45 protein-coding genes (2 of these 45 running past the window's edge) are annotated in these 57,671 nt (G+C 65.0%); 15 read left to right on the top strand and 30 right to left on the bottom strand.

The genetic code is table 11. The features are described 5' to 3' along the window. Together ACEN9T_RS01660 and ACEN9T_RS01655 are read left to right on the top strand one after the other, a co-directional pair. Window positions 1-1,132, top strand: the 3' portion of a protein-coding gene (locus ACEN9T_RS01660) for a putative bifunctional diguanylate cyclase/phosphodiesterase (RefSeq protein ID WP_413706227.1). 956 nt of this gene lie to the left of the window's left edge; the window shows 1,132 of its 2,088 coding nt (coding positions 957-2,088); the start codon falls outside the window, past its left edge; the stop codon is at window positions 1,130-1,132. A gap of 411 nt (window positions 1,133-1,543) precedes the next feature. After that, entirely contained in the window at window positions 1,544-1,852 is a 309-nt protein-coding gene (locus tag ACEN9T_RS01655) for an H-NS family nucleoid-associated regulatory protein (protein ID WP_004627393.1), read from the top strand. 120 nt (window positions 1,853-1,972) lie between these two features. Here ACEN9T_RS01655 and ACEN9T_RS01650 read toward each other — a convergent pair whose 3' ends face one another. The 4 genes from ACEN9T_RS01650 to ACEN9T_RS01635 form a co-directional block, all read right to left on the bottom strand. Next, the gene (locus ACEN9T_RS01650) at window positions 1,973-3,514 is read right to left on the bottom strand and encodes a methyl-accepting chemotaxis protein (RefSeq protein ID WP_092971937.1); all 1,542 of its coding nucleotides are present in this window, start codon (window positions 3,512-3,514) and stop codon (window positions 1,973-1,975) included. Window positions 3,515-3,694: 180 nt separating this feature from the next. After that, window positions 3,695-5,122: a PAS domain-containing protein gene (locus ACEN9T_RS01645; protein WP_092971938.1), complete on the bottom strand. Its 1,428-nt coding sequence runs from the start codon at window positions 5,120-5,122 to the stop codon at window positions 3,695-3,697. A gap of 38 nt (window positions 5,123-5,160) precedes the next feature. Beyond that, window positions 5,161-6,186: a UDP-glucose 4-epimerase GalE gene (gene galE, locus ACEN9T_RS01640; protein ID WP_413706226.1), complete on the bottom strand. Its 1,026-nt coding sequence runs from the start codon at window positions 6,184-6,186 to the stop codon at window positions 5,161-5,163. A gap of 164 nt (window positions 6,187-6,350) precedes the next feature. Next, window positions 6,351-7,331 carry a tyrosine-type recombinase/integrase gene (locus ACEN9T_RS01635; RefSeq protein ID WP_413706225.1) on the bottom strand — a complete coding sequence of 327 codons (981 nt, stop codon included), beginning with the start codon at window positions 7,329-7,331 and terminating at the stop codon, window positions 6,351-6,353. Between the two features lie 86 nt (window positions 7,332-7,417). Here ACEN9T_RS01635 and ACEN9T_RS01630 point away from each other — a divergent pair, with 86 nt between their 5' ends. From ACEN9T_RS01630 to otsA, 7 genes are all read left to right on the top strand, one after another. Further along, complete coding sequence (locus ACEN9T_RS01630) at window positions 7,418-7,624, top strand: hypothetical protein (protein WP_092971941.1); 207 nt, start codon at window positions 7,418-7,420, stop codon at window positions 7,622-7,624. Between the two features lie 108 nt (window positions 7,625-7,732). Continuing rightward, window positions 7,733-9,784, top strand: coding sequence for an FAD-dependent oxidoreductase (locus tag ACEN9T_RS01625; RefSeq protein ID WP_413706224.1), 2,052 nt, complete (start codon window positions 7,733-7,735; stop codon window positions 9,782-9,784). A gap of 262 nt (window positions 9,785-10,046) precedes the next feature. Next, window positions 10,047-11,639: a hypothetical protein gene (locus ACEN9T_RS01620; RefSeq protein WP_413706223.1), complete on the top strand. Its 1,593-nt coding sequence runs from the start codon at window positions 10,047-10,049 to the stop codon at window positions 11,637-11,639. A 13-nt stretch (window positions 11,640-11,652) separates the two neighbouring features. Beyond that, complete coding sequence (locus tag ACEN9T_RS01615; protein WP_413706222.1) at window positions 11,653-12,540, top strand: hypothetical protein; 888 nt, start codon at window positions 11,653-11,655, stop codon at window positions 12,538-12,540. A gap of 17 nt (window positions 12,541-12,557) precedes the next feature. Then, window positions 12,558-13,199 carry a 2OG-Fe(II) oxygenase gene (locus tag ACEN9T_RS01610; RefSeq protein WP_413706221.1) on the top strand — a complete coding sequence of 214 codons (642 nt, stop codon included), beginning with the start codon at window positions 12,558-12,560 and terminating at the stop codon, window positions 13,197-13,199. Window positions 13,200-13,372: 173 nt separating this feature from the next. Next, window positions 13,373-14,173, top strand: coding sequence for a trehalose-phosphatase (gene otsB / locus ACEN9T_RS01605; protein WP_092971948.1), 801 nt, complete (start codon window positions 13,373-13,375; stop codon window positions 14,171-14,173). Continuing rightward, a complete protein-coding gene (gene otsA / locus ACEN9T_RS01600; RefSeq protein ID WP_413706220.1) occupies window positions 14,170-15,612 on the top strand; it encodes an alpha,alpha-trehalose-phosphate synthase (UDP-forming) in 1,443 nt (480 codons plus the stop codon). Before otsB ends, otsA begins: the two co-directional genes overlap by 4 nt. Window positions 15,613-15,621: 9 nt before the next feature. On the opposite strand, the gene ACEN9T_RS01595 is transcribed toward otsA, so the two are convergent. The 3 genes from ACEN9T_RS01595 to ACEN9T_RS01585 all read right to left on the bottom strand — a co-directional run bounded on the left by ACEN9T_RS01595 (window position 15,622) and on the right by ACEN9T_RS01585 (window position 17,899). Then, the gene (locus tag ACEN9T_RS01595; RefSeq protein WP_092971949.1) at window positions 15,622-16,398 is read right to left on the bottom strand and encodes a Mut7-C RNAse domain-containing protein; all 777 of its coding nucleotides are present in this window, start codon (window positions 16,396-16,398) and stop codon (window positions 15,622-15,624) included. 129 nt (window positions 16,399-16,527) lie between these two features. Then, on the bottom strand, window positions 16,528-16,857 hold the full coding sequence (locus ACEN9T_RS01590) for a hypothetical protein (RefSeq protein ID WP_252694223.1): 330 nt from the start codon (window positions 16,855-16,857) through the stop codon (window positions 16,528-16,530). A 97-nt stretch (window positions 16,858-16,954) separates the two neighbouring features. Next, the gene (locus ACEN9T_RS01585) at window positions 16,955-17,899 is read right to left on the bottom strand and encodes a LysR family transcriptional regulator (RefSeq protein ID WP_092971951.1); all 945 of its coding nucleotides are present in this window, start codon (window positions 17,897-17,899) and stop codon (window positions 16,955-16,957) included. Between the two features lie 340 nt (window positions 17,900-18,239). Between ACEN9T_RS01585 and ACEN9T_RS01580 the strand changes: the two genes are divergently transcribed. The 4 genes from ACEN9T_RS01580 to ACEN9T_RS01565 all read left to right on the top strand — a co-directional run bounded on the left by ACEN9T_RS01580 (window position 18,240) and on the right by ACEN9T_RS01565 (window position 25,596). Next, on the top strand, window positions 18,240-19,331 hold the full coding sequence (locus ACEN9T_RS01580) for an alpha/beta hydrolase (RefSeq protein WP_092971952.1): 1,092 nt from the start codon (window positions 18,240-18,242) through the stop codon (window positions 19,329-19,331). Between the two features lie 115 nt (window positions 19,332-19,446). Next, on the top strand, window positions 19,447-20,757 hold the full coding sequence (locus tag ACEN9T_RS01575) for an efflux RND transporter periplasmic adaptor subunit (RefSeq protein WP_413706219.1): 1,311 nt from the start codon (window positions 19,447-19,449) through the stop codon (window positions 20,755-20,757). Between the two features lie 47 nt (window positions 20,758-20,804). Then, window positions 20,805-24,011 (top strand): efflux RND transporter permease subunit, encoded by a 3,207-nt coding sequence (locus ACEN9T_RS01570; protein ID WP_092971954.1) that lies wholly within the window; start codon window positions 20,805-20,807, stop codon window positions 24,009-24,011. A 25-nt stretch (window positions 24,012-24,036) separates the two neighbouring features. Further along, window positions 24,037-25,596, top strand: coding sequence for an efflux transporter outer membrane subunit (locus ACEN9T_RS01565; protein ID WP_413706218.1), 1,560 nt, complete (start codon window positions 24,037-24,039; stop codon window positions 25,594-25,596). A gap of 70 nt (window positions 25,597-25,666) precedes the next feature. On the opposite strand, the gene ACEN9T_RS01560 is transcribed toward ACEN9T_RS01565, so the two are convergent. The 9 genes from ACEN9T_RS01560 to ACEN9T_RS01520 form a co-directional block, all read right to left on the bottom strand. Next, on the bottom strand, window positions 25,667-26,509 hold the full coding sequence (locus ACEN9T_RS01560; protein ID WP_413706217.1) for a hypothetical protein: 843 nt from the start codon (window positions 26,507-26,509) through the stop codon (window positions 25,667-25,669). Continuing rightward, the gene (locus ACEN9T_RS01555; protein WP_413706216.1) at window positions 26,506-27,567 is read right to left on the bottom strand and encodes a YaiO family outer membrane beta-barrel protein; all 1,062 of its coding nucleotides are present in this window, start codon (window positions 27,565-27,567) and stop codon (window positions 26,506-26,508) included. Before ACEN9T_RS01555 ends, ACEN9T_RS01560 begins: the two co-directional genes overlap by 4 nt. An 87-nt stretch (window positions 27,568-27,654) precedes the next feature. Further along, a complete protein-coding gene (locus ACEN9T_RS01550; RefSeq protein WP_413706215.1) occupies window positions 27,655-29,505 on the bottom strand; it encodes a polysaccharide deacetylase family protein in 1,851 nt (616 codons plus the stop codon). Continuing rightward, complete coding sequence (locus tag ACEN9T_RS01545; RefSeq protein WP_413706214.1) at window positions 29,502-30,488, bottom strand: hypothetical protein; 987 nt, start codon at window positions 30,486-30,488, stop codon at window positions 29,502-29,504. The genes ACEN9T_RS01550 and ACEN9T_RS01545 overlap by 4 nt, the downstream gene beginning before the upstream one ends. Before the next feature lie 10 nt (window positions 30,489-30,498). Then, the gene (locus ACEN9T_RS01540; protein ID WP_413706213.1) at window positions 30,499-31,542 is read right to left on the bottom strand and encodes a hypothetical protein; all 1,044 of its coding nucleotides are present in this window, start codon (window positions 31,540-31,542) and stop codon (window positions 30,499-30,501) included. Continuing rightward, entirely contained in the window at window positions 31,539-32,864 is a 1,326-nt protein-coding gene (locus ACEN9T_RS01535) for a glycosyltransferase family 2 protein (protein ID WP_092971959.1), read from the bottom strand. Before ACEN9T_RS01535 ends, ACEN9T_RS01540 begins: the two co-directional genes overlap by 4 nt. 21 nt (window positions 32,865-32,885) lie before the next feature. Further along, the gene (gene wecB, locus ACEN9T_RS01530) at window positions 32,886-34,037 is read right to left on the bottom strand and encodes a non-hydrolyzing UDP-N-acetylglucosamine 2-epimerase (RefSeq protein WP_413706212.1); all 1,152 of its coding nucleotides are present in this window, start codon (window positions 34,035-34,037) and stop codon (window positions 32,886-32,888) included. 551 nt (window positions 34,038-34,588) lie between these two features. After that, window positions 34,589-35,890, bottom strand: coding sequence for an MFS transporter (locus tag ACEN9T_RS01525; protein ID WP_413706211.1), 1,302 nt, complete (start codon window positions 35,888-35,890; stop codon window positions 34,589-34,591). A 206-nt stretch (window positions 35,891-36,096) separates the two neighbouring features. After that, complete coding sequence (locus tag ACEN9T_RS01520) at window positions 36,097-36,903, bottom strand: putative hydro-lyase (protein ID WP_092971961.1); 807 nt, start codon at window positions 36,901-36,903, stop codon at window positions 36,097-36,099. Window positions 36,904-37,130: 227 nt separating this feature from the next. Here ACEN9T_RS01520 and ACEN9T_RS01515 point away from each other — a divergent pair, with 227 nt between their 5' ends. Next, window positions 37,131-38,045, top strand: a complete 915-nt coding sequence (locus tag ACEN9T_RS01515) for a glutaminase (RefSeq protein WP_092971962.1) — start codon at window positions 37,131-37,133, stop codon at window positions 38,043-38,045. A 37-nt stretch (window positions 38,046-38,082) separates the two neighbouring features. Here ACEN9T_RS01515 and ACEN9T_RS01510 read toward each other — a convergent pair whose 3' ends face one another. After that, window positions 38,083-39,027 carry a LysR family transcriptional regulator gene (locus ACEN9T_RS01510; protein WP_092971963.1) on the bottom strand — a complete coding sequence of 315 codons (945 nt, stop codon included), beginning with the start codon at window positions 39,025-39,027 and terminating at the stop codon, window positions 38,083-38,085. 313 nt (window positions 39,028-39,340) lie between these two features. On the opposite strand from ACEN9T_RS01510, the gene ACEN9T_RS01505 reads away from it, so the two are divergent. Further along, window positions 39,341-47,062, top strand: coding sequence for a glutamate cyclase domain-containing protein (locus ACEN9T_RS01505; protein ID WP_413706210.1), 7,722 nt, complete (start codon window positions 39,341-39,343; stop codon window positions 47,060-47,062). Window positions 47,063-47,137: 75 nt separating this feature from the next. Here the strand turns inward: ACEN9T_RS01505 and ACEN9T_RS01500 are convergent, their stop codons facing one another. From ACEN9T_RS01500 to ACEN9T_RS01440, 13 genes are all read right to left on the bottom strand, one after another. Further along, on the bottom strand, window positions 47,138-48,205 hold the full coding sequence (locus ACEN9T_RS01500; RefSeq protein WP_413706209.1) for a flagellar biosynthesis protein FlhB: 1,068 nt from the start codon (window positions 48,203-48,205) through the stop codon (window positions 47,138-47,140). Continuing rightward, on the bottom strand, window positions 48,202-48,978 hold the full coding sequence (sctT, locus tag ACEN9T_RS01495) for a type III secretion system export apparatus subunit SctT (RefSeq protein ID WP_254775666.1): 777 nt from the start codon (window positions 48,976-48,978) through the stop codon (window positions 48,202-48,204). Before sctT ends, ACEN9T_RS01500 begins: the two co-directional genes overlap by 4 nt. 28 nt (window positions 48,979-49,006) lie before the next feature. Beyond that, window positions 49,007-49,501, bottom strand: coding sequence for a hypothetical protein (locus tag ACEN9T_RS01490; RefSeq protein WP_413706208.1), 495 nt, complete (start codon window positions 49,499-49,501; stop codon window positions 49,007-49,009). After that, window positions 49,498-50,856 (bottom strand): FliI/YscN family ATPase, encoded by a 1,359-nt coding sequence (locus tag ACEN9T_RS01485; protein WP_092971968.1) that lies wholly within the window; start codon window positions 50,854-50,856, stop codon window positions 49,498-49,500. The genes ACEN9T_RS01490 and ACEN9T_RS01485 overlap by 4 nt, the downstream gene beginning before the upstream one ends. Further along, entirely contained in the window at window positions 50,853-51,458 is a 606-nt protein-coding gene (gene sctL / locus ACEN9T_RS01480; RefSeq protein ID WP_413706207.1) for a type III secretion system stator protein SctL, read from the bottom strand. Before sctL ends, ACEN9T_RS01485 begins: the two co-directional genes overlap by 4 nt. Next, entirely contained in the window at window positions 51,440-52,102 is a 663-nt protein-coding gene (locus ACEN9T_RS01475) for a SctK family type III secretion system sorting platform protein (RefSeq protein ID WP_175537118.1), read from the bottom strand. Before ACEN9T_RS01475 ends, sctL begins: the two co-directional genes overlap by 19 nt. Next, on the bottom strand, window positions 52,099-52,866 hold the full coding sequence (gene sctJ, locus ACEN9T_RS01470; RefSeq protein WP_092971971.1) for a type III secretion system inner membrane ring lipoprotein SctJ: 768 nt from the start codon (window positions 52,864-52,866) through the stop codon (window positions 52,099-52,101). Before sctJ ends, ACEN9T_RS01475 begins: the two co-directional genes overlap by 4 nt. Before the next feature lies 1 nt (window position 52,867). Further along, window positions 52,868-53,449, bottom strand: a complete 582-nt coding sequence (locus ACEN9T_RS01465; RefSeq protein ID WP_024978641.1) for a hypothetical protein — start codon at window positions 53,447-53,449, stop codon at window positions 52,868-52,870. 62 nt (window positions 53,450-53,511) lie between these two features. Next, window positions 53,512-53,718, bottom strand: coding sequence for a hypothetical protein (locus ACEN9T_RS01460; RefSeq protein WP_092971972.1), 207 nt, complete (start codon window positions 53,716-53,718; stop codon window positions 53,512-53,514). Window positions 53,719-53,870: 152 nt separating this feature from the next. Further along, window positions 53,871-55,064 carry an FHA domain-containing protein gene (locus tag ACEN9T_RS01455; RefSeq protein ID WP_092971973.1) on the bottom strand — a complete coding sequence of 398 codons (1,194 nt, stop codon included), beginning with the start codon at window positions 55,062-55,064 and terminating at the stop codon, window positions 53,871-53,873. Continuing rightward, the gene (gene sctC, locus ACEN9T_RS01450; protein ID WP_092971974.1) at window positions 55,024-56,958 is read right to left on the bottom strand and encodes a type III secretion system outer membrane ring subunit SctC; all 1,935 of its coding nucleotides are present in this window, start codon (window positions 56,956-56,958) and stop codon (window positions 55,024-55,026) included. Before sctC ends, ACEN9T_RS01455 begins: the two co-directional genes overlap by 41 nt. Before the next feature lie 15 nt (window positions 56,959-56,973). Continuing rightward, window positions 56,974-57,249: a type III secretion system export apparatus subunit SctS gene (gene sctS, locus ACEN9T_RS01445; RefSeq protein ID WP_024978637.1), complete on the bottom strand. Its 276-nt coding sequence runs from the start codon at window positions 57,247-57,249 to the stop codon at window positions 56,974-56,976. 44 nt (window positions 57,250-57,293) lie between these two features. After that, window positions 57,294-57,671, bottom strand: partial view of an FHIPEP family type III secretion protein gene (locus ACEN9T_RS01440; RefSeq protein ID WP_413706583.1) — the 3' portion only. The gene runs 1,578 nt beyond the window's last position; the window shows 378 of its 1,956 coding nt (coding positions 1,579-1,956); its start codon lies beyond the right edge, outside the window — the gene reads right to left on this strand; its stop codon occupies window positions 57,294-57,296.

Genomic DNA, 57,671 nt, shown 5'->3' with positions numbered 1-57,671 from the left:
CGCCGGCGACCGTGTGCTGCAGATCATCGCCGAGCGCCTGCGACAGGCCATTCGCGGCGAAGACACCGTGGCACGGCTTGGCGGCGACGAATTCGGCATCCTTGTTGAAGGTCTGGCACTGCCCGAAGCTGCCGCCACCATCGGTGACAAGCTGCTGTTCCGCCTGCGTGAATCGGTGGAAGTGGAAGGCCGGCGCCTGCGCGCGACCGCCAGCATTGGCGTGGTCGTCCATCCGCACAACGGCGCGACGGCAGACACGCTGCTTGAACACGCCGACACGGCCATGTTCGATTGCAAGCAGTCCACCGGCAACGCCTACCGTTTCTTCGAGCCGCGCCTGAATACCACCGCGCACCGCGTGCTGCAAATCCAACGAGCGCTTTCGCATGCGGCCCTCAACGGGCAACTCTCGGTCTACTACCAGCCGAAGTACGATGCGCGCACGCAGGCCATGACCGGCGCTGAAGCATTACTGCGCTGGAACCATCCGGAGCTGGGCCCTGTATCGCCTGCGGAGTTCATCCCGCTGGCTGAACGCACCGGCACGATCGTCGAACTTGGCGATTGGGTGGTCGAAGAAGTCTGCCGCCAGATCATGCATTGGGATGCCATCGGCATGTCGCCTCAGCGCATTGCCGTCAACCTCTCGCCACGGCAATTCCAGCAGCCGGATCTTGTGCAGCGTCTGTCGCAGATCCTGCATCGTTATCAGGTTGCCGCGCATCGGTTGATGTTCGAGATTACCGAGACGGCGGCCATGCGCGATGCCGGCCAGAGCATTGCGGTCATCCGTCAGATCCAGTCGCTCGGCTTTGAGGTGGCCATCGACGATTTCGGCACCGGTTATTCCAGCCTCAGTTATCTGCAGCGCTTTCGCGCCCAGCAGATCAAGATCGACCGCGCGTTCGTCTCTGCGCTCGACGACAACCCGGCCGAGGCGGCTGCCATCATTCGCGCCATTTGCGCGATGGCGCATTCGCTGGACATGACCGTGGTCGCAGAAGGCGTTGAAACCGAAGCGCAAATGCAGGCTCTGGTAAATCTGCAATGCGATCAGGTGCAAGGCTATCTGCTCGCCCGTCCGATGCCGGCCAAGGACTTTCAGGGGTTACTTGGAATCGAATACGCCTGAACAGGAGCCTCGAATAGGCGGCACAGAAAATGCGCCGTTTTGATGTATTCGAGACAACCTTTCGTGAACCTTTCACCTTCATATTCGGAAATATTGGCGAAGAGTTGATGCGATTGCCGAAGCAATGAAGCAGTCACATAAGAAAGGAATTGAGTTGGGATTGCGGAGTTGGTGCACTGGCTTGATTGCAATGCGGCCCAATGGCTTTGCAATGGTTCATATGTTTACGATTTCGACACATCGCGCAAACGCCCGTCCCATGCAGGTTTGCGCAAAGCGCAGTGCGGCGGAAAATCCACGCCGTTGACATGAGGTCTTAACGAAATTCAATTCTCACCTGCAAAGTCGTTATAATGCCGTGGGCTACGGGGAGCGTGCCCATGTTTCAATTGCAAAGTTGAGGAATCCATAATGCCGACTTACAAGGAAATCGTTCAGAAGATCTCTGAACTGCAGCGCCAAGCCGATGAACTCCGGGCAAATGAACAAGCGACGGTGATCGCTGAAATCAAGCACAAGATCGTGGAATACGGCCTGACCGCCGAAGACCTCGGTTTTGGCGCCAAGGGCGCCGTGGCCTCGAAGAAGGCCGGTCGCAAGGTGCCGGTGCGTTATCGCGACAACAACGGCAATACCTGGACGGGTCGTGGCAAGCGCCCGGGCTGGCTGGTAAAGGAGTTGTCGTCGGGCCGGAAGATGGAGGATTTTCTGGTCGCCTGAGCAGCGCTTCATGCGCAGCATTCCGAGCCCGCACAAAGAGGCGCGCCGGAAACCACAAAAGAGAAAGGCCGGCGGATTTGCCGGCCTTTTGCATTTCTGCGCGACTGACGTCCGACGCAGTTACACCTGGAAGCGTCCCACTGCCGTGCGCAACAATTGCGCCTGCTCTTCCAGCGACAGCGCGGCCGCGGCCGCCTGTTCCACAAGCGCGGCATTCTGTTGCGTCACTTCGTCCATTTGATTGACGGCCTGGTTGACCTGTTCGATGCCGGAACTCTGCTCCTCAGACGCCGCAGAAATCTCGCCCATGATGTCGGTCACACGCTTCACGGCAGTCACCACGTCCTGGATCACCACGCCCGCCTCTTCTACGAGTGCCGAGCCGTTCTGCACACGGCCCACCGAATCGCCGATCAGCTCCTTGATCTCCTTGGCAGCGCTCGCTGAGCGTTGCGCCAGGCTGCGCACCTCGCCCGCCACCACGGCAAAGCCACGGCCCTGCTCGCCCGCGCGGGCAGCCTCCACCGCAGCGTTCAGCGCCAAGATGTTGGTCTGGAAGGCGATGCCCTCGATCACGCCGATGATGTCGGCAATCTTCTTGCTGCTTTCGTTGATGCCGGACATGGTCTCAACCACGCGCCCGACCACCTCGCCGCCCTTGACGGCAATATCCGAGGCGTTGACGGCCAGCGTGCTCGCCTGACGTGCGTTGTCGGCGTTCTGCTTCACGATGCTCGTCAGTTCTTCCATGCTCGACGCCGTTTCCTCCAGCGACGACGCCTGCTGCTCCGTGCGCTGCGACAGGTCGGCATTGCCGGCGGCAATCTGCTTGGTGGCGCTGGCAATGGAATCCGCCGAGTTCTTGATGTCGCCAATCGTGCCGGTCAGCTGCTGCTGCATCTGCGACATGGCGAAAAGCATACTGTCACGATCGCCGGGGCGGGTCTGCACCCGCAACGCCAGATCACCACTGGCGATGCGCGCGGCAATGTCTGCGGCATAAGCCGGTTCACCGCCCAACTGACGTTGCAAGCCACGCGTCACGGACACTACAACCACGGTCATCAGCAGGCCAATACCGAACAGCAAGCCCAGCGACTGGATCAGCGAGGCGCGGAACGCCGCATCGACATCGTCGATATACAGCCCCGTCGTCATCGACCAATCCCAAGGCTGGTAATACGAGACGTAGGTCAGCTTGGGTTCAGCCTTGTCGCTACCGGGTTTGGGCCACAGATAGCGCACGAACCCACCGCCCGCCTTGGCTGTTTGCGCAATGTCGACGAACAGGTGCTTGCCTTCCGGATCCGTTGCACCGGACATATTCTTGCCGACCATCTCGGGCTTGATCGGATGCATAACCGACACGGTGTCGGTTCTGGACAGCGAGAAGTAGCCGTCTGTGCCATAGCGCATGTCTTTCAGCCGCGCGATGGCCTGGGCCTTCGCCTCGTCCACCGTCATCTTGCCGTCCTGCGCCAGCTGGGCGTATTCCTTGATGACGCTGAACGCTGTTGCGCTGACGTTCTGGAGATCGCGTTGCCGCTCTTCCATTCGTACGGTGCGCGCGCCCCATGCACTCCACAATGTAATGACAAGCAGGCACAGCCAACTCAGGACGAGCGGCAGCCACAGCTTCTGACGAAGCGTGAGTCGATTCATCTTCCTTCCCTCCAAGCGTTTCTTGTGTCCGCGCATGGCACAGGTGCTGTTCGCGGCGCTCCCCTGGCGCGATTACACGCGCTCTGCTTGAGCTATCGAACACAAATGCGAAAAACTTGAGTAGGACATGCACTCAAGTGCCAGTTCGCTACTGAGGAAGGGAGAGAAAAAGAAGACGCCTTAGCGCAAGGCGTCAGGATTGATGCTGGGAAGCGTGCCGCCCGTGGACGTCGTGGCGGGCACGGGCGTGGATGTCGATGCCGTTTGCGGTGCGGCAGCCTCAGCAGCCGGATGATCGACAGGCGTCCAGGATTCCCACAAGCCATGGCGACGCAGCGTTTCGGGTGCGTCGACGGAGGCTGAAGAAGACGCCACGGCAAATTCTGCCGAGGCCACCTTTGCTGCCACCTCGATATGCGACCCTGCCATGCGCACGGCATGGCCACCGGCGTCACGCACTGCCACGCCGTGCGCGGCAATCTGGCGATAGCTGCCATCCTTGTGCCGCATACGGAATTCCGCCACGTACGCCGGCGTGTTGCCGTCAACGTGCGCCTGGATGCGATTAAGCACCATGGGCAAATCATCCGGATACACCAGGCGGAGATACTCGCTCGTGCTTGGGCCGATCTCCTTGAGCGTGTAGCCGAGCATGCCGGCAAAGCGCGCGGAAAACTGCGCTGCGCGCGTGACCAGATCGAACTCCCAGAGGCCAACATCTGCACCGTCGAGCAGCAGTTGGTGGCGTGCAACGAGTTCTGCTTCGCGACGACGGTAGCTCTGCTCCAGGTCGTTGAGTGCCTGTACGGTTTCCTTGCGCAGACGAATTTCGCGCGTCGCGATGGCGGCGGCGGTGTCGCCAGTAGCGCGATCCCGATATCCCAGCAGGAAAGCAGCGAGCACCGTTGCAACCGCGCCAATTACCAGCAGCAACTGCAAGCCTGCAGGCGCGTTGCGGGGCATAGCGGAAAGCGTCGAAAACGAGCCGGCGAGCGACGCCGTGTACACCGCATCCACCGTCAAGGCGATGCCAAACAGCACGCTCACAAACAGACTGACGCCTGGGCGGCGTACCGCCACCCCAGTCGCCCCCGAGCGCGCCGAAAACGCAAACTGCAGCGCGGCCGCACACGCCACCGCCGACAGCACCATGACGATGCCGAGCAGCCCAGCGTCTTCCCAGGCGGTGGCGCTGAAGCTCGTCACGCCCGCCAGCAGCAGCACCGCCACCGGCCCGCTCACGCTCAGCAACACGCCGAGCAACATGGCGCGCACCAGGCCTGCACGCCCGCCCAGCACGCACCACAGCGCCGCAACGGCCAGACTCCAGCAGAACGAGGCCAGCGTCATCACAAGCACGGCGGTGTCTTCGTGCAGAGGCCAATGCGCAAGCAGCGGCAGCAGCGGCACCGCCCACAGCCCGACCGCCGAGAACAGCGCTGTCATGACAAGCGGCACGCGTGTGCGCGAGGCCGTAGCACTGCGCAAGTCGTCTAGCAAACGCAGCAGCAAGCTGCCCGCGCCGCATGCCACGACAAATGGCAGCAACGCAGGCAACAATGCGCGCGCCAGCGCACTGATCAGGTGAGCGATGAACGCCTCATCCACGAGGGAGCGTCTCCTGTTGGTTCGAGCCGTTCAATGAATCAACCACGGGTCTGGAAGCCGTCCGGATTCATGCTCTGCCAACGCCATGAGTCTTCACACATGCGCTCGATGCCGTATTGCGCGCGCCACCCCAGGAGCGAGGCCGCCAGTGCCGGATCGGCATAGCACGCTGCAATATCGCCGGGGCGGCGGTCCACGATCTGATACGGCACCGGCTTGCCGCTGGCGCGCTTATAAGCCTCCACAACTTCCAGAACCGAGTATCCACGGCCCGTGCCGAGGTTGACGGTAAAGCCGCGGTTGTCCCGGCGCAGGGTGTCGAGCGCCGACAAATGGCCGCGCGCAAGATCCACCACGTGGATGTAGTCGCGCACGCCCGTGCCGTCGGGCGTCGGCCAGTCGCCGCCGTAAATAGAGAGCTTCTCTCGCTTGCCGACTGCCACCTGGGCCACATACGGCATCAGATTGTTGGGGATGCCGCGCGGGTCTTCGCCGATCAGGCCGCTGTGGTGCGCCCCCACCGGGTTGAAATAGCGCAGATAAGCGATTTGCCAGGCGGCATTGGAAATCTCCTGATCGCGCAGGACCTGCTCGCCCATCACCTTGGTCTGCCCATACGGGTTGGTGGCCGACAGCGGAAACGATTCGGTAATCGGCACGGTATGCGGATTGCCATACACCGTTGCCGACGAGCTGAACACCAGCTGGCGCACATTCGCATGCGCCATGGCCGCGCACAGCGTGACCAGCCCGCCCATATTGTTGTCGTAATAGGCCAGCGGTTTCTGTACCGATTCGCCCACCGACTTGAGCGCCGCAAAGTGGATGACGGCCGAGATGCGGGAACTGGCAAACAGGTCGTCGAGCAGGCGCCGGTCACGCACATCGCCCTGCACGAACTTCGGCGTCTTGGCGGTGATCTGCTCGATGCGGGACAGCACAGTCGAACTGCTGTTGCAGAAGTTGTCGAGGCCGATCACCTGGTAGCCCGCATCCAGCAGTTCAACCCAGGTGTGCGAGGCGATGTAGCCGGTAGCGCCGGTCAGCAGAATGGTTTCTGTCATGGGGTGCGAGGTATCGAGGAAGGAGAGAGCCAGTGTGCCGGTTTGAACCCGGCATCGTCGTTCTACGCTGCGCCGACCTGCTCCGCAGCGCGCAAAACAGCGCGATCATAACAAAGCCTGCCAACGGCTCGCGGGCAGTTTGCAGCCCTTGTTGTCCAAAGGCACTACGGCTGGCCGTCGGGATGGGCAGCCGCCTGCCACTCAGCATAGGCGGCGCGCAGACGCCATGCCGAAGTCGCATCGCGCAGGCCCAGTGCGTACCCCACCTCAGCAGGGTCCGCGCCTGCGTCGAACAGCGCGGCGGTGTAGCCGTTGCGCAGCGTCTGAGGTGACAGCCGCTCGCTGCGGTGCAGCAACGCCGGCAACGCGGCCAGCCATGCCTCCACGCGCCGGTACACCGACGCGGCGTGCATGACGCGCCCGCCGGAATCGGCAACGAACACGCGCTCGCCCGGCACTTCTGCGTGTGCGCGCACCGCCAGCCAGGCAGCCAACGCTGGGCGTGCAGCTTCAAGCATGGGCGCCTTGTACGACGGGCCGCGCGGGCGCTCGACCGTGATCGCCTCCAGCGCATCATCCACTTGGCGGAGCAGCAGCGATTGCACCTGCGCGACTTTCAGCCCCGCGCCATGGCACACGGCTACGAGTGCGCGGTCGCGCGCCAGCTTGAACGCGCTGGCGTTGACGGCGGCCTCGCTGGCCTGCGCGCCCACTTCCAGTGACGCCTCAATTGCCGCACGTTCAGCCAATGAAAGGAACGTGGTCGGATCGTTCTCGCCTTCGGCCAACTTCTGCTGCACCGCAGAGCTTGCAGGGTTGTGCGTGCCAGTCCGTTGCTGCTCGATCTGATGGAAGACGCGCTCGATCAGGCGCGCGTAGCGGTAGCGATGCAGCTTGGTCAGGCCCGACTCGTCGAGAAACGCAGCGATGTCGCCGGCACTCCAATCGGCCAGCGCGCGCTGGTGCGACTCGGCCCAGCGCAGCCATTTGCGCCACATCGCGCGATACACCGTCGCCGACGATTCACGATAGCCGCGTGCGGCGAGCCAGTGCTCGAAGGCTTGGGCGGGCTGCTCGGTCCAGTCTTGCAGGCTGGGCTGGAACAGGTCCGGAACGGGCGTGGCAGGCGGCGTGAACGAGGTCAATGCGGTAGCAGAAATGCAGAAAAACGGGTGCGGGCGGACCGGGGGGTTGGCAATTCGCGTATCCTGCCGAGCGTAACACGCAGCCCATGTATCCCATTGCGGACCCCATCGTGAAGAAAACAGACCTCGAAAAACTCAAGGGCCTCAAGATCGCCAACAACATCAAGCGCGGCAGCCAGCGCACCGGCAAGCCCGGCCAGGGCACCGGCAAGGCGATTCCCCAGAACAAACTCCTGAAAGCCCTGCTCGGCAAGCCCGCGGAAGACGACACGAAGAAGTCGGGAAAATCCTGACACGCAGTCCACACATCTAGAACCCCGCCCTGTTGTTCCAATGGGCGCTTGGGTGCTACCGTCCGGCGCGTTTCCACATCATCGCAGCGCCTGTGCCCTGCGCCGGACATGCCCTCCTCCACGCCCTCCTCGCCTTACCCCCACCTGCTCCAGCCCCTCGACCTGGGCTTCACCACGCTCAAGAACCGCGTGCTGATGGGCTCGATGCACACCGGTCTGGAAGATGGCAACCACTTTGACCGGCTGGCCGCCTACTTTGCCGAGCGCGCACGCGGCGATGTCGGCCTGATGGTCACGGGCGGATTCGCACCCAACATTGCCGGGTGGACAAAGCCCTTTGCCGGGCGCCTCGCCACGCATGGCGCCGCACGCCGCCACCGCACGGTCACCAACGCCGTGCACGAGGAAGGCGGCAAGATCGCCCTGCAGATCCTGCATACCGGCCGCTACGGCTACCACCCATTTGCGGTGGCGCCCACGGCGTTGCGCTCGCCCATCAGCCCGTTCACGCCGCGCGAGTTATCAGCGCGCGGTATCGAACGGCAGATCCGCGCCTTCGTGCGCTGCGCGCAGCTGGCGCGTGAGGCCGGCTACGACGGCGTCGAGATCATGGGTTCCGAGGGTTACTTCATCAACCAGTTTCTCGTCACGCACACCAACAAGCGCACGGACGACTGGGGCGGCAGCTATGCGAACCGCATGCGCCTGCCCGTGGAAATCGTCCAACGCACGCGCGAAGCCGTCGGCAAGGATTTCATCATCATCTATCGCCTGTCGATGATCGACCTGATCCCGGACGGCAGCTCGTGGGAAGAAGTCGTGCAACTCGCCAAGGCCGTGGAGCGCGCGGGCGCGACCATCATCAATACGGGCATCGGCTGGCACGAGGCGCGCATCCCGACCATTGCGACGAGCGTGCCGCGCGCAGCGTTTGCATGGGTCACCAAGAAGCTGAAGGGCGAAGTCGGCATTCCGCTCGTGACGTCCAACCGCATCAACACGCCCGAGGTGGCAGAGGCCGTGCTGGCCGACGGGTGCGCCGACATGGTGTCGATGGCGCGGCCGCTGCTGGCCGATGCCGACTTCGTACGCAAGGCCGCCACGAACCGCGCGCAGGACATCAACACCTGCATCGCCTGCAACCAGGCGTGCCTGGACCACGCGTTCAAGGCCAAGATTGCGAGTTGCCTCGTCAACCCGCGCGCATGCCATGAGACCGAACTCATCATCCGCCCGACGCCCGCCAAGCGCCGCTTTGCGGTGGTGGGTGCCGGTCCTGCAGGCCTGTCGGCAGCCATCACGCTGGCCGAGCGCGGGCACGCGGTCGATCTCTTCGATGCAGCCCCTGAACTCGGCGGCCAGTTGAACATGGCCAAGACGATCCCGGGCAAGGAAGAATTTCACGAGATGCTGCGCTACTTCAAGCGCCGGGTTGAGGCCACCGGCGTGACGCCCCGCCTGGGCGCGCGCGTGGAAGCGCAGCAACTGCTGGCAGGCAAATACGACGAGATCATCATCGCGACGGGCGTGTCGCCGCGCAATCCGAAGATCCCTGGGCAGGACCATCCGAGCGTGCTGTCGTACATCGATGTGCTGCGCCATCGCAAGCCGGTGGGCAAACGCGTGGCGATTGTCGGTGCGGGTGGCATCGGTTTTGACGTGGCGGAATTCCTCGCGCTTGACGGCCACTCGCCCACGCTGGATCTGCAAACGTGGCGCGCCGAATGGGGTGTGGGAGATCCGACCGAAGTGCGTGGCGGTGTGGATGGCATCCGCCCCGAACCGCAAACACCCGCGCGCGACATCGTCCTGCTGCAGCGGCGCGCCGGCAAACTCGGCGGTGGACTGGGCAAGACCACCGGCTGGATTCATCGCACAAGCCTGAAAAACCTGGGGGTGCGCATGGTGGGCGGCGTCAACTACGAGCGCATCGGCGACGAAGGCCTGCTCGTAAGCTACGGCGAAAAACGCGAAGCGGCCGAATGGCTGCCGGTCGATTCCATCGTGCTGTGCGCAGGGCAAGAGCCGCTGCGAGAACTCGTTGAACCGCTGCAGGCTGGCGGGGCAAAAGTGCACATCATCGGTGGCGCAGATGAAGCGCTTGAGCTCGATGCCAAACGTGCGATCGACCAAGGCACGCGGCTGGCTGCATTGCTGTAGCGCGGGGCCGACTGGATAGCGCGTCGCATGAAGAACTCAGCGTTCGCTTCATGTTTCGCGCTTTCAATGAGAGTTAAAAAAATAGACGCATGAAAGGGCTTTCCTGCGCTTGCTGAAGTGCGCGCCGTGACCTTAGATGCCATTGCGCAAGCCGCCCAACCGGCCATCGGGCCGCAGTAGCACGCAATAGGAAGCGGCACGCCTTGCAGTGGGGTGGGATGGTGCATGGGCACGACCACGGCCATTGCCGGAGGATCGCGCCATGCCTGACCAGCCTTCCAACTCCGGATCATCCGATCTGCTGCGTGCTCTTGGCGCAGACCTATCGACGCATCCGGGTGTGCTCTCCGAGCGCGAGCGCGAATTGCTCGCCAGTCTCGTCACACAGCTCAAGACGCAGACCACCGATCCGAACGTAGGCAACGCGATTCATACCGCGCTGTCCAACACGCTCGGCAAGCGCGCCAGCGATGTCCTCGGTGCAGCCATCGCCTCGCATCTCCTGGGCGCCGGAGGCCGCGTGCCGGTACAGGTCAATCCGGCGGTAGGGCCGGTGGTCGCGCATCCGGTGGCGCCCGTGGTGTCTGAGCCAGGCATCTTTGGCCCGATTGCCCCATCGCCCATCGGCCCCGTCGCGAATGACCCGAGCGGCGGGCCATGGGTGTGGCCGCCGTTGAACCCGCCACCGCTTTTTCCGCCATCCATTCCGCCTGTCCCGCCCAACCCGGGGCCGGGGCCGGTGCCCGTTCCCATCCCCATTCCCGTCGATCCACAACCCGTACCGGTTCCCGGCGTACCGCCCTGGTTTCCGATTCCCGTGCCGCCTTCGCTGCCGCCGGACGACCCGTTCTTCCCGCACGGTCCCCAACCCATCTTTCCGCCGATTCCACTCGGCGATCCGGGTGTTCCGCCGCCTCCGGAACCGATTGATCCGGGCGATCCGCAACCGATCGACCCAGGCTGGCCGGGCGACCCCCAACCTGGCGAGCCAGGAAATCCGGAACCGGTCGATCCTGGCGAGCCCGGCCCGGTCGGTCCTGTCGGCCCCGGCGACCCGGGGGACCCCGGCGGCCCTGGCCCTGTTGGGCCGGGAGAACCGACTGGCCCCATCAATCCTGGGCCGGTAGATCCGGGTGGCCCCGGACCTGCGGACCCTGGCAGCCCAGGAGACCCAGGCCCCGTCGATCCGGGCCCCTCAGACCCCGGTTCGCCAGAACCTGGGCCATCCGACCCGGAGGGCCGGTGGAACGGCGTGCTGGATCCTGGCGCGCTCGAATCCATCGTCGACCAGTTCGCCAGCATGGCGGTGTTGCAGCAAGTGGCCGGTGCAGTGGCTGCGGCGGGCGCGCGCTTTGAAACCCAAGTCGTCTACACGCGGTCGATCGAAGCCAGCGAAACCCTGGCTCCTGCGCCGGTGCGCATCCAGGTGCTGCGCGACGCTCCGCAGATCGACAAGCTCCTCGTAGGCCCCGTGGAACGGGCCTTGCCGGGTGCCGCCCGCCGGCTTGCGCCGCGTGCGCGGCAAGTGGGCCGGATTCGTGTGTCCGTGCTCGCGCTGCAGCCCGGTACCAGCACGCGCGTCGATCTGGCCAACCAGCCAGCGCACGCCAACGACGTGGTGCTGGTGGCAACGCTCGGCAGCACGGGCACGACCAATGCATCGCTGCGCATGCTGCGCGGACCGCTGCGCCTGGCGGGTGTCGACCCTCGCCGTGGACAGATCGTGGTACCGCTCTCCACGGGGCGCGCCGTGGTCGTGCCCGCTTTGCGGCCTGCGGAGATCGTCGCCCCTGTCGGACCCAACGCCAGGCCGCTGCTAGTCGCTATCGTGCTGGCCGAGCTTTCGGTCAAGTAAAACGGAGGCCAGCGTGATCGCCCCCATGCTTGACTATCAGCCGGACGTTCTCGCACCGCGCGCAGCGGTGCAGCGCATCCGCGCCCGCGCGATGTCGGATCAGCCGCTGCGTATCAATCCGCGGCTGCGCTTTGGGCAATCGGAGCAAGGCTGGCTGCTGCATGTTGAAGACCCTGACCGTCGCATCGGGCGCACCTTCGCCGTCAGCCCGAATGTCTGGAGCAGCCTGCGGCGGATGCAGCCCGGCGACGTCGCCCCGTCAATGGACCCGTTCATGCATAACGTGCTCGTTGACGCTGGCGTGCTGGTATCGGCCGCTCAAACTCAAATCGATGCCGCGGAGGTGCCGGCGCTCGAAGCCGCACGGGCGTCGTTCGCACGGGAAAACTATGGCGTGGTGACCGACGCCCTGCACCCGTACGAGGTGGCAGTCTTGCGGCGCTACCTCCGTCACGGCGTACGCTCGGGCGCCATCCGGTTTGGCGACCCGCAAGTGCCGCGCCGATACCGCGCCCACAATGATCCGATGCTGCGAACGCTGCAGGCGCGCCTCACGCCGTTGATCTCGCACGTGGTGGGCGCCCCGGTCAAACCGTCGTACGCCTACCTTGCGGCGTATACGCAGGGCGCGGTCCTGCACCGGCATGTCGACCGGCCGCAGTGTGAATACAGCCTGACGATCGCCGTGGACTACACGCCCGAACCGACGCTCGAAGCCTCGTGGCCCATCCGTCTGGGCCTGCCCGATGCCGAAGTGCTGGTCTATCAAAGCCTGGGCGATGCGCTCGTCTATGCCGGCCCGCGCGTGGTCCATTTTCGTGAGGCCTTGCCCGAAGGACACATCTCGACTTCGCTGCTGCTGCACTACGTCAACCTCAACTTTCGTGGGTCGCTCAATTGAAATTCGAACCACAGCACTTGCCGACGGCATCCTGGCCCGACCTGTTACCGGTGGAACTCGTCCATCCGCCATGGTGGGCGTCATGCGACGAATTCCTGCCGCCCAATGAACTCGAGCTCGTGCGCGAAGCGGCGCTGGCGGACCCGGCCGCATTCCGACCTTCTGCCGTACTCAACGCGGCCGGCGGCGGCGTCGAACTCGACATCCGCAGATCGCGCGTGCGCTACGACGAGCCAACCATCGTGGCGTTGTTCGAGGAGCGTCTGCTCGCCTGTGCCGACAACATCTTCGAGCGCTTGCGCATCGCGCCGTTTCCGGTTCAGCGCCTGGAAGTGCAGCTCACCGTGACTGGCCATGGCGAATTCTTCAAGGTTCACAACGACAACACCCATGCGCAGTTGCGCACGCGCCGCGTCACGTTCATCTACTACTTCCACCGCGAACCGAAGACGTTTGAAGGCGGCGACCTGCGGCTCTATGCATCGCGCACCGATGGCCGGCGCTGGCGCGAAACCACAGATTTCGTCGACATCGCGCCCGTGCAGAATCGGCTGATCGTGTTCCCGAGCTTCCTCATGCACGAACTGCGGCCCGTGAGCGTGCCATCGGGCCGCATGGAGGATGGCCGCTTCACGGTCAACGGGTGGTTCCACAGTTGAGGCCGTTACGGCGGCAGGCCTGTGAAGGATTTGCATCCTGCTTCCGTTTTTACACACACCGCCCCCGCCACGCGCGCGAAGAATGGCGAAATGACAACGTGTGGTGCCGCCGCCCTCTGCTCGGCCCGGTTCTTGCGTGAAAAGGCGCATCACGCACATTCCCAAGAACCGGTTTGTCCAAAAACGTCTCTCCTCAGTCTTCTGCCAACGCAGCGCCGCTGCCCTCGCTCGATCTGGGCCAAACGGCATTCCTCCTGGACTTTGATGGCACGCTCGTCGACATCGCGCCGCAGCCCGATGCCGTGCATGTCTCCGCGCCGCTGCGTGAAACGCTAGCCGCGCTGCACGCCGCAAGCGGGGGCGCATTGGCGATCATCAGCGGGCGCACGGTGCACGACGTGGAGTCTCGTCTGTCGCTGCCGGGGCTCGTCATCGCCGGTGTGCACGGTGCCGAACGCCGCTATGCAGACGGCGGCTTCGTCCGCCTGAACACCGACACCGATGCGCTCGCGCGGCTGGAGAGCGAGTTGCGCGCCGAACTCACACAGTTGTCGACGCAGTTTTCCGGCGTGGTGCTGGAGAGCAAGGGCATCGCTTTCGCCCTGCACTACCGCCACGCACCAGAGGCTGAAAACGCCGTACTGACGGTGGCTGACCGCCTCGCGCGCCGCTATGCCGACCACGTGCGCCTGCAGGCCGGCAAGATGGTTGTCGAACTCAAGCCGCGCGGCGCCAGCAAGGGCGACGTGGTGCACACCCTGATGACCGAGCCGCCCTTCATGGGCCGCACCGTGCTGTTTGCCGGCGATGACCTGACCGATGAAAGCGCCTTCGATGCCGTCAATGCGCTGGAGGGCTGGTCGATCAAGGTGGGCGCAGGCCCGAGCCAGGCGCGCTGGCGCGTGCAAGACGCCGCGGCATTGCGCGCATGGCTGACAACGCTTACGGCCCCGCCCAAGCGAGGTGCCGCATGAGCCGACTCATTGTGGTCTCCAACCGCGTTGCGCCCGTTGCCGAAGGCCAGGGGACGGCCGGCGGCCTGGCCGTGGGTGTGTTCGACGCGCTGCGCGAAACCGGCGGCATCTGGTTTGGCTGGAGCGGTGAAACTGCGACCACCAGCTCGGACACAATCGCGCACGAGCCGAACATCGTCACCAAGGGCAACATCACCTACGCCACCGTCGGCCTGAACCGCAAAGACTACGACCAGTACTACCGCGGCTTTGCCAATGCGACGCTGTGGCCGATCTTCCACTACCGCGTGGATCTCTCCCGCTACGAGCGCCAGGAGTACCACGGCTACCGCCGCGTGAATGCGCAGTTTGCGCATCAGCTCAAGGCGCTGGTGCAGCCTGATGACATCCTCTGGGTGCACGACTATCACCTGATTCCGTTTGCTGCGGAGTGCCGCGCGCTGGGGCTGACCAACCGCATCGGGTTCTTCCTGCACATTCCGTTTCCGTCGCCGGAAATCCTGACGACGATTCCGCCGCATGAAGACCTGATACGGGCGCTCTGTGCGTACGATCTGGTCGGTTTCCAGACCGAGACCGATCGCGTCGCCTTCTACGACTACATCGAGCGCGAGGCGCGGGGCTATATCGAACAGAAGGAACAGAACGGCCCCGTGCACGCCTACGGGCACACGCTGCGTGCCGAGGTCTACCCGATCGGTGTGCACCCGGACGAGATTGCGCAGCAAGCCAAGGCATCGCTGGCGCGGCGCAATCCATTCACGCGGCATGCGAGCCCGCGCGGCGAGCGCGCCGTTGGTCAGGGGCAAGGTCAAGGCCAGCAGCCGCCGAGACTCATCATGAGCGTGGATCGGCTCGACTATTCAAAAGGATTGCCTGAACGGTTCCGAGCATTCGAGCAGTTGCTGGACGATTTTCCGGACCACCGCCGGCACGTGACCTTCATCCAGATTGCGCCAACGTCGCGTCAGGATGTGCAGAGCTATCAGCAGATCCGGCAGCGGCTGGAGGCGGAGTCGGGCCGCATCAACGGCAAGCATTCCGAGCTGGACTGGACGCCCATCCGCTACATCAACAAGCAATACGAACGGCGCGTGCTGATGGCGCTCTTCCGCAGCTCGCAGATCGGCTATGTCACGCCGTTGCGCGATGGCATGAACCTTGTCGCCAAGGAATACGTGGCCGCGCAAGACCCGGAAGACCCGGGCGTGCTGGTGCTCTCGCGCTTTGCCGGCGCGGCGCGCGAGCTGGATGCCGCGCTGATCGTCAACCCGTACGACACGCGCGGCATGGCCGAGGCACTGAACCGCGCATTGACGATGCCACTGGAAGAGCGCAAGGCGCGCTACGCCCACATGATGGATCGGCTGCGGGCCGCCAACCTCACCATCTGGCGCGAGCGGTTTGTGGCCGACCTGCGCAACGCGTCGTCGCAGTAATCAGGCGCGTCAGGCGCCTGCGCTGCCAGTACGCGACATACGCTCGGCGGCTTCCGGTATGTCTGACGATGCGTCGGCCTGGGGCGACAGCATGTCGGCCAATACGGCATTCATGCGTGCCCAGTGCGAACCGGGCCAATAGATACGCCGACAGACATCGCAGGTGCTAAAGAGGCGTTGGCGCTCGCGCACGCGCGGCGGCACGCTGGCGGAAGCCTCTTCCGGGCTTAGCATCCGCAGCAGCACATTGCATTCGAGACAGCGTGAGAACGGCTTGGCCACATCAGCCAGCCGCAGGCGCGTGACGATTTCGCGCATCTGCGCCTGCGGCTCCCGCGCGCGGATGAATGCGCCCCGGCGGATGCCGCGTCGCTTGAGAAGCTCACGGTCACGCGAGAGCACGATCCAGTCTTCGCCCAGGGCCAGCGCTTCGATGGCCGCGTCGGCATAGTTGTTGTCGTAGGCGGTGTCAAAGCCCGCCATGCGCAGCAGCCGAGCCGTGGCCCCCAGGTGGGCGTCGCACAGAAAATGCAGCGGCGCGGTCGGCAACAGGGGCTCCACGGCTGACACGGCAACGTGCCCCCGGCCGGGCAACATGGCCTCCAGCCCCATGGGGGCACCATCCACCAGCACTTGCCCCACTTCGGTATGCGGCACGCCAAGCGCCTCGATGGCGTGCTTGAGCGTGGCGCCCTCTGCCCACGCGCGCACAACGGGATGCCCGCGCAACGCCATCGGAAGAAGCGGCGCCAGACTGGAATCGAACGTGAGGATGACGGTCTGCATGCCTGCCACGATACTCCCAACCCAACATCGGCGCCCTGGCGCCCCGGTTCTCGCGCCAATAAAAATGCGGCGTGACCGGTGAAGTCACGCCGCAAACAGGGAGGAGGAGAAATTCAGTTGGTGCGCGGCTTATGCGCGCGATGCAGCGCCACCGTTCGGATAGCTCGCATCGCCATTCCACGACAGGTAGCCATACGTGTCGGCCTGGCGATCCGCGCCTTGGCTGTACGGATCAAAGCGATCGTTCTTCCACGACAGATAGCCGTAGGTGTCTGCCTGGCGGTCGGCGCCTTGGGTGTATGGGTCGAAGCGGCCCGCCTGCGTCGCGGCCGGTGCGTCAAAGTTGGGCTGGATGGAAGCCGTTGCAGGCTGCGACAGCAGCGCGGCGGAAGCCGATACGGTGGCCACCATAGCCAGGACGGCGCGGCGGGAAAAAGCGGAGAAGAGGCGGGAGTTCATGATCTGTTCCTTGTTCGTTTGCGCTCGTTGTTGCGCTTGGAGGGCAGAATAGATCGTTGCTCCCGCCTGATAAATGCGACTTTTCAGAAATAACTGTTCAGGCGGCGCTAACAATCTGCAGCCGGGGATTTTCCTTGAGCTGCAGGCACGGATGGTCGGCAAACAGCGTCGCCACCCAGTCGACGAACACCCGCACCTTGGGCGACAGATGCCGGTTGTGCGGATACACCACCGAGATGGGCACCGGCTCGGAAATATGATCCGGCAGCACCTCCACCAGCGCGCCCGACATCAGGTGCTCGTACACCAGGAAGCGCGAGGTCTGCAGCAACCCCAGGCCATGCAGGCCGCATGCCACGGCCGACTCGGCATCGTTGACGGACACCATGCTGCGCACCTTGTGGATCTGCTTCTGCCCGTCGATCACGAAATCCCAGTCCATGCGGCGGCCATTGCGCGCAGAAAAGTAATTCACCGCTGTGTGGTCCTGCAGGTCTTCCAACGTCAGGGGCGTGCCGCAGCGGGCCAGATATTCGGGCGAGGCGCAATTGACCATCGACAGTTGGCCGATGCGGCGCGCGACAAGGCTGGAGTCCTGCAATTCGCCGCCACGCACGGCGCAATCCACGCCCTCCTGCACGAGGTCGACAGTGCGGTCGCTCATGCCGATCTCCAGCTGAAGATCGGGGTACGCCTCGTGAAAATCGCGAATGCGCGGCACGAGCAACCGTTTGCCAATCGACGCAGGCACGTCGATGCGCAGGGTGCCGCGTGCGCCCGATGCGCTTTGTGAAAACGCGGCCTCGGTCTCTTCCAGATCGCCGAGCAGACGCACGCAGCGTTCGTAGTACGCAGCGCCATCGGCGGTGACATTGACGCGGCGCGTGGTCCGGTGCAACAGGCGCACGCCGAGATGCGCCTCAAGGCTTTGCACCAGGTTCGTCACCGTGGCGCGGGGTAACTGAAGGCTGTCGGCAGCCTTGGTGAAGCTGCTGGCTTCCACGACACGCGTGAAAACCTGCATGGCCTGCAAGCGATCCATCTGCGGCTCCTTAAGGACGGACTCCACGGGGCGGGCGCACTGCCCGAATCAAAACGGGCAATGCGCCGGACCTGTGGAATCAAGGGGTCTGCTTGTGCTCGAGAAACGCAACGCGCTCTGAGCATGAGGCGCGATCAGGAAGGCGGCGACTACGGGTTTTCGCAGTGCAACAAGATCGGCCTCGAGCAATGACACTTTGTAGCACAACCGCAAATTTTGATTGTTCGGCTGCAACTAATAGTGATGTCTGATTATAGGCATTTATCCGCGGTCGTCTAATCACCATCATTCAGCCCATCGATATCCGGGTTATCCGCAAAGGTAAGCCCCGCCTGACATCATGGGTTCTTCTCCGCCGCGCCTCGTTGTTTCGGATCGCTCGCTGACCAGCGATGCGGCTTCAGCCGCTGTTCGTCCAGCACGGCCGTACGCAACGTCCGCCCCCACAAATGTTGCACTGAATAACAAATTGCGCAGTGCAGCATCCAAGCTGCCTGAGCAAGCTTCTGCGTGCGAGGAAACGGCTGGTGCGGGGCCGCTGCCGCGCGAGGTCACGTCCGAAGACTATTGGACGCAGGGTTACGCCAGCCGCATCCGCCTGCGGGTGTTCCGCCCTGAAATGCACGCCGACGATGCCGCCGCGCCGTTGCGCCGCCCCGGCGTGCTGTACCTGCACGGCGGTGGTTTCGTACGCGGCTCGATTGACGATGCCGATGCGCCGGCGCGCCTCCTGGCCGCCACATTGCCGGCAGTGGTGGTCACGGTCGGCTATTCGCTCGCTCCGGCTGCACCTTTTCCGGCCGCGCCCGAAGATGTGTACGCCGCGCTGTGCTGCATGGCAGACCATGCCGGTGCATGGGGTATTGACCGTCGCCGCATGGCGGTGGCCGGGCATGACGCCGGCGGCAACCTGTCTGCCGCGCTCACGATGATTGCGCGCGACCGCGGCGGCCCCAACCTGCGCGCGCAGGTCCTGATCGCGCCGATGCTCGATCCGACCATGGCCCGTGTGCGTCCCGACCACCTGGCCGACGCCGACAACTCGGCCGAAGTCTGCGCCGATTGCTATCGCCAATACCTGCCCCGCCCGACCGAGCGCGTGCACCCCTACGCCGCACCGGTGGAATCGCGCCGCCTGCAGGGCCTGCCCCCTGCCCTGCTGCTCACCGCGCCGCAAGACCTGTTGCGCACGGAAGCCGAGCGCTATGCCGCGTGCCTGATTGAAGCGGGCGTCGTCACGCAAGTCGTGCGCGTGAACGAGGCCTGCCATGACTCGATTGCCATGAGCGCGGTGGCGCAAGACGAGATGACGTGCTTCCTGCGCTGGCACCTCGGGATGACACGTCAAGCGGCTGCGCCACGCAAACGCCGTGCACGTGCGGATCGAAAGGACCGCACCTCCATCGACCCGACCGCGGAGACGCCTGGCTGAACCCATACAACAAGAAACGGAGTGCGAGGCCGCCCGCGTGTTTCTACGCTGCGGCCAAAGCGCTTTTATCCAGTCTTTTTCTCTTTGCTTACCCAACAAAATCGAGAGAGTCATCATGAGCCTGTCCAAACGCACACTCGCCATTTCGGTTGCCGCCGTGCTCGGCGTAGCAGCTGTGGGCACCTACGGTCTGGTCTCCAGTGCCGGCGCATCGCAGCAGCCCGCCGCCGCCCCCGCCGCCACGCCGGTCGATGTGGCGCCGGTCCTGGCCAAGAACGTGGCCGAATGGGACGAGTTTTCCGGCCGCATTGAAGCCGTTCAACGCGTTGAAGTCCGCCCGCTGGTGAGCGGCACCGTCACCGCCGTCCACTTCAAGGACGGCAGCATCGTCAAGAAGGGCGACGCGCTGTTCACCATCGACCCGCGCCCCTACGCTGCCGAAGTCGCCCGCACGCAAGCCGCGCTGACGGCCGCCAAATCGCGCGTGGCCTACACCACGTCGGAGCTGGACCGTGCACGAAAGCTGGTGGCCGACAACGCCATCGCGCGCCGCGAGTTCGAAGAGAAGGAAAACGCCGCACGCGAGGCACAGGCCAACCTGCAAGGCGCCGCTGCCGCGCTGGACGCCGCCAAGCTGAACCTGGAGTACACGCACATCGTGGCGCCGGTCGCAGGCCGCGTGTCGCGCGCAGAAATCACCGTCGGCAACGTCGTCTCTGCCGGTGGCGCTGCGCCGGTGCTGACCACGCTGGTGTCGGTCTCGCCGATGTACGTGGCGTTCGATGCGGATGAGCAAAGCTACCTGCGTTACTCCGCCAAGGCCGCCCAGGGCGCCAAGACCCCGGTCTACATCGGGCTGGCCAATGAAGACGGCTACACGCGCGAAGGCGTGATCCAGTCCGTCGACAACCGGCTGGACGTGCGCTCGGGCACGATCCGCGTGCGCGCCACGCTGGACAACGCCGACGGCCGCCTCACGCCGGGCCTCTACGCCCGCGTGCGCATGAGCACCGGCGCACCGCACGACGCCATCCTCATCAGCGACAAGGCCATCGGCACGGACCAGGACAAGAAGTTCGTCCTGGTGGTGGATGCCGCCAACAAGACGAGCTATCGCCCGGTTGTGCTGGGCGCCTCCATTGACGGCCTGCGCGTGGTGAAGTCGGGCCTGAAGGCGGGTGACCGCATCGTCGTGAACGGTATCCAGCGCGTGCGCCCGGGCGACGCCGTGGCACCCAACGCGGTGACCATGGACAGCCTGGTCACCAAGCGCGTGGTGTTGCCCGGTGCACAGCCCGAAGCCCCCGCCGCGCCCGCCGAAGCCAAAGCCGAAACACCCGCCGCGCCCGCCGCCAAGGCCGAAACCAAGCCCGCCAACGCCAAGACCGCAGCCAACGCCCAACGTCTTCCGGCCGACCGCGCCTGATTGCACCGATTGCGCTAAATCGCGACTGAAACTCATCGCTCACAGCCATGAACTTCTCTAAATTTTTCGTGGACCGCCCGATCTTTGCGGGCGTGCTATCCACGCTGATCCTGCTGATCGGGATCATCTCGATCTGGCGATTGCCGATCTCGGAGTACCCCGAGGTCGTACCGCCTTCGGTGGTGGTGCGCGCGCAGTTCCCGGGCGCCAACCCGAAGGTGATTGCCGAGACCGTCGCCTCGCCGCTCGAAGAGCAGATCAACGGCGTCGAGAACATGCTCTACATGCAGTCGCAAGCCAACAGCGACGGCAACCTGACCACGACGGTCACCTTCAAGCTGGGCACCGACCCGGACAAGGCACAGCAGCTCGTGCAGAACCGCGTGTCGCAGGCGCTGCCGCGTCTGCCCGACGTGGTGCAACGCCTGGGCGTGACGACCGTCAAGAGCAGCCCCGACCTGACGATGGTGGTGCACTTGCTGTCGCCCAACGACCGCTACGACATGACGTACCTGCGCAACTACGCGGTGCTGAACGTCAAAGATCGTCTCGCACGGATCAGCGGCGTGGGCCAGGTGCAGCTGTTCGGCTCGGGTGACTACTCGATGCGCGTATGGCTCGACCCGAACAAGGTGGCCGAGCGCGGCCTGACTGCCAACGAAGTGGTCAAGGCCATCCGCGACCAGAACGTGCAGGTGGCAGCTGGCGTGATCGGCGGCTCGCCCTCGGTGCCGGGCACGGATCTGCAACTGTCGGTCAACGCGCAGGGCCGGCTGAAGACCGAGCAGGAATTCGGCGACATCATCCTCAAGAGTTCGCCCGACGGCGCCGTCACGACCCTGCGTGACGTGGCCCGCATCGAGCTGGCCGCATCGGAATACGGCCTGCGCTCGCTGCTGGACAACAAGCAGGCGGTGGCCATTCCGATCTTCCAGGCGCCGGGTTCCAACGCGCTGCAGATTTCGGATGACGTTCGCAAGACGATGGCCGAGCTGAAGGAAGACTTTCCCGAAGGCGTCGACTACCGCATCGTCTATGACCCGACGCAGTTCGTCCGCTCGAGTATCGAAGCCGTCACGCACACGCTGCTGGAAGCGGTGGCGCTTGTGGTGCTGGTGGTGATCCTGTTCTTGCAGACGTGGCGTGCGTCGATCATTCCGCTGCTGGCGGTGCCGGTGTCCATCATCGGTACGTTTGGCCTGATGCTGATGTTCGGCTTCTCGATCAACGCGCTGTCGCTGTTCGGGCTGGTGCTGGCGATCGGGATCGTGGTGGACGATGCCATCGTGGTGGTGGAAAACGTCGAGCGGAACATCGCCGAAGGGTTATCGCCACGCGAGGCCACCTACAAGGCCATGCGCGAGGTGAGCGGCCCCATCATCGCCATTGCCCTGACGCTGATTGCCGTGTTCGTGCCGCTGGCTTTCATGACGGGCCTGACCGGTCAGTTCTACAAGCAGTTCGCGCTGACGATCTCCATCTCGACCGTCATCTCGGCCTTCAACTCGCTCACGCTGTCGCCGGCGCTGGCCGCCCTGCTGCTCAAGAGCCATGACGCGCCAAAGGATTGGCTGGCGCGCACGATGGACAAGGGCCTCGGCTGGATCTTCCGCCCGTTCAACCGCGTGTTTGGTGCCGCATCGGAATCGTATGGCCGCAGCACGTCGCGCGTGATCGGCCGCAAGGCAGTGATGCTGGGCATCTACCTGGCCTTGATCGGTGCGACTGCGCTGCTGTTCAACAAGGTGCCGGGCGGCTTCGTGCCGATGCAAGACAAGCAGTACCTGGTGAGCTTCGCGCAACTGCCGGACGGTGCATCGCTGGACCGCACGGAAGACGTGATCCGCCGCATGTCGGACATCGCCCTCAAGCACCCCGGCGTGGAAAGCGCCGTGGCCTTCCCGGGCCTGTCGATCAACGGCTTCACCAACAGCCCGAGCGCCGGCATTGTGTTCGTCACGCTCAAGCCATTTGACGAGCGCAAGACGCCCAACCTGTCGGGCGGGGCAATCGCAGGGCAGCTGAACCAGCAATACGGCGCCATCAAGGACGCCTTCATTGCGGTGTTCCCGCCGCCGCCCGTGCAAGGCCTCGGCACGGTGGGTGGCTTCAAGCTGCAACTGGAAGACCGCGGCTCGGTCGGCTACGAGCAGCTCTTTGCCGCCACGCAGGCCTTCATGGCCAAGGCACGCAAGACGCCTGAGCTGGGCCCGTCGTTCTCGAGCTACCAGATCAACGTGCCGCAGTTGAACGCAGACCTGGACCGCGTGAAGGCCAAGCAGCTTGGCGTGCCGGTGACCGATGTGTTCGACACCATGCAGGTGTACCTGGGCTCGCTGTACGTGAACGACTTCAACCGCTTCGGCCGCACGTATCAGGTCAAGGTGCAGGCAGACGCGCCGTTCCGCGCCCATGCAGAAGACATCCTGCAGTTGAAGACGCGCAACGCCGCTGGCGACATGGTTCCGCTGTCATCGCTGCTGCGCGTCTCGCAAGGCTTCGGGCCGGACATGGTGGTGCGCTACAACGGCTACACCGCTGCCGACATCAACGGTGGCCCCGCGCCGGGCTTCTCGTCGGGTCAGGCACAGGCGGCAGTGGAACGCATCGCGCATGAAACGCTGCCCAAGGGTGTGCGCTTCGAGTGGACGGATCTGACGTATCAGCAGATCCTGGCCGGCAACTCGGCCGTGTGGATCTTCCCGATCTGCGTGCTGCTGGTGTTCCTGGTGCTGGCTGCCCAGTACGAAAGCCTGACGCTGCCGCTGGCCGTGATCCTGATCGTGCCGATGAGCCTGTTTGCCGCCATGCTGGGCGTGTGGGTCTCGCATGGAGACAACAACATCTTCACGCAGATCGGTCTGGTGGTGCTGGTGGGGCTGGCGTGCAAGAACGCGATCCTGATCGTGGAGTTTGCGCGCGAGCTTGAGCTGCAGGGTCGCACCATCGTGGAAGCCGCCATCGAGGCCTGCCGCCTGCGTCTGCGCCCGATCCTGATGACGTCGATCGCTTTCATCATGGGCGTGGTGCCCCTGGTGGTGTCGACCGGCGCCGGCGCGGAAATGCGCCATGCCATGGGCGTGGCCGTGTTCGCGGGGATGCTGGGTGTGACGCTGTTCGGCCTGTTCCTCACGCCGGTGTTCTACGTGCTGCTGCGCACGCTGGCGGCACGCCGTGGCCAGCGCTCTGAAGATGCACCCGATCGTGATCTGGACCTGGATGGTGCGCTGCCCGTGCCGTCGACCCAGCACTAAGGTCAACACTCATCAAGACATCGTTATGAACGCGTCGACACAACAACAAACAGGTCCGGCCATGCGGTCGGGCCGCTGGACCCCGCTGGCGCTGGCCGCCGCGCTGTTCCTCGCGGCCTGCTCGCTCGCCCCGACCTACGAGAAGCCGGACGTTGGCACACCCAACGCCTTCAAGGAAGCTGCACAACCAGCGGACGCACCGCTGGCCGCAGGCGAGCAAGGCAAGTGGAAGACCGCCGAGCCCGCGCTGCCCGCCGACGGCGCGTGGTGGAAGATCTTCAACGACCCGACGCTCGACAAGCTCGAAGCGCAGGCCGCTGAAGCCAGCCCCACACTGGCCGCCGCAGCCGCACGCGTGAACCAGGCGCGTGCCTTCGTGCAGGCCAACCGTGCATCGCTGTTCCCGGAACTGGATGCGGGCTTCGGCCCGACGCGCCAGCGGGCGTCGGCGGCATCGGCTGGCTTGCCAGTTGGCGCGCCCGTGCAGCCGCAGACGTACTGGCGTGCGCAGTCCACCGTGGCGTATGAGGTCGACCTGTTCGGCCGCGTGCGCAACAACATCGATGCCGCCGGCGCCGATGCCGAGCGTGTCGAAGCGCTGTACCGTGCCGCCCGCCTCTCATTGCAGGCCGACGTGGCGCAGACGTACTTCAGCCTGCGCACGCTGGATGCGGAAGAGGCCTTGCTGTCCCGCACGCTGGTCGGCCGTGAAGAGGCGCTCAAGCTGGTGCAGCGCCGCTTCAACACCGGCGACATTGGCGAGCTGGACGTTGCCCGCGCCGATGCAGAACTCGCCACGGCACGCTCCGACCGCATCGGCGTACAACGTCGTCGCGCGGTGCTGGAGCATGCACTGGCAACGCTGCTGGGCAAGGCACCGGCCGATTTCACGATGGGCACCGACCCCCTGCAATCTGCCGACGTGCGCGTACCGGCCGGGCTCCCTTCCGCCCTGCTGGAACGCCGCCCCGACGTAGCCGCGGCGGAACGCTCGATGGCTGCTGCCAACGCGCGCATTGGCGTGGCGCGTGCGGCGTTCTTCCCGCAACTGCAACTCACGGGTGGCTTCGGCTACGAGTCGCACGACATCGGCGACCTGCTCAAGTGGGGCAGCCGTACGTGGATTCTCGGGCCGCTGGTGGGCACCGCGCTGTCGCTGCCGATCTTTGACGGGGGCGCACGCAGTGCTGGCGTGAAGCAAGCGCGTGCGGCGTACGAAGAGAACGTTGCCAACTACCGCGAAAGCGTGCTCGTCGCCTTCCGCGAGGTGGAAGACAACCTGTCGGAACTGCGCCTTCTGGCCGACCAATCCAAGGCCCAGGACGATGCCGTACGCGCTTCCACGCGTGCAGCGCAACTCTCGCGCACGCGCTACAACGCGGGGTCGGTCAACTACCTGGACGTGATCGATGCCGAGCGCAACATGCTGTCCGCCGAACGTATCGGCGTGCAACTGGCCGGCAGCCGCATGAACTCCACGGTGGGGCTCATCAAAGCGCTGGGCGGCGGCTGGGGCGATCTGCCGCCAGCCGCACCGGCCAACGCGTCTAACGCAGCCCAGCCCGCAACGGTGGCGCAGCAGTAAGAATTTCTCTCCTCTCTCTCTGGAAAGCGAGATCTGCGCGGCTTCGGCCGCGTTTTTTTTTTTCGTGCGTTCAGCGCGAACCTCTGGCCCCGCGCGCGTTCCAGCTCATCGCCCACGCATAGAAGCCGACCAGCGTGCCGAACTGCAGGAACACCGCCCACAGCAGAAAGATCTGCGGGTACCAGAGCATCGACCCCTTGAGCAGCACCACAGATGCCAGCGTGTACTGAAACGGAATGAAGACCGTCAGATACGCCATGCCCATGACGGACAACACCAGCTTGCGGATCAGGCCAAAGTCCAGCACGTTGTAGATCAGCGCATAGAGCCACGGTGTGATCAGCACAACCACGACCGACGCCTGCGTGAGCGAGCCGATCGACCCTCCGCCGTCATACGGAAAGCTCGCGGGCCACATGAAGAAGTAGAACTGGGCGCTCGCCTGAACCACGCCAATAAAGCGCAGCCAGTACGCCAGCGGCAACGCACGGCCGCCGATGAAGCGGGTGCCGAACAGCAACGCCAGCGTGACGATCATCCCGACCAGCCATTGCACGGCAGTGGGCAACGCGGCATCGCTGTGCGGATACGGAATGGCCCCAAAGCCCGGCACGAGCGCCTTCACGGCCGCCACGCGAACCTGCCCTTCCAGTGCCACGCTCCAGAAACCGATGATGCGTTCCCACAGACGCGCCACGGTTGGCCAGAGCGCGCAGTAGCCGGCGGTGAGCGCCAGCGGAATCCCGAGCACATCGATCCAGCGCGAGAGCGGGAACGCCAGACGCCGCATCGCGCGGTGCATGACGATGCGATCGCCGCGATAGCCGATCACCCGCTTGGGCTCATGCCCGCGCAATCGGCGCTTGGTGGGCAGGTCGTCGGCCGGCCCGTCTTCGATGGGCTTGGCGTTCATCGGAAGCTCCAGCGGAAGCCGATTTCACCGTAGGTGCGGTTGTAGAACGGGTTGTGGTAGTACTGCGCGCCGATGATGAGCAGCAGATCACGCGCGACACGCTCGCGCCACTGGATGGCGTAGCTCATGCTGTTGTAGTCCGCGCGCTCGGTGCCGGTGGTCAATACCTGGTAAGCCTCGCGGGCGTGCTCCACGCGCAGCACGAGCGCGCGCTTTTCGTCGTTGCCGATCGTGGCAGCAATGTACTGGCTCGGGCCGAACACCATGCCGGGATTGGCCCGGTTGAAACGCAGACCGCCCTCCAGCACGACCGACGGGAAATACGCCAGCGAGCTGAGCACCAGCCCCTGGTCATTGCGCACGCTGTCCTGGCCCTGCGCGTAGTAAGCGCCGATGCCGGCCACGAAACGGCGGTCCGGGCCGAACTTGCGATAGCCCGCCACATCCACACGCCACTTCGAAAACAGCTCACTGTTGCCTGTGCCCGCACCGACGAGAACGTAGTAATCCTCCGAGAGATCGCGCGTGAGCGAGAGCGCGCCGTACTGGCCTGCAAAACCAAACCGGCTCTGCCGATCCAGCTCGGCCTGCCAGATGCCATATGAGGTGACCATCATGCCGCGCAAGGCCACTGCCGTGGCACCGCCAAAGCCGTCGCTCATACGGCCGGTGTCGAGCACGGCCTCGATGGCGGCGCGCTCCGGGGCGTAGGGTTCGGGCAGCGGCTCCGGCACGGTGGGCGCGGTGGCGCCGGGCGTCGGCACAGGCGTTGCGGCCAACGCCGTCGCATCCGCCGGCGGGGCGGCACCTTCCTGTGCAACCGGCTGTTCTGCTTCCGTTGCGGCTTCTTGCGGTGTTGCCGGCTCTGCCGGTTGCATCGCTTCGGCGGGTTGTGCCGCTTCTGTCGCTTGCGTCGGTTGTGCCCCTTCCGCGCCTTCCGCGGGCTTGGCGGCGGCATCGTGGGCGGCGGCCGGCTCGGCAGCCTGTGCCCACACCGCTGGCAATGTCATGCCGCAGATGGCAGCCGCCGCCATCCACGCGATTGGAGTTCGGTTCACGCTGGTATTTCCCCGTCTGTTATTGACAGCGGGCGCCGGCCTTTTTTTGATGCGCGGCGGCGGCCCTTTCTGCTTGTTGTCTCGTGCTTAGCTGCCCGTGTTCAACTTGGCAGCAATGGCGAGCTTGGTGCCGGCGCCTGCCACCACCCGCCAGTTGTTTCCCTCCCTGACGATGCTGGCCTGGCCCGTTTCCACACGCGGCTCGGCATAACGATCCGCCGGGAACAGCCATGTCAGGTCGTTCAGTGTTTCCGGATTCTCAGCAATCACGCGCACGTCGCCGCGCTCCGATGTCGTGTGCCACACGGTCTTCTCACGCCGCTCGGCAAACTCGGCCATCTGCGTGATGGTGTGCCAGCGGAAGCGCTTGCGCGCCTCTTCCGCGTCGGCGGCTTCCATCAGTGCGTCAATGGCGTGCAGGTAGCGCACCGCGCCGGGGGGGTGGAAGTAGATCAGGCGGATCTCGCCGGAGTCGGTGGTGAACTTCACCAGCGAAGTCAGCCACGCCGCAATCTCCGCTTCCGGAATGTGCGCCATGTCGGCTTCTTCAATGGTCGCGTACTGGCCATACGTCTGCACTGGGAACGACCAGATGTGCTCGTCGCGCCGGCCGTTGCGATACGTGCGCGTCGGCCCCTGGCCGATGTTGCCGGTGAAGTAATAACCCTTGACGTTGTGCTCGTCCAGCCAGCGCGTCGCCCATTCGGGCTGGTTGCCTGTGGGCGCGGAATACTCGGTCTGCGGCTTGCCGGTCAGTGCCTCGATGGCGTCTGCGTTCTTCTGCAGGTAGGTCTCCATGGTGGCCTGGTTCTCTTCCGTCACGTTCAGGCCGAACCAGTCGTGAATCCAGCCGCCGTGGCTGCCCACCTCGTGCCCTTGCTTCATCAGGCCGTGCACCACTTCCACAAAGGCGGGGTTGTGGGCGAGGTTGACGCCCAAGCCGTCGCCAAACTGGCGCTGGTCAGGGCCGGCGGTGATGTGGAAGCTGAACGGGCCGCGCTTGAACACGCCGTCTTCAATCAGCTTGTCTGTGGCGTCAATACAGATGCGGGCGTCGCAGTGCCAGTTCAGCACCAGGCCACCCACACCCTGCGGCGCCGGCGACAGGCGCGGCTGTTCCAGCACGTGGCCGGCAAAGTAGCTGAGGAAGCCGTGCATCAGCACGCCGTCGGTACGCAGCTTCAGATACGTCAGCGGCAGGTTGACGAACAGCACGTGGCCTTTGCCCACGGTGCGCTCGCCCGCGATGATCGAGTTGTCTTCGGAGCGCAGCAGCACCTTGCCGACGTAGTCGCCCTGCGTGCGCAGGGTCGGGTACTGCAGCATGTCTTGCCCGTAGCCCGACAGCACCGCACGCCCATTCGACACAATCCAGCGCCCCGGCGGAATATGCAGATCGACCATCGCATCGGGTTGGCCATAGACGGTGGCCTGGCTGGCCATCTTTTCGCGCAGCGTTGAATAGAAACCGTACTGCACGCCGGCCAGCGTCGACATGCGCGAGGCGCCATCCTCGTAGAAGCCCTTTTCGTTGAGGATGCCGGCGTCGTACACCTGCATCAGTGCGCCGCCGTCCTGCACGAACTGGCTGATCTGGTTGACGAGCGCGGTGGTCATCGACCGGTGCACGGTGTCGGGCAGGATCACGCCGGCAAATACGCGCTCTCCATTCAACCCGTGGCGCACGAAATCCGACGCCGACATGGTGCGCAGGCGCAAGCCCTCTTCCAGTGCGGCGTCTTCCCACGCCTGCACGTAGATGCGGTTGTCTTGCCCGAAGTTGTCAGGCACCACCAGCACGATGTCGTCGGTCTGCGGGCGGCCTGGGCCGGCGCTGAGGTTGCGTGCCAGCAGCAGCGCGCAGGCCGCAAAGGCAATCAGGATAAGCAGACTGGTCAGGTGCTTGCGCCAGTCGATGCGCTTGGAAGGTGTGCTCATTGGGAAACAGCCAGTGCATGCGAGAGCCCGATCAGCGCGCCCTCTTCCATCAAGTTCCAGCGGCCGGCTGCGCGCCATTGCGGCGCGGCCTGCAGCCACTTTTGCGCGGTCGGTGTATCGCCCAGCGTGTAGGCAGCCCAGGCGATCAGGCCCCACGGGAACGGGTCTGCCTTGCCCGACAGCCACGTCTGCCCGTAGCGGAACTTCCACACCGCCCATTTACGCTGGGCGGCGGAGCCGGTCTCCAGGTCATGCACCCATGGATAGACCGGCGCAACCGCCGTCGGATAGAAGCCGTAGGGCGTGGGCGGCAGGCTCACGCGTGCGGGTTCCAGCGCGCCATTCCGTTGGTAACCATAGGCATGCGCAAGGCCGTCCATCATCTGCTTGTGTGTGGGCAGCGCGGCCAGCTCCAGCGTGTAGTGCAACGATGCCTTGGGGTCGGCGCGCAAGTGCTTGAGTGCCCCGGCCACTTCCACGTTGTCGGCAAAGTAGGCTTCGGGCCGATCGGCAAATGCCTGGAACGTCGCGCGCTTCGGGTCCCACAGGGTGGCGAGGTGCATCAACGCAAGGCTGCAGCTCGCCAGCAGTTGCGGCGGACCATGCAAGACCTCATTGACGAGCAGGCACCAGAACACCGCTTGCGAGTCATCCGCGTCGGCGTGGCCACATGCGGCCCAGCCGTCTGTGCCATTGCGGCAAAGGCGTGGAAACGTTCCATTGGGCTGTTGATACGGCAGCAACCAATTGGCCAGTCCAACCGCCGGGGCTTGCACGTCGGCACCCAGGCGGTGCGCGACCAGCAGCGCTTCGATGGCGACGTAGGGCTCGACGTAATCGCCCTGGGCGAATACGGTCATGGCCCCGTCGGGCGTGGTGAAGTCTTCAAACATCGTGGCACCGTGCGCAGCGGCAGCCGACAGCACAAGCCCGGCCAGCACCGCGCCACAGCGGCGAACGCAAACGCGCCAGAACGTGATCATGCGCACCTCCTTACCCTTCCACACGCGCAAACTCGTGCGCGGTAATCACGCCGTGCACGACGCACCCCGGCGAGACGAACAGGCGGTTGCAGACGAGCGTGGTCGGTGCATCGGGGCGGCCGATGCGGCAGTTCGGCCCGAGCACAATGTCTTCAAAGCCGATGAGCGGGCCCAGCACCGCGCTGCCCGCACCGATTTCCAGGTTCTTGCGCGCCGACAGCGTGCCCGCGATGCGCACGCCATCGCCCGTGCGCAGGTGCCCGTGCGTCTTGATGCTGCCCTGGAGCGCCATGCCACCCGCGACGCGGCAATCGCCGCGCACCACGTAGTCGCAATCGGTTGCCTCGTTGGCCGCGAGCGTGGCATCGCCGTCGAGCACGCGCCGCTCCGTGGCCGGCTTCGGCAAACCGACCGGCTGCGCTGCGCTGCGCACGTCGCCAAACATCACCTCCCCGGCGCCCGCCCGCTCGAAGCGCGCCGGGGCGGCCATCTCGATGCGGTCCTCCGCCGTGACACGGCCTTCGACACGCACGTTGGGCAGCAACCGCACATTACGGCCATGCACCCAGCGCTGCACCACCACGTTCTCGCCCAGTTCGATATCGCCCTCGGCCAGGCAGGCACGCAGGCGGGTATCGCGCTCGACTTCGACATCCTGCTCGACATACAAGTCGGCACGCACGCGGCTGCGTGGGCCCAGCCACGCGTTGCCCCGGAACACGACGATGTGGTTCACCTTGTCGAGCATGCGCGCCAGCCCCGACTGCTCGGCTGCGGGGCGGCCGCGCGGGTCGCGCCCCACGCTCAGTTCTGCGCTCACGGGCACCTCGTAGGCGGCACCTTCGGCACGCATGGCATCAACATCCACGCCGTACTGCTCTTGCAGCCGGCGGCGGAAGCTGTTGGCAAAGAAGGTGAGATTGTTCGGCTGGTCACGCCGCATCGGCAACGGCGCGGAGTCGGTCGGACGCAGCCATTCCGACAACGCCGGCAGGAACGGCAGTACGAGCAGGCCAGCAACCGCGCCGCTCAGCAGCAGCACGCTTCCGATCATGTGCCCTCCGGGCCGGTGTGCACGGGCACCTCGCCAGCCATGATGTTGACCACGCCCGCGGCTTCCGTGCGGAAGCGCTCGGTCTTGTCCCACACCAGTTCGCGCTTTTTCACGGCGTCGATGACTTGCGTCACACCCGCGCGCGCGATCGTCATCATGCTGACCAGGAAGCCGAACAGGTTCAGCGGCAGCAAGCGGATACGGTTGCGATGGCCATCGAGGTAGGTGGCCGCCGCAATCTCGAAGAAGGCCGCATTCGTGCCCAGCCCGCCATAGCACAGCAGCGCCGCCAGAAGAATCCAGCCCGAGACGATGGACTGCGCCGCCGCATAGAACAGGATGACCGCCACCACCCAGCCGGCCAGCTGCACCATCGGCATGACGAAGATCAGCAGCAGCAACGCACCGTCCAGCCGCTCAAGCCGGCTGATGCGGTCATTGGCGAGCAGCTTGCGGATGTTCTGCACCATCACCTGGTTGTGGCCGCGCGACCAGCGGCTGATCTGCTTGAGCCGCACGGGCCAGACTTCGGGCACCTCTTCGTAGCATTCGGAGCGGTTCTGGTAGACCGTTTTCCAGCCGTGCTGCAGCAGGCGGAACGTCACATCGGTGTCTTCGGCCAGCGTGTCGATGTTCCAGCCGCCGATATCGTCCAACGCGCGGCGGCGGATACCCCCCACGGTCCCACCGTACTGCGGCACCAAGCCCAGGTTCATGCGGGCAGTCTGGTCGACCTGGTAGCCGCCGGAGCGCTCCAGATCGAGCAGGCGCGTAAGCAGGTTCGCGCCGGCATTCACCGGCACCACGCGGCCCATGATGGCGCCCACTTCCGGGTCGAAGAACGGGGCCACGAGTTGCTTGATCAGCCCGCGCGCCGGCAGGTAGTCGGCATCGAACACGATCATGATCTCGGCGTCGATCAACTGCGTGGCATCGCGCAACGCAGCCGCCTTGCCGGGCCGGCCTTCGGTGCGGTGGAACAACTGGAAGCGGCCCGGGTTGCGTGCCGCAATCTCGTCGATGATCTCGCGCGTGCGGTCCTTGGAGCGATCGTTGACCGGCATGATGGTCAGCTTGTCGCGCGGGTAATCCACCAGCAGCAGCGCGTTGAGGCAATCGGCAATCACGCGCTCTTCGTTGTGCGCCGCCACGCAGACGACCACGCTCGGCCACACACCCTGTTCAATATCGAGGTACGGCTGACGCTGACGGCCGAACAGCCGGTTCAGTGTGAACAGGTAGTGACGCGCGGTGTAGACGACGAGCAGCGTGATGATGCAGAACGCCAGCACCAGCAGGATATCGATCGCAAGCGTGGACATGGTCTTCGTTGCCTTCGGCCGTCAGGCCGCTTGAAGTTCTTCGCCCAGAAACTCCTGGACATGCGCACAGCCCAAGGCGGCCACGATGCGCTGCGAGGCGAGCCCGTCGCCATATGGGTTCAGGCGCTGCGAGAACGCACGCCAGGCGTCGTCGTTGTCGTACAGGTGGCTGACGGCACCGACGATGCTGTCCACCTCCGTGCCGACCAGGCGCACGGTGCCGGCCTGCACGGCCTCCGGGCGCTCCGTCACGTTGCGCATGACGAGCACCGGCTTGCCCAGCGACGGCGCTTCTTCCTGCACGCCGCCCGAGTCGGTCAGGATCACGTGGGCGCGCTGCATCAGGCGCACGAAGCGGGCGTAGTCCAGCGGCTCGATCAGGTGCACATTCGGCAGGCCTGCCAGCGCGGTCTGCACGGGCCCGCGCACGTTCGGGTTCAGGTGGATCGGGTAGACGATCTGGATGTCGTCGCGGCGCGCCAGCTTGGCCAGTGCCTCGCAGATGTTGGCAAAGCCCGAGCCGAAGTTCTCGCGGCGGTGACCCGTCACCAGCAGCACCTTGCGGTCGTCCTTCAGGAACGGGAAATGCGCATCCAGCTCGGCGCGGAAGGCGTCGTCCTTCAGGATGCGCTGGGTGGTCTGCAGCAGCGCGTCGATCACGGTATTGCCCGTCACCAGGATGCGGCCGCCCAGGTTTTCCGCCTGCAGGTTGCGGCGCGACGAATCGGTCGGGGCGAACAGCAGATCGGCACACACGTCGATGGTGCGGCGGTTCATCTCTTCCGGCCACGGTTGGTAAAGGTCGCCTGTGCGCAGGCCGGCTTCCACGTGGCCGATGGGAATGCGGCGGTGGAACGCCGCCATGGCCGACATCATCGCGGTGGTCGTGTCGCCGTGCACCAGGATGCGGTCGGGGCGCACCGTCTCCAGCACGTCATCAAACGCCGTGAGCAGGCGCGCGCTCAGTCCGTTCAGCGTCTGGTTCTGCGTCATCAGTTCCAGGTCGTATTGCGGCGTGATGTCGAACAGGTCCAGCACCTGCTGCAGCATCTGCTTGTGCTGCCCCGTCACGCAGACGACGGACTCCATGGCCGACTGCTCGGCCAGCGCCTTGACGAGCGGCGCCATCTTGATCGCTTCGGGCCGTGTGCCGAAAACGGAGAGAATTTTCATAGCCGGGTAGAAAGAAGCACGGCATGCGCATCGCAGACGCACATACAGCACACAGGACTGACGAAGGGAATCGGGTGACGCCTCCTCCGTGCCTCCTTCTTGTTCTTATGCGACCGTGGGGGCGGGGAAACCGGGCGTCGTGCAGGCCGCAATTTTCTCAATGAACACGCCATTACCGCCACCCCTCGTTTTTTTAAACAGAAAGGCTGACTAGGATTACCCCTTCTTTAGGGGGTGCCGGAAATAACGGGCGCTAACGGAGAAAATGAGATGAAGGATCACGTGCGTTGCTGAAACTGTCCGCAAGGCGCGGATCCGCACTGACATTGGCGTTGCAGCAGGTTGATTGCCTGAACGCGGATTATCGATGAATCAATCTGCGTTTCATCTTCGGCTTTTCTTGAAGTCGAAGCATGCGTAATTGCAACGCAAATGAAAACACAAAAAGGATAAATTATTCCCACCCATTAGTGGGGTATACCGATTTATCTGAAAAAAACGCGGCGTCTTCCAAACGCCGCGCGCTGTGCACTTTGGGGGAAGCACAGGAGTTAAATCGATTCGAGTTCGCGGCCGCGTGTCTCCGGCAACGTGAGTGCTGCCACGATGAGCAGCCCATAGGCGCCCGCCGCGAAGATGCCAATGGCATGCCCCAGCGACGAATGCGCGCTCACCTGCCCGATCAGGAACGGAAAGCACGCGCCCACAGCCCGGCCAACGTTGTAGCAAAAGCCCTGGCCGGAACCACGCACCGCCGTCGGGAACAACTCGGTCAGGAAGGCGCCCATGCCCGCAAAGATGCCCGAGGCAAAGAAGCCCAGCGGCAGGCCGAGCAGCAGCATTGTGCTGTCGGTCACCTCCAGCTGCGTGTAGGCCAGCGCCACCACCATCGAGCCCACGGCAAACAGGATGAAGTTGCGCTTGCGGCCAAGGCGGTCAGTCAGCACCGCGCTGGTCAGGTAGCCGATGTACGAACCGATGATCACCACGGCCAGATAACCGCCCGTGCCCAGCACGGTCAGATGGCGCTCCGTCTTCAGGAACGTCGGCAGCCACGTGGTGATGGCGTAGTAGCCGCCTTGCGCACCGGTGGTCAGCACGGCGGCACGCAGCGTGGTGCTCAATAGCCGCGGAGAGAAAATCTCGAAGAAGCTCGTACGCTCGGCGGCTTGTGACTTCGCTTCCTGAAACACCTCCGGCTCTTTCACCAGACGGCGCAGGAAGAACACGAACACCGCCGGCACGATCCCCACGAGAAACAACGCGCGCCATGCGGTTTCAGGCGGCATCACGCTGAAGAACCACGCATACAGCAATGCCGACGCGCCCCACCCCAGCGCCCACCCCGCTTGCACCATGCCAACGGCCTTGCCGCGATCCTGCGAGCGAATGGCCTCGCCGATCAGCACCGCGCCAGCCGTCCATTCCCCGCCAAAGCCGAAGCCCATGAGCGTGCGGGCAATCAGCAATTGTTCGTAGTTCTGCGCGAGGCCGCACAGGAAGGTAAACACGGCAAACCAAAGGATGGTGATCTGCAACGCGCGCACGCGCCCGATACGGTCTGACAAGATGCCCGCTACCCAGCCGCCCGCCGCCGATGCCAGCAGCGTGCACGTGCCGATCAACCCCGCATCGGCCTTGGAAAGGCCCCACACGCCGATCAACGTAGGGATGACGAAGCTCAGGATCTGCGTGTCCATCGCGTCGAGCGCGTAGCCCACCTTGCAGCTCCAGAACGTACGGCGCTCCTGCGTGGAGATCTCTCGGTACCAGCGGAACAAACCGCCGGAGTTGGCTGCGGCAGTGGCGTCCGTCCCAGCGGGCGCTCGCGCAACCGTTGCTTCGGTTGTCATGGTGTTTCCTCCTTGTTACTGATGCTGTCTCGATGCGTCTATCGCTTATTGCTATAAACCAGCGCCTCTGCGTGCGCCAGTTGGAACCCCGGTACCCGTCCGTCTTTCGGTCTTTCGGCCTTTCGGTCTTTCGGCCTTTCGGTCTTTCGGCCTTTCGGTCTTTCGGTCTTTCGGTCTTTCAGACTTTTGGTCTTGCAGCTGCGTGTTCAGGCCAACGCCGCGGTACGCAGGTCGGTGATCAACATGTGCCCCGGCGCATGCGTGATGCACAACTCAGGCCGCGCCTGTTGCACCACCGCCTGGGGTGTCACGCCACAAGCCCAGAACACCGGCACTTCGCCCGGCTGCACAGGCACCGCATCGCCCCAATCGGGCTGTGCGAGATCAGCGATGCCGATGGCCGCCGGATCGCCAAAATGCACAGGCGCGCCGTGTGCACGCGGCATGCGCGAGGTGATCTCGATCGAGCGGATGGCATCGGGCACCGACATCGGCCGCATTGACACCACCAGCTTGCCCGCCAGGCGGGACGTGCCGATCGTGTCGACCGACGTGCGATACATCGCCACGTTGCGCGACATGGCGATATGGCGCAGCGGCACGCCCGCTTCCATCAACGCATGCTCGAACGAGAACGAGCAGCCGATGGCGAAGGCGACCATGTCGTCGGTCCACAGCGCTTCAACGTCGGCCGGCTCGTCGGCCAGTTCGCCGTTGCGGTAGACGCGGTAGCGCGGCACGTCGCGGCGCACGTCAACGTCCTGCCCCAGATGGCGGAACACGGGCACGCCGGGTTCGGTCACGTCCAACAGGGGGCACGGTTTCGGGTTGAGTTGGCAGAAGCGCAGAAACTCGTTGGCCCACGTATCGCGCAGCATCACGATATTGGCCTGCACGTAGCCATCGCACAGGCCGCTGGTGTGGCCGCGCAGCACGCCCGAGCGCGCCGCAAGGCGGGCGGAATACGGATTTGCGTACGCCACGCTGGCACCCGGGCGGGTGTGTACGGGCATCGGCGCCGGGTGTTCCGGCACTCTTTTTGCCTGGGCTGTCTCCACTGCCGTCATCATTCAAGCTCTTCCACAAGGTGGTTCGTGCGCCAAATTGTGAAAGCGCGATGAAACGCGGTCCAACGAAAGTTTCGGATTGCAGGCGATAGGAAAAGGTGATTGCCAAGGCGGGTGCCGCATCCGCGCGTGTAGAATCCGTCGCCCCTCCGTTTTGCCGCTCTTCGCCCGACATGGACTACCAAGCGATCCTGGACACCATCCACCGCGACATCCAGCCGTATCTCGGCCAGGGCCGGGTTGCCGACTACATCCCCGAGTTGGCCGGCGCCAGCGCAGCGGATTTCGGCATGGCCCTCGTCACGCTCGGCGGCGACGTCTACACGGTGGGCAAGGCGAATGTGCCGTTTTCGATTCAAAGCGTCTCCAAGCTGTTTGCCTGCACGCTGGCCTTCCAGCTCGAAGGCGAAACGCTCTGGCAACGCGTCGGCCGCGAACCCTCCGGCAATGCTTTCAACTCGCTGGTGCAGCTCGAATACGAGAACGGCATCCCGCGCAACCCGTTCATCAATGCCGGTGCGCTGGTCGTGACCGACGTGCTGTGCCGCCGCTTCGTGCAGGCTGAAACCGCACTGGTGCAATTCATGCGGCGGCTGGTCGACAACCCGCGCATCGACTACGTGCGGCGCGTGGCCGAATCCGAACTGGCCCATGCCGACCGCAATCGCGCAATGGCCCACTTCATGAGGAGCTTTGGCAACCTGCACATGCCGGTGGAAACCGTCATCGATGCGTACTGCCGCCAATGCGCCATCGAGATGGACTGCACCGACCTCGCCCGCGCGGTCCTGTTTCTCGCCAACGGCGGCGTCGTGCCATGGAGCGGCGAGCGCATCGTCGATGCCAGCCCCGCCAAGCGCCTCTCTGCACTGATGCTGACCTGCGGTACCTACGACGCGGCAGGCGACTTCGTCTATCGCGTGGGGCTGCCGGCCAAGAGTGGCGTGGGCGGCGGCATCGTTGCCGTGCTGCCGGGCGAGTTTGGCGTGTGCGTGTGGTCTCCGGGGCTGGACGTCAGTGGCAACTCGCTCGCCGGCCTTCAGGCGCTGGAATGGCTCACGACGCTGACCGGCCGCTCGATCTTCTGACGCTGCCGCGACGGCACGCTTGCGTGGCTCAGGCGGCCTAGGCGGCTTCCGTGTTGCGCTCGACTTCTTCGGCAATGGCATAGCGCGGGCCGACCGACAGGCAGAATTCCCGCGCCATCGTTCGCGCCAGGCCGACAATGGCTTCGTGCACCTCCAGCCCCGCTCCAGCGCGCCACGACGCGATGATCGGCAAAGTGGGCAACGCGGGCTCCACATCCAGTACCGTCAACGCGCCGCTCTCAATGCGGTCGCGTACCAGCACGGTGGGCAACGCGCCCACGCCAAAGCCATCACCCACCAGGCGCGTCATGGCGGCCACCGAATTGACGCAGTTCACGCGCGGTGATTCCACCCCGCTCAGGTGCAGCAGGTTCAGCATGTCTTGATGCGGCCGCGAGTTGCGCACGAAGGTGATGAGCCGTTCGCGCGCCAGTTCACCCAGGCTGCCGTACGGGTGGGCTAGCCGGGAGTTGGTGGCGACCACCCAGTGGATCGGGTACTGCGCGAGCTGCACGTTGCGCACACTTTCGGCGCGCAGCAGATCGGTCTGGAAAGCAATGTCGAGCGCGCCCTTCTGCAAGTGCTCGACGAGGTGCATCGCGCTGTCGGCCACGAGTTCGATTTCCAGCGCAGGAAACATCTCGGCCGTGCGCGCGATGAGCGGCGAGAGCCACGTATGGATGACGCTGTCCATCGCCCCCACCCGCACGCGCCCTTCAAAGCCCGGGCGTTGTGCCACGGCTGCCTGCAACTGGTGCAGCGTGCTCACCATGCGGTCAGCATATTCGAGCACCTTGTGGCCATCGGGCGTGAGTTGCACGCCGCGTGTGTCGCGGTCAAACAGGCGCACGCCCAGCTCTTCTTCCAGCGCGGCAATCCGCGCCGAAATGGACGCCTGCGTGGTGAACAGCTTGTCTGCGGTAAGGCGAAAACTACGCAGCCGCGCCACCCAGACAAAGGTTTCCAGAAAACGTAGGTTCATGCCCTGCCCCTCGTGTTGTTGTAGGTGGCTCGCTTGCGTTGCACCCGCTGCGCCATCGGCCCATGCAGCGCGTTTAGATTACGGATTTTCGTGCTGCGGCGCACGCTCATGCACGCCTGTTCGGCGGTTTTTACCAAAGCCCCGCCAAAACTGCCACGGACCCTCGTAGTTTCTACAAACGCGGGCGCGCCCACACCGCGGCGCACTACGTAATTTGCCAATAGCTGTGCTGGCAACCGGCGTCCAGAATGCCCTTATCACCCGCTTGCTTTCAATCAGGCCCACCCCGCATGGGGCGCAGCTGGAGGACACCATGCCTGCCATCGACGAGATCAACGGCCGCATCGTCTACTACCGTCCGCCGCCCCCTCCGCCTCCCCCGCCCACCCCCGCGCAGAAACAAGCCGCAGCCGACGCAAAGACCAAGACGGACGCGGCCATCCAGACAGCCAATACGGCGGTCAACGACTACATCAACAACGGCGACGACTCCACGGCCGCGCAGGACAAGCTCGACAAGCCGCTTTCGGACGTCATCAACTCAGTGCAGAACGAGTTGCGCCGGCAGGCCGACGAAGCGCCCGGCGGCGGCGAAAAGAAAGCCATTGAAGACGCGGCGGACGCCATCAAGAAACGCGATCCCGATGCCAAATGGCTCGACAAGATCGTCGACGACGCAAAAGACGCGGTTGAGAAGCAAGACCTGAGCCAGCGAACCGCATCGGAAGCGCGCGACGGCGTGCTTGATGCCCAGGACAAGCTGCAGGACGCGCAAGACATCAAGGTCACAAACCGGACTATTGCTGAAGACAAGCAGGACTCGATCAACGCGGCCCAGGCCAACCTGAACCAGGCCATCGAGGATTTCAAGACTGCCCTTGGCGGCGAGCTTTCCACCTACGAGAACTTCGGCTCGGGCGACAACCTGCAGGCCGCCAATGACGCCACCGATGCGCTGGCAAAAGCCCACCCTGATTGGGACGACGGCAGCCTTGCCCTTGCCAGGAACATCGCCACGGCCGATGCAATCCAGTACCAGATCAACCACATCAACCCGAACGACCCAACGCTGTCTGCCCAGGACAAGGCACTCGCCACCGACGACCCGGTGCAGTTTGCGTGCGTGCAGCTTGCGCGGCCGCATGCCAATGACAAGAACGCCGAGCAGATCTACGAGCAGATCGGCGCAGCCAGCTACGACGTGCGCGTGAACTTCACCAAGGACCAGGTCGCAGCCAAGATGAAGGCGGGCGATGCTCAGGGCGCGCTGAATATCCTGTCGACCAACATGAACGACGTGTCGGTCACCAGTGCCGACCCCGACGCGCGCGACCATCTGTATCAGGTGGCCGGCGCGCCCTTCTTCAACGCGCACAGCGACTACTTCAACAAGCAGATCAGCGACCTCACCCAGGTCTACAAGTACAACCCAGACGACCCGGACGCCAATCGCAAGATGGCCGACAGCACCGTCAAATACGACGCCGTCGGCAAATGGATGAAGGACCTGGCCAAGGTGGCGCCACCCGAGGTGGCAAACAACCTGCTGACCACCGTAGAAGATCGCTTCAACGACAACGGCCACTGGTTCCAGAGCAACGCCGGCGCCGACACGTCTGGACTCGTGCCCCACGGCTCGGACTTTTATGGCGGCTTGAGTCTGACGGCTGCCGTGGCCGATTCGCCGCGCTTCGCCAGCGACCAGTCGAGCACCGACCACGCCCAGCAGGTTGCCAACTGGCTGACCACCAACTCCAACGCCAAATCGTTCCTCTACAGCATGCAGACCTCCGGCTCGGGGGGGAGCATGCCGTCGTGGGTGCCGGTGCAGAACGCCGTAGGCGACGGCAACGGCGCCACCGTCACCGATGCGCTCATCCAGCAGCACGGCAAGGACTTGCCCAACGTCGACATGCTGCAACGCGCCTTCGACCGCGGCAACGAGAAGGTCCAGCAAAAGCAGGCAGAGGCTGACTACAAGACGTTCCAGTCCGACCAGAATGCGGGGCTGAAGAACATCTTCGGGCAGATGTCCAAGGCCACCTTTGGAAAGGACACACCGCTTTACAACGACAAGGCGCAGACCTTCAGCGGACCCGATTCCGACACGCAGCTCAAGAACTACATCGGCGGCGCGCTGATGATCCAGGCCGACAACGCTGGCGCGCAGAGCAGCGGCGCCACCGGCACCGCGTGGTTCACCGGCGGCAACAGCACCAAGGTCATCAACGAGGTCAACAAGACGATCCACGAGGCGGGCGGAGACAACCCGACCGTGAAGGCCATTCCCATCGCCTATGTGGACAAGAGCGCGGGCGTGATGCCGACGGCGTTGTTCGAAGTGGCCGACAAGAATGGGGGTAAGCCTCACTACATCGACGATCGCGGTTGGGACTACAGCAGTCTGGATGATTACCGCCACAACAACGCCCTGTCTGACGGCGGCACGATCTACGTGCCGAAGAATCTTGCCGGCACGGTCTCGCTCGACAGCAATGGCATTCCGGACGTCGATCACTTCAGTGCACATATCACCACGACGGGGCAGAAGATCCGGCACGTTGTGGACATCGTGGCCGGTGTAGCCACGGCGGTGGGCGGCGTGATCCTGTCAGTCGGCACGTTTGGCGGCGCAGCACCCATTGGCGGGGCCTTGGTTGCGGTCGGCACGGGATGGATCGTGGGCGAATCGATCGATCACCTCGACACACTGGCCGATCACGGCCGCTCGTGGTCGCCGCTGAACCCCGAAGCGACGAATGACTGGCTGGCCATCGTCACCTCTGCTGCGGGCGAGTACAGCCTTGCGGGCAAGGGCCTGGTCGCCGTATCGGACGTGGCCAATGCATCGAGGCTCTTCAAGATCACGCGCTCGGCGTCGGACCTCGTGGCTGGCGGCGGCGGCATGATCATGACGGGCGCGCAGGTCAAGGACCTGCTGATGTACGGCGACCGGATGTCGGGCTCGCAGAAGGCCGAATCCATCATGTTCCTGGGCCTCGGCCTCGGCCAGGTGGGTGCAACGCGCATGCTCGAACGCGTTGGACTGTCACAAGGCACGGAACGCGTCGGCCTGCTCAACGCACTGAAGAACAACGCCGGCCGCTACAAGCCCACCGAGGTGGTGCCCGAGCCCACTACGGTGGCTGCCAATGACCCAGCCACTGCGGGCCGACCAACCACCGATCCGACCACCGAGCCAGTGATCACGCAAGCCGGCGGCAAGACCACGGAGCCTGCCGGCACCACCGCTGGCAACGATGGGAAAGACGGCACGACTGGCAAGCCCGGCACGGACCCGACCGCCCCGATCGACCCGGTCACAGGCAAGCCCAAAACCGCCGGAGACCCCGTCACCGAACCAGGCAAAACGGGTACATCGGGCGACGAAAGCAATCCGACCAAGCCGGGGCCCGCGCGCCCCTCGCGGCCGCTGCCGGGTGCCCTGGACGACCTCGCCAACCCGGAAATTACGCTCACCAGCTTTACCGACACACAAAAGGCTCTGGACGCCGGCACGCAGAATGCACTGTCGCAGCATGCCGATCTGCTGCTCGATGCCGAGAACTACCGCACCGACGGCACAACCAATGGCCGCCACCCGCACGGCATTGGCGTGCGCAGGCTGGCCGCCAAGCTGGCCGAGATGAGCGACGAGCAGCGGCGCCTCATCCTGAACAAGGCCGAGTTCGCGCACGACACCGCCAACATCAAAGACCCCGTGCGCATGAGCTGGCGCCAGCGCATGCAGCTCTATCGCGGCAAGTCGTCGGTATTCGGCCGCACGGCAGATCGGATCATGTCGCCGGTGGACCGCATCCAGGCGCTTTTCGTGGATCGCGGCATACGCAAGTTCTTCGTCAAGGGCGGCACGGAAGACGCCGCCGCCGCGCTGAAAGACACCCAGCGCATTCTGCTGGTGACGGGCTTCACCGTCGGGCGAGACCCGGTCTCGGGCCGTGCCCTGCCCGAAACGGACGGCCCCGTCGGCACCGCTGAAATGGCGGCCAAGCTCGCGCTGGCCGGCCGCGACATGACCATCGCCACCGATTCGGCCAACATGCCGGTCGTGCAGTCGGTGCTGGCGAGCCTCGATGGCGGGCATCTCGTCAAGCTGGAGCCGTTCGATGCCAAGCGCGGGCAGCCCGCTCGCGATGCCGCAAACGAACTGCTTGACCGCGTGCAGCCCGATGCAGTCGTCGCCATTGAACTGCCGGCCCGAAATGCCGACGGCGACTACCTCAACATGCGCGGCATCTCCGTGGCGGAGGTGAATGCCCCGAAGGATCAGATCGTGCTTGAGGCCAACAAGCGCACGGGGATTGTCACGGTAGGAGTGGGCGACGGCGGTAACGAGGCCGGCATGGGCAGCCTGCGCAGCAATATCCCACCCGTCACGCTCGCCGATAACACCACGATCGATTTCGCATCGACCGTGCCGGTGAAGTATCCCGTGACTGCGTGGAACTCCAACTTTGGCGCACAGGCCATCCTGGCCAACATGCTGCACCAGATGGGCCGCATGGACCTCATGACCACGCCGGAGGAACTACACGCAGCCATCAAGGCTTCAGTGGATGCAGGAGCGGTGGACGGTGTCAGCCGCAAGAGCGAAGCCAGCGTCGACGGTTTCCCCTCACAGGTGCATCAGGGCATGCTCGTGCTGCTGCGCAATGCCATGAACCACATGCCTGACGGCAAGACGTTTGACGAGGCCACGCCCAACGAGCCCTTCACCGTTGCGGCCTTCGACTCCAGCAACGGCGGACTGATCGCGGCCAAGAACATGCTGGCCATCATCAAGGCCGAAACGGGTGAAGACTTGCAGATGGTGCCGGTGGTGGACCACGCCAACGCACCATATGGCCCCAAGAGCCCGGACACGCTCATCCGTCTTGTCGGCAATGGGCTGCAGACCGCACAGCGTCTGAAGGCCGCCATGGTGGCCATGGCGTGCAACACGGCGTGCACGGCGTTCCCGAAGGCGCTGGACAACGTTGATGTGCCTGTCATCAACCTGATTGACGTGACGTCGCGCGCCATGGTCGAACACGGCGGGGACCGCCCTGCCGTCCTTGCCACGGCGGGCACCGTCAAGAGCGAGGCATACCAGAACACGGTCGCTGAGCTGTCCGATGGTCGGATCACCCCGCAAGCCGTTGCCGCCCACAAGTTCGCGGATTTCGTCAACGACCTGAAGCACAAGAGCGATGACCCAAAGGTGAAGGAAGAGCTGCAAGACGCCTCGGACGCATACGTCAACGAACTCCACCCGGAGACCACGTCGCTGTGGCTATGTTGCACGCACTACCCGGCGATGAAGGATTTCCTCGTGACCTCGCTGCTCAAGCGCGGCATGGATATTCCGGTGATCGATCCGATGGAGTACCAGGCCAGGGCGCTGCTCAATGAAATCGGGAAGAGCGATTGGCACACGCCAAGCGCGGCGTATTCCACCGATCCGTACGTCGTCACCTCGGGCAAGACCGGCCCGGTGAGCGAATCGGCGCAGAACCTGATGGAGCGGCCCAACGTGCCCGTGCAGCGGGTGCGCAGGTTCGGCCCCGGCAAGACGCTGGATGGCGCCATTCCACCGAACCCCCGCATGGAGCCCACGCCCATCAGCAACGCCGTGATGGCGCTGTTCAACCCGGACATGGCGCGCATTGAAAATCCTAACGGGGTCGGCAACGCCGCCGCTGCGCTGCAGGGCAGCAACCGCATCCTGGTGCTGGCCGGGTCGCGCAACGCGCATGGCGCGGTGGATACCGACGGCATTGCCGGCGCCGCCGTGTTCGGCCATGACTTGCAGGCGGCGGGCAAGCAGGTCGTCTACGTGGTGCCGCACGAAGCGGTACCGGCACTCGATGCCGCCTTGCAGGCGCGCGGGGCCGCCGTCAACGACTACAGCATCGTCCCGTTCAACGCGGAGCCCGGCGAGCAGGCGCGCACAACGGCGCAAGATCTCATCGATCAGGCGTCGCCCGACACGATCGTCTCCATCAACGTACACGGCCGCAATAGTGAGAACCGCTACGTCGATCAGAACGGCAACGACGTCACTGACCAGACCGTCCCGCTGGACGAGGTGGTCATTGCCGGCTGGAAGACCGACGGCGTGACCACCATCGGTGTCGGCTCGCGCGGGCATGAAGCCGGCATGGGCAACACGCGCCGCACCGCGCCGCAGGTGATCCTGCCCGACGGCACGGTGGTGGACCCGCGTTCAGTGGTGCCGGCGGACCACTATGTGAGTGCATCGAACTCCAACTGGGGCGCGCACGGCCTCGCGGCTTCGGTGCTAGAAGCCGCCGGCCGCACGGATCTGCTGACCACTCATCAGCAGCACATGGACGCGCTGAACGCCACCGCCAGCGCCGGCGCGGTCGATGGCGCGACGGGCCAGGCCACCGGCACCGTCGGCGGGCACGACAGCAACACCTACCAGACCGTCGTGCAGATGATCAACCTGGCGGCAGGCAAGAAGCCCGACGTGCCGCCACCCACGCCCGCAAGCGCGACAGGGCCGAAGGGGCCGGGAGGCCCGCAGCCCACCGGCAGCAAGACCACTGAGCCCACCACCCCGGCCATCAAGACCGGCGAAGCCGGCGACGATGGCAACGGCACCCCGCCCACCGAGCCCGACAGCGCCGCCAGCGCCGGCGAACCCAAGCGCAAGCCGTGGATCCGCTGGATCTTCGCGGGCTCGCTCACGGGGGCGTTCTCCACGGCTGCGAGTTCCGCCACGCTCACCGGAAGCGCCGCGACGCACGCGGTATTCGATCCGTCCGTCACCAGCCCGCTGTCGTTCATGTATCGGGGCGGCATCGCAGCGCTGCGTGCCAACAAGACGCGCGCCGTGTCTGACCAGGTCAGCAAGTTGGGCACTGAAGATTCAGACTCGGCACTGGCCTGGCTCAAGACCAACATGTCGGATCGCGGGCGCCGCTGGGGCGTGACAAAGGGCGACCGGAAAACCATCGCTGACGCAGTCGCGCGTTTCCAGGACAACCCGGATGCGCTCACTACAGCGCTGTCCAAGGTCGACGATCCCAAGGCCAAGGACGACCCCGATGTCCAGGCACTGATGGCGCTCAAGGGGGCGCCGGGCAAGCTGCTTTCGCCCAAGAGCCCCGTAGGGCGCGCGAACGACACGCTGCAACTGCTGACACTTGCGCTCAATAACGGCAACACGGCTTACTGGTTTGCCACGCATGGGGCGCACCTGAACACGCCATCGTTCTGGAGCAATGCGCTGTTCCTGAGCGCCAACCTGGCGCTGTCCAGCCGCAACTTTGCCGGCCGCCTGGGCGCTACATTCAACGACAAGGCGACCAACACGAGCCCGTGGCTGAACCGCGCGCAGGCATTCACGATGTCGCTGTACACGGTCGGTTCGGTGCCCCTGGCGATGAACGACGCGCTCATGCACACCAATAGCCCGGCCATGGGGGCCACCAAGGCAGCACTGGACCTGGCATTCGGCGCAGGCGCCCTGCGCATTGCCGGCGACCTGATGCCCAAGGTCGGCCAACGGCTGCCGAGCAACGCCATGCTGCCCGGCGGCGTGATCCTGGGTGTGGCGGCGGTCACGCGCTTCGGCATCGAGCTGTTCGTGCCCAACCAGGCGGCCAAGCCGGCGGTTGCGCAGGTGCAGGCCAACGGCAACGGGCAGGATCAGAACAACCAGCCTAATGCCGAGTTTCCGCTGCCCGACATGCAGGGCGTAAGCGGTGATCTGCTGCGCGCCAATGCGCCGCACGCGTTGCCATCGATCGGCACAGGCACCTCGCCGCAGTACGCGATCGTTGGCCCAGGCGGCACGCTCTGGCAATTGAGCGCTGCCGATTCTGCCAAGCTGCTTGGCACCACGGGCCCGGCATCCGATGCGCGCACGGCTGCCGCGCTCGACAAGCTGGCACCGATGAACAGCCAGTTCGACTGGGCAGCGCTGGATGGCAATCCATATACGCAAGGCGCAACGGGACAGGACCCGGATCTCGTCGTCCCGGGCGACATCGTGCGGATCGGATAACGGGGAAAGCGGGCAACGATCGGCGGGCGCAGCAGTCAGGCGCTTGCCGTTCTTTTTTTGCGCTCCCTTACGCGCTCAGGAGGTGGACGACACGTACGGATTGCCCACCGCATCCGCGCCTTCAGCCCAGCGCAGCAGCGCCGCCACATCGCGGAACAGCGTGCGGTCAATGGTGGTATCCATCGGCACGGTGTCGTGCAGGCGCTCCGCCAGCCCCGCGTTGGCTGCGGTCGGCACGAGGTGGTATTCGGCCATCTGCCGGATGCGCTGGACAGACTCGCCGCTGCCCTTGGCGATCACCATCGGCAACGTGCCATCGCCGGGGTAATACAGCGCCACCGCATGCCGCGCGCTGAACACGATAGCGGTAGCAATGCGCATGCGATCTTCCAGCGCGCTGTATTGCACCTCCAATGCAAGCTGGCGACGGCGCCCCACGATGTGCGGATCGCCTTGCAGCTCGCGGTGCTCACGGCGCAGTTCTTCGGTAGACATGCGGTTCTTCTTGAAGAATTCGAAACGCACGTGCCAGTAGTCCAGCGCGGCCATCAGCACATACACCACCGCCGCCCAGCCGAACAGCAGAAGAATCATGTGCGCGACCACGGCCAGGATGGCCGCCGGCCGCCCGTAGCCCGCCTGCAGCGGCAACGCCAACGACGCGCGAATCACCACGAACAGCGTCAACGCCAGGCAAGCCACCTTGAACAGCATGATGGCCAGGCCGATCAGGTTGCGCACGGAGAACATGCGCTGGATGCCCTCCCCAGGATTGAGCCGTGACATTTGCGGCGTCAGGCGTTTGGGCGCGAACATGCCGCCCACCTGGGCAAACGCACCCAGCACAGCCAGCACGGTCACCAGCACCAGGACGGCTGCGCTCAACAGGATCCACTCCGCCCCCGCCGATACCAACGCCTGCCGCACCGCCGCGGCTGGGTCGCGCGCCTGCGCCACGGCGCTCACGTTCTGTATCAGCAGGCCGCGCATGCGTTCGAGCAACCACGGCCCGCCTTGCCACAACAGCACGAGCATCCCGATAAAGACCAGCGCGCTCGTCACGTCCGTGCTGCGGACGACTTCGCCTTCGCGCCGTGCGTCCTCCAGACGGCGCTGTGTGGGCTTGTGCTGTTTCTCGCTCATGCGCCGGGGCTGTGCAGCAGCGCGCGCAACAGCCAGACCATCTCGCCATTGCCGGCCAGGAAGGTGCGCATCGATTCGAAGACAAAGCCGAGGAACAGCACCATCATCAGCACGGCCAGCAGGCTCTTTACCGGCTGAGCAAACAGGAACACGTTCAACTGCGGCACCGAGCGGTTGATCAGCCCGATGCCCAGCTCCGCCACCACCAGCACGATGATCACGGGTGCGGCCAGCTTGAGCGTCCAGCCGAGCACGCTATCGGCTTCGTGCACCGCAAACTGCTCCAGCGCAACCGATGCGCTTGGCAACATGCGCTCGATCGGCCAGAGCTTGTACGACTCGAAGAACGCGCCAAGCATCACATGCAGGCCGCCGCCTGTGACGAACAACGTGACAGCCATGAAGCCGAGAAAACTGGCGGTCGGCCCGCTCTCATGCCCGGCCACCGGGTCAAAGAAGGATGCGTTGCCCGAGCCGGTCTGAAAGTCGATCAGGTGGCCGATGTTCTCGATGGCCCAAAGCAGCGCGCCAAACGCCATGCCGAGCAGCACGCCGATCAGCGCTTCCTTGAGCGCCAGCGCCATCCACAGGCCGCCGCCCTGCACGTTCATCGCCGCGCCCGCCATGGAAGGCGCCACGAACACCGCCAGGATGGCGATGAACCCGCTGCGCACCATGCCCGTCACCACCCGCCCGCTGAACACGGGCACGATGAACATGATGGGCAGCAGACGCGGCAGCACCAGCAGCGCCTGCCGGAACAAGCCTTCCATGGAGTGCGGATCGAACCCTTGCATCGGCTCAGGCGGTGATCTTCGGGCTGACAAGCTGGCGCGCGAGCTGGGCTTCAAGCGCGGCGTCTTCTTCCTGCCATTCCGCCGCGCGGCGCTGGGCGGCCGCCACGCGCTGCTCGGCGCGGTCGACGGCTTCACACTTGGCGTTCGCGCGGGCCACATGCCGCTGGGCGCGTGCCTGCGCCACCTGCTCGGCCGCCAGCACTGTGCTGGTCTGCATGGATTCGACATGCGCATTGACGATGGCACGATCCAGCGCCAGCCGCGCGGCATTGGCGCCGCACAGCAGTGCGACAGCGCTGCGCGCATCCTCACGCACGGCCTGTTCAATGGCAGCGTCGTGCGCAGAGCGCGCCGATACCTTTTGCTGCAACCCTTGCTGCGCCGCCGCGTTCTGCGCGGCTGCCTGGGCCAACAGGGCTGCCTGCTTCTGCGCACGCGCCATGGCGCCGAGCTTGCGCGCCTCGCGCACGCGGGCGAGCTGACGCAGCACGTCACTCATAGCGCCCCCACCACGGCTTCAAGGTCGGCCACGGTGCGCTCCAGCTTCACGCGCGTATCGGCGTCTTGCTCAAAGAAGCGGGCGAGCGCGGCATGGGCGCGCAATGCGGTATCGCCCAGGGCATCGCTGCCTTCGCGGTATTCGCCAATCTGCACGAGCAATTCGATCTCCTGGTATTTGGCCAGCAGCTCGCGCACGCGTTGCGCGGCGGCACGGTGCGCAGGCGTGGTCACCTGCGGCATCACACGGCTGATGCTGGCCAGCAAATCAATAGCCGGATAACGTCCCGCCAGCGCCTGCTTGCGCGATAGCACGATGTGCCCGTCGACGATGGAGCGCACCTCTTCGGCAATCGGATCGCTCTCTTCATCGCCCTCCACCAGCACGGTGTAGAAGGCGGTGATGACACCATGCGCCCCCGCGCCCGCCCGCTCCAGCAATTGCGGCAATACCGAGAACGTGGAGGGCGGAAAACTCCGCCGCGTCGGCGGCTCGCCGCTCGCCAGCCCGACCTCGCGCTGCGCCCGCGCAAACCGCGTGAGTGAATCCACCAGCAGCAGCACGTTCTTGCCGCGATCACGGAAGTATTCGGCCACGGCGGTGGCCACCAGCGCGCACTTCACGCGCTCCATGGCCGGCCGGTCAGACGTAGATACCACCAGCACCGTCTTGCGCCGCGTCGCCTCCGGCAGGCACAGCTCCAGAAATTCACGCACTTCGCGCCCGCGCTCGCCAATCAGTGCGATGACGTTGACGTCGCTCTGCGCGCCGCGCGCGATCATGCCCAGCAGCGTGCTCTTGCCCACGCCCGACGGCGCAAAGATGCCCAGCCGCTGGCCAATGCCCACTGTCAGCATGGCGTCGATGGCGCGCACCCCGGTTGAGAGCGCCGCGTCGATGCGGCGGCGTGACAACGGGCTGGGCGGCTCTGCATGCGTTGAAACACGCTCCTTGGTGAACAGCGGCCCGCCGTCATCCATGGGCGCACCCAGCCCATCGAGCACGCGGCCAAGCAACGCATCGCCCACGCCAAAGCGATGCGCGCTGCCAGAGGGAATCACCTCCGTGGCGGCCGACAAGCCGTGCACGCTGCCCAGCGGCGTCAGCAAAGTGGACTGCCGCTCGAAACCAACGACTTCCGCATAGACGCTGCGCTCGCCAGGCGTGCGCAGTTCGCACACCTCGCCCAGCCGCGCCTGGATGCCCGATGCATTGAGCATGAGCCCGACCGCACGGTGAATGCGCCCGCGCATCTGGACGCCCGCAGCCATCCCGTCGGTGCGCTCCAGCACGTCGCGCAGGCTACGTTCCAGATCGCCCGCGTCAATGATGTGGCTGACAGCGGGCTCGGTCATGCTTCGCCTCCCACCAGGGCGGCGTGCAGCGCTGCCAGTTGCGTGTCGATGCCGGCTTCGACCACGCCGGATGCGGTCTCCACCACCAGCGCCTCTTCCGAGAGGCTGGCGTCGGGCACCACGCGCACGCGGCGGGTACCGTCGATCATGGTGCCCAGCACACGCTCCAGATCCGCCACCTGCTGCGGGGCGATACGCACCGTCAGCACGGGTTCGTGTTCGACCAGTGTTTCGATGCGCGCGAAGGCCTTGGCATAGATCGCCTCGCGCGGCAGATCGGCCGCCAGCTCGCGCACGGTGCGCGTGACGAGTTCGGCCATCAGCTGCTTCATGGCCGCCAAGGCCCGCGCGTTGGCAAGCGCATCGGCATACAGCCGCGTGGCGGCTTCGCGTTCGCCCTTTTCATAGCCTTCGTCGTAGCCGGCCTTGAGTTGTTGCTCGCGTTGCGCCTCGGCGTCTTCCAGCAGGCGCTCGCGTTCTTCCTGGGCGCTGCCGAGGATGCTCGTGGCATCGAGCAGCGCCGCATACTCGTGCTGCTTGAGCACCTTGCGCTCGCTCAGGATATGCAGCTTGTCGGTGGTAATCAGAAAAGCCAGTCCCATGCCGGCACCTGTTCAGGAATCAAGCTCAGCCGCAACAACTCGCCCAGTTCTGCGCGTTGCGTGCGGCCTAGCAAATACGGCGGTCGATCGGCGTCGGCCGCGTTGCGCGGGAACTTCAACGCCAGCCGACGGATGACGGCCGGGCCAAACGGCACCAGAAAATCAGTCAGCAACCGGCGCCCACGGGCGCGCAGCGTTTCCACCGCCAGGCGCGGGTACTGGCGCTGCGCCTGCAAGGTCTCGGCAACGGCCTCGAAGGCCGGCATGCGTTCCAACGCAAATGCCACAAGCGGCGCGCCGAACGCGAGGTCGATGGCCTGCCGGGTCTTGCGCGAGACTTCGCCCTCGCGTAGCCATTGGCGATGCAGGCAAAGGCCGCAGCACATGGCCATGCGCTCCAGCGCGTCGGCGGGCAACAGGGCGATGCGCTTTTCCACGGCGGCAAAGTCGTAGTCCCATTCGCCCTGCAACTGATGGGCTTGGAGCAGCGCCCGCGCCAGCACAGCGCGCCCTGCCTCGCCATAACGGGCTGGGTCGCGCAGCGCAAGCGGCCAATCCGCCGGCAGCCACGACGCGTCGATATAGCGATCCGGCCGCAGGTTGAACGTGGCAACCAGCCCTGCCAGGCGCGCATCGTTGGTCATGACGCCCGCTCCGGCCGACGTCCGCTGAGGTTGTCGAACGCGCCACGTCGCCATGCCACGAGACCTGTTACAACGAGTGCCGCGATGATCAGCAAGCCGAGCAGCCACACCAGCGGGTTGCGCGTGCTGAATGTGCCGAGCAACGCCGCGCCCTTTCGCACGTCCACCGGCACCGGCTGGGCGCCCTGCAGGAACAGCGATACGTTGTCGTAGCTCAGCCCTTCAATGCTGTGCGCGACGAGGTCTTTCACCATCGGCGCCATGGCGGTGAGGTTCACGCCGGGCCGGTAGCGGATGTACACCGCAGCGGAGGCTGGCTTGGCCTTGTCGGCCAGCGGATCGTTCTCGGGAATGACGACATGCACGTGCGCGAGCATCACGCCATCCACATCGAGCAGCGTGCGCGACAGCTCCTGCGAGACGCCGTAGATGTAGCGAACGCGCTCTTCAGCAGGCGTGGCCACCAGCCCCTGTTTCTGGAACACCTGGCCGAGTGACGCCAGGCGCGGGCGCGGCAGGCCCTGCGCACGCAGTACCGCCAGCGAAGGACCCATGTCGGCCTGGTCGACGGTAAGCGTCCAGGTGCGGCCCTCCTGGCCCTGGCCGTCCTGCACGAGCTTCTGCCCGCTGATGCCAGCCGCCGACAGCGCGGACACCATCTCGTTGACCTCGACCTCCGACAGGCCGGTGTACAGCTCCTGCTCGCACCCGGCCAGGCCGAAGAGGCAGGCAAGCGCCATCAGCACACCCAGCAATCGGTTCATGTCAGCCTTCCTGGTTTTTCAGCAGCGAGTGGCTCACGCCGTTGGCGGCCTGCGCAAAGCTCATGTCCATCTGGTACTCGGCCAGCGTCATCGAGGCGAAGTAGCTGAAGTCGGCCAGCTTCACCATCGTCATGGTCACGTCCATGCTGTCGAGCGAATCGAGCATCTCCTGCCGCTTGCTGTTGATGCTGGTGTAGCGCTCGTTGAGGTCGTGGCCGTAGTCGCGCCACTGGCCCATCGCACCGTCGGCGCCAGGCCCGCGCGTGAACGAGAACGACACATCCGGCACCGGCGATGGCGTTGCGTGGGAGGCCATCGGAATGGGTTGTGCCGGCAGCGTGGCCGGCTGCACCGTCGTGGTGGCAACCGGGCGCATCATGCCGCCAAACTGCTGGGCGTCGGTGGGCATCGCGGCTTGCGTAGCCGGAGTGCCGATGCCCTGCTCGACCTGCCCCGGGCCCTGGGCCGCATACGCCGCGGGGTTCACCTGCGCGGCCTGGCTGGCGCCGGCAGCACCGCCGGCTTGGGCCTGTGCAGCTTGAGTCGCGGCAACGGCCGCAATCGCATTTGCTTCGATCGACATCGTGCCCTCCTGAATTCGATGAAGCGGCGGCAGGCCGCGCCCGCCGCCGCTGGGGTTGCGCGTCAGCTCGCGCGCGCGCCGTCGCGGACGGCACCGGCTGCCGAAGCCGCCGTATTGCTCAGCGATTGGGCCGCGCCGATGATGCCGCTGGCGGCGGCGCCCTTGGCTGCGGCGGCCTGCACTGCCGTGGCGATCTTCAGTTGGTCTTCGCCGGACTGGTTGATGCTGCCGATGGCGCCGTCAACGCCGGTGGTGGGTGTACCTGCCATGGTGCTCTCCTGGATGTCAGTCAAAAAGGTCAAAAGGGTCAAAAGGAACTACCAACTGCACTGCCAACTGCTTGCGGCGAAAGCCGACCTCGCATCTGCCGGCCACCTCCGTACGACACACCGGGCGCATAGGAGAAAGGGGACCCGCTGCGCTACGGTGTTTGCGGCTGGATCGGCCACGTGACCGATTGCCCGCCGCGGTCGAGCACCACACCATCTGAAGCGATGCTCTTCACCTGGAGGCCGCCCTTGAGGTGGGCGCCCTCGAAATACAACTGGCCGTCGCGCGTCTGCACAAAGCGCGTACCGTCTTCGTCTTCATATGTGCTCACGATGGCGGGCAGGCCGTCGGCGCGCGGCGTTTCCGCCACGACGTTCGGCGGCGGCGGGCCATCCCACGCCACGCGGTCAACCACCTCGACGGCGGGCTTGGCGTCGCGCGCGTAGTTGCGGATGCGCTGCCATGCCTGTGCGCGATCGGCCGTACCGCTCACCACGATGCGGCCGTGCCCGTCGTAGGCCACGTTCAGCGCGGCCGTGCCGCTTGTGCCGCCCGCGCTGAAGTACTGCTGCGCAGCGGCCAGCAGGTCGCTCACCACGTACACCTCGCCGATCGACACATCGGACAACCCGCGTGCGCGGCTCAGCAGCGCCTGATGGTCTGCCTCGGTCGGTACGTAGCCGGACACGCGCGACGTGCCGTCCGATGCCGGCGTCACCACAATCTCTGCCGGGTCACCCAACGCGTGACGGACCTGCGCTGCACGCGCCGCAGGGTCGCGGCCCCACAGCGACCAGCCGTCATGCCCGGCAAACGCGACCACGCCGCCGGCCAGCAGCACCGCAAGCCACAGGCCGATGCCGGCAACCAGCCACGTTCGCCCGCGCCCCGCCTTGGTGGACACCCGCGACAGCCACACCGCTGCGGCCAGCGGCAGCCACGACGGCACGCGCTCTGCCAGCACCGCAGCACCCGCACCTTCCACCGCGGCGGCCGGCATGCGGATCGTTCCGACCTTTTCGATGCCGACACGGATGTCGCCCATGGCAATCACATCGCCCGGCACCACGCTGCGGCGCGTCTGGCCGAATGGCTGGCCGTTGAGCGTTGGCTCGGCATCGTCCAGCCGGCGTGCAGAGACGGCAATGCCGCCCACCTCGAACATCAGCTCGCGCGCGGCGACACTGCTGTCGGGCACGATGATTTCGCAGTTGGGCGCCGAGCCGACCACGTTGGCGCCCATCCGCAGCGGCATCGATCTGCCGTATAGCGGGCCGCTCAGGAAGCACAGCTTCCAGGGCGATTTATCCGAGTGCGGCGAGGGTTGTGAGGCTGGCTGGTTCATGCAGTCGTGAAACAGGCGGCGTGGGCAAGGTGCCGACACTGGCCGGCGGCTGGTTGGGTGCCGGCGTGTTGGGCAACGGGCCCGGTTTCCAATCGGTTGATCCCGGCACCGGCATGCCAACGCCCGGAATCGACACGGCGGGCACGTCGTTCGGGTTGGTGCTGGCGGCGGTCAGGACGCGCGGGGTCAGCAGATAGAAGCGCTCCATGTGCTGGCCGGTCTTATTGGTGTACTTGAACAGGTTGCCGATGAAGGGCACGTCCGACAGGAACGGAATGCCCGACTTGGTGTTGTTCAGGCTGTCGGAGTTGAAACCGGCAATCAGCAGGCTTTTGCCCTCTTCGATCATCGCCTTGGTGACGATGGAGCGCTCCTGCACGACCGGCAGCTGCGAGACGCGGTCGTTGGTCAGGTTGCCGTCGTCAATGTCGATCGACATCATCACGCTCATCTGGCCGGCCTCGTTGACGATGAGCGGCGTGACCTTCACGCTCGTGCCCGTCGTGATGCCGTACAGCGATGCATCCTGAAAGCCCGACACCGGCACATAGAAGTGGATGAGGTTTTCAAGAATCGCCTCGGTGTTGTCCAGCGCCAGCACCTTCGGCTTGGCTTGCAGTTGTGCATTGCCGCTCTGCGTGAGCGCATTGATGCGCGCCAGCAGGTAGTTGCGCAGACTGCCGCCAATCGATGCGGTGAGCGCCATGCCGATCGGCGTGGTGGCGCCGGTCTGGCCGTCTTCGGTGGTGCCGAGGTTGAACGTGAGCGGCGGATTGTTGCCGTTGCCGGATTGGAAATCGCCGTGCGTGGTGTGCAGACGCCAGTCGACGCCCAGGCTATCGAGCGAATCGGTGCTGATGTCGATGATCGTGAGGTTGATCTCCACCAGCCGCGGCTTGGTATCGAGCGAGGCAATCAGGCGCTCGTACTGCGCCATGTGCTCGGGCACGTCGCGGATGAGCACGGCGTTGATGCCGGCGTCGGCCTCGATGCGCGGCAGGTCAGGCGGTGCACCGCCGCCCGATGCTGCGGGCGCCTGTGCGCCGTAGCCGGAATCGCCCTGCGCGCCTGCCAGCGGAATCTCGATGCGCGGCACGTTGATGCTGTCACCGGAACTGAGCTTCATCTGCCGCGTCGGCCCAGTCAGCCGCATGGCGCGCGTGGGCGACATGCCGGGGCTGCTTGCACCGGGGTTGGGCGCGCCCAGCAGGCGACGCATCATGGTGGCAATGCCGGGAATCGTCACGGGCTTGCCAGACCGATTGATCTCCACATCGCCCGCCCATGCGTACTTGAGCGGGAATGCGCGAATCTCAGCGCGATCCGCACCGCGCGACGGATCGGCAATCGATGCAATGGCCTGGCGCACCAGTTCCACATAGCGCTTCGGGCCAGACGCGTAGACGGTGTTTTCCTTGTCGCTCACAACCAGCGGAAAGCGCTGATCGGTGATCTGCATGGCGCGCAGGATCTGCGCAAGCTCCGGGCCGCTGCCCTTCGGAATCGGGAAGACCTGCGTCTGTGAATCATCTGCACGGTCCACGTAGATGAGCGAACCGTCGTAGTACCACGTGAGCCCGTAGGTGGCGCATACGGTATTGAGCGTGCTGGCCGGCGGGCCAGAGAACTTGCCGTTGATGGTGCCTTCCACCTTCGGGTCGACGACCGCCGTCACGCCTTGGGATGCCGCCAGCTCGCGGATGAAATCGCCCACCTTCTTGCCTTCGGCCACCAGTGTGTACGACCGGTTGCGCCAGCGCAGCTCGGCCGCCTGCACCAGGGCCGCCGTCGTCAGCAGCCATAGGCACGCTGCAGATGCACTCCACCGCAGGAATCGATAGCGTTTGTTCACGCGTGTTCTCGCTCGGTTATGTTGTTGTTTGTTCGGCGCCATCTCGCGATCCCCCCGCTAGAAAGGCGCCACACCGCCGTAAAACACCTGATCGAGTGCCATGCGGGCAAAACGCAGCACTTCGCGTCCGCCCCACCCCGCCAGCACCACGATGGTCACCATCACAGCAATCAGCCGCACCGACAGGCCGATGCTCTGATCCTGGATCTGCGTCACTGCCTGCGCGATGGCAATCAGCAACGCCGATACCGTCGCCACCGCCACCACGGGCAACGAGACCAGCAGCACCAGAAGCAAGCCCTGGCGCGTGGCTTCGAGAATGGTGGCGCTCATGTTCATGGGCCTGTCTCCTTGTGCGGTCCGTGCGTTCTGTGTGTTCAGGCGGGGTTGGTCACCCAGCCCACGGTGTTGAGTTCGATCGCTTCGTCGATCTCCTGGTACGACAGCACCGGCAGATCGCCAAACACCGGCTGCAGCATCGTCTTGACGTAGCGCCGGCAGTTGAGCGACACCATCACCGCCAGCGGGCGGCCATGGCGGTCTTTCTCCAGCGGGCGGGTGCCGCCCAGGATCTTCACCACCTGGTCGGTGATCGCCTGCTTGGCGTCGCGCGTGAGGCTCAGCACGCTACCCTGCTTGGTGTGCACGACGGCCTGCTCGATGCGCTCCTGCAAAGACTGCTCGAACAGCACCACGTCGAGCACGCGGCTGGTGCCGCAGAACTGCTCGGTGATCTGGCGGTGCAAATCCACGCG

The sequence above is a fragment of the Ralstonia sp. Ralssp110 genome, from assembly GCF_047325135.1.
GTDB classification, from domain to species: Bacteria; Pseudomonadota; Gammaproteobacteria; order Burkholderiales; family Burkholderiaceae; genus Ralstonia; species Ralstonia mojiangensis.
Note: the sequence above shows the minus strand (reverse complement) of the source record. Positions and strands in the feature narration are given on the sequence as shown.

Bases quoted from the DNA above. Each gene is read 5' to 3' on its own strand.
- ACEN9T_RS01655 (WP_004627393.1), top strand. From the start codon at position 1,544: ATGCCGACTTACAAGGAAATCGTTCAGAAGATCTCTGAACTGCAGCGC.
- ACEN9T_RS01650 (WP_092971937.1), bottom strand. From the start codon at position 3,514: ATGAATCGACTCACGCTTCGTCAGAAGCTGTGGCTGCCGCTCGTCCTG.
- galE (WP_413706226.1), bottom strand. From the start codon at position 6,186: ATGACAGAAACCATTCTGCTGACCGGCGCTACCGGCTACATCGCCTCG.
- ACEN9T_RS01630 (WP_092971941.1), top strand. From the start codon at position 7,418: ATGTATCCCATTGCGGACCCCATCGTGAAGAAAACAGACCTCGAAAAA.
- ACEN9T_RS01625 (WP_413706224.1), top strand. From the start codon at position 7,733: ATGCCCTCCTCCACGCCCTCCTCGCCTTACCCCCACCTGCTCCAGCCC.
- ACEN9T_RS01620 (WP_413706223.1), top strand. From the start codon at position 10,047: ATGCCTGACCAGCCTTCCAACTCCGGATCATCCGATCTGCTGCGTGCT.
- otsA (WP_413706220.1), top strand. From the start codon at position 14,170: ATGAGCCGACTCATTGTGGTCTCCAACCGCGTTGCGCCCGTTGCCGAA.
- ACEN9T_RS01595 (WP_092971949.1), bottom strand. From the start codon at position 16,398: ATGCAGACCGTCATCCTCACGTTCGATTCCAGTCTGGCGCCGCTTCTT.
- ACEN9T_RS01590 (WP_252694223.1), bottom strand. From the start codon at position 16,857: ATGAACTCCCGCCTCTTCTCCGCTTTTTCCCGCCGCGCCGTCCTGGCT.
- ACEN9T_RS01585 (WP_092971951.1), bottom strand. From the start codon at position 17,899: ATGGATCGCTTGCAGGCCATGCAGGTTTTCACGCGTGTCGTGGAAGCC.
- ACEN9T_RS01580 (WP_092971952.1), top strand. From the start codon at position 18,240: ATGGGTTCTTCTCCGCCGCGCCTCGTTGTTTCGGATCGCTCGCTGACC.
- ACEN9T_RS01575 (WP_413706219.1), top strand. From the start codon at position 19,447: ATGAGCCTGTCCAAACGCACACTCGCCATTTCGGTTGCCGCCGTGCTC.
- ACEN9T_RS01570 (WP_092971954.1), top strand. From the start codon at position 20,805: ATGAACTTCTCTAAATTTTTCGTGGACCGCCCGATCTTTGCGGGCGTG.
- ACEN9T_RS01565 (WP_413706218.1), top strand. From the start codon at position 24,037: ATGAACGCGTCGACACAACAACAAACAGGTCCGGCCATGCGGTCGGGC.
- ACEN9T_RS01560 (WP_413706217.1), bottom strand. From the start codon at position 26,509: ATGAACGCCAAGCCCATCGAAGACGGGCCGGCCGACGACCTGCCCACC.
- ACEN9T_RS01550 (WP_413706215.1), bottom strand. From the start codon at position 29,505: ATGAGCACACCTTCCAAGCGCATCGACTGGCGCAAGCACCTGACCAGT.
- ACEN9T_RS01545 (WP_413706214.1), bottom strand. From the start codon at position 30,488: ATGATCACGTTCTGGCGCGTTTGCGTTCGCCGCTGTGGCGCGGTGCTG.
- ACEN9T_RS01540 (WP_413706213.1), bottom strand. From the start codon at position 31,542: ATGATCGGAAGCGTGCTGCTGCTGAGCGGCGCGGTTGCTGGCCTGCTC.
- ACEN9T_RS01535 (WP_092971959.1), bottom strand. From the start codon at position 32,864: ATGTCCACGCTTGCGATCGATATCCTGCTGGTGCTGGCGTTCTGCATC.
- wecB (WP_413706212.1), bottom strand. From the start codon at position 34,037: ATGAAAATTCTCTCCGTTTTCGGCACACGGCCCGAAGCGATCAAGATG.
- ACEN9T_RS01525 (WP_413706211.1), bottom strand. From the start codon at position 35,890: ATGACAACCGAAGCAACGGTTGCGCGAGCGCCCGCTGGGACGGACGCC.
- ACEN9T_RS01520 (WP_092971961.1), bottom strand. From the start codon at position 36,903: ATGCCCGTACACACCCGCCCGGGTGCCAGCGTGGCGTACGCAAATCCG.
- ACEN9T_RS01515 (WP_092971962.1), top strand. From the start codon at position 37,131: ATGGACTACCAAGCGATCCTGGACACCATCCACCGCGACATCCAGCCG.
- ACEN9T_RS01510 (WP_092971963.1), bottom strand. From the start codon at position 39,027: ATGAACCTACGTTTTCTGGAAACCTTTGTCTGGGTGGCGCGGCTGCGT.
- ACEN9T_RS01505 (WP_413706210.1), top strand. From the start codon at position 39,341: ATGCCTGCCATCGACGAGATCAACGGCCGCATCGTCTACTACCGTCCG.
- ACEN9T_RS01500 (WP_413706209.1), bottom strand. From the start codon at position 48,205: ATGAGCGAGAAACAGCACAAGCCCACACAGCGCCGTCTGGAGGACGCA.
- sctT (WP_254775666.1), bottom strand. From the start codon at position 48,978: ATGGAAGGCTTGTTCCGGCAGGCGCTGCTGGTGCTGCCGCGTCTGCTG.
- ACEN9T_RS01490 (WP_413706208.1), bottom strand. From the start codon at position 49,501: ATGAGTGACGTGCTGCGTCAGCTCGCCCGCGTGCGCGAGGCGCGCAAG.
- ACEN9T_RS01485 (WP_092971968.1), bottom strand. From the start codon at position 50,856: ATGACCGAGCCCGCTGTCAGCCACATCATTGACGCGGGCGATCTGGAA.
- sctL (WP_413706207.1), bottom strand. From the start codon at position 51,458: ATGGGACTGGCTTTTCTGATTACCACCGACAAGCTGCATATCCTGAGC.
- ACEN9T_RS01475 (WP_175537118.1), bottom strand. From the start codon at position 52,102: ATGACCAACGATGCGCGCCTGGCAGGGCTGGTTGCCACGTTCAACCTG.
- sctJ (WP_092971971.1), bottom strand. From the start codon at position 52,866: ATGAACCGATTGCTGGGTGTGCTGATGGCGCTTGCCTGCCTCTTCGGC.
- ACEN9T_RS01465 (WP_024978641.1), bottom strand. From the start codon at position 53,449: ATGTCGATCGAAGCAAATGCGATTGCGGCCGTTGCCGCGACTCAAGCT.
- ACEN9T_RS01460 (WP_092971972.1), bottom strand. From the start codon at position 53,718: ATGGCAGGTACACCCACCACCGGCGTTGACGGCGCCATCGGCAGCATC.
- ACEN9T_RS01455 (WP_092971973.1), bottom strand. From the start codon at position 55,064: ATGAACCAGCCAGCCTCACAACCCTCGCCGCACTCGGATAAATCGCCC.
- sctC (WP_092971974.1), bottom strand. From the start codon at position 56,958: ATGGCGCCGAACAAACAACAACATAACCGAGCGAGAACACGCGTGAAC.
- sctS (WP_024978637.1), bottom strand. From the start codon at position 57,249: ATGAGCGCCACCATTCTCGAAGCCACGCGCCAGGGCTTGCTTCTGGTG.